At 70.7% G+C, this 55,396-nt stretch carries 53 protein-coding genes and 3 tRNA genes (2 of these 56 cut by a window edge); 25 read left to right on the top strand and 31 right to left on the bottom strand.

Annotated features, from left to right (window positions below):
* From AB0J55_RS09670 to AB0J55_RS09660, 3 genes are all read right to left on the bottom strand, one after another.
* A protein-coding gene (locus AB0J55_RS09670; protein WP_364245211.1) for a cellulose binding domain-containing protein crosses the window boundary here: on the bottom strand, window positions 1-986 show its 5' portion. It extends 364 nt beyond the left edge of the window; the window shows 986 of its 1,350 coding nt (coding positions 1-986); it begins with the start codon at window positions 984-986; the stop codon falls past the left edge of the window.
* Window positions 983-2,611, bottom strand: a complete 1,629-nt coding sequence (locus AB0J55_RS09665; protein ID WP_364245209.1) for a glycosyl hydrolase family 18 protein — start codon at window positions 2,609-2,611, stop codon at window positions 983-985. The genes AB0J55_RS09670 and AB0J55_RS09665 overlap by 4 nt, the downstream gene beginning before the upstream one ends.
* 486 nt (window positions 2,612-3,097) lie before the next feature.
* A complete protein-coding gene (locus AB0J55_RS09660) occupies window positions 3,098-3,415 on the bottom strand; it encodes a sigma factor-like helix-turn-helix DNA-binding protein (protein ID WP_364245206.1) in 318 nt (105 codons plus the stop codon).
* Between the two features lie 433 nt (window positions 3,416-3,848).
* Between AB0J55_RS09660 and AB0J55_RS09655 the strand changes: the two genes are divergently transcribed.
* The 3 genes from AB0J55_RS09655 to AB0J55_RS09645 are packed head-to-tail and all read left to right on the top strand — an operon-like array spanning window position 3,849 to window position 9,360.
* On the top strand, window positions 3,849-4,481 hold the full coding sequence (locus AB0J55_RS09655) for a hypothetical protein (protein WP_364245203.1): 633 nt from the start codon (window positions 3,849-3,851) through the stop codon (window positions 4,479-4,481).
* 6 nt (window positions 4,482-4,487) lie between these two features.
* Window positions 4,488-7,628, top strand: coding sequence for a DUF87 domain-containing protein (locus tag AB0J55_RS09650; protein ID WP_364245201.1), 3,141 nt, complete (start codon window positions 4,488-4,490; stop codon window positions 7,626-7,628).
* A gap of 16 nt (window positions 7,629-7,644) precedes the next feature.
* Window positions 7,645-9,360, top strand: a complete 1,716-nt coding sequence (locus tag AB0J55_RS09645) for an AIPR family protein (RefSeq protein ID WP_364246006.1) — start codon at window positions 7,645-7,647, stop codon at window positions 9,358-9,360.
* On the opposite strand, the gene AB0J55_RS09640 is transcribed toward AB0J55_RS09645, so the two are convergent.
* The 6 genes from AB0J55_RS09640 to AB0J55_RS09615 all read right to left on the bottom strand — a co-directional run bounded on the left by AB0J55_RS09640 (window position 9,361) and on the right by AB0J55_RS09615 (window position 14,611).
* Window positions 9,361-9,828, bottom strand: a complete 468-nt coding sequence (locus tag AB0J55_RS09640; RefSeq protein ID WP_364245198.1) for a hypothetical protein — start codon at window positions 9,826-9,828, stop codon at window positions 9,361-9,363.
* Window positions 9,829-9,899: 71 nt separating this feature from the next.
* Window positions 9,900-9,973 (bottom strand) — tRNA-Arg (locus tag AB0J55_RS09635).
* 41 nt (window positions 9,974-10,014) lie between these two features.
* Window positions 10,015-10,104, bottom strand: a tRNA-Ser gene (locus AB0J55_RS09630).
* 65 nt (window positions 10,105-10,169) lie between these two features.
* Window positions 10,170-11,885: a phosphatidylglycerol lysyltransferase domain-containing protein gene (locus AB0J55_RS09625; RefSeq protein ID WP_364245195.1), complete on the bottom strand. Its 1,716-nt coding sequence runs from the start codon at window positions 11,883-11,885 to the stop codon at window positions 10,170-10,172.
* Between the two features lie 37 nt (window positions 11,886-11,922).
* Window positions 11,923-13,902 (bottom strand): acetoacetate--CoA ligase, encoded by a 1,980-nt coding sequence (locus tag AB0J55_RS09620; RefSeq protein WP_364245193.1) that lies wholly within the window; start codon window positions 13,900-13,902, stop codon window positions 11,923-11,925.
* Between the two features lie 85 nt (window positions 13,903-13,987).
* Entirely contained in the window at window positions 13,988-14,611 is a 624-nt protein-coding gene (locus AB0J55_RS09615) for a dienelactone hydrolase family protein (protein ID WP_364245190.1), read from the bottom strand.
* Between the two features lie 135 nt (window positions 14,612-14,746).
* Between AB0J55_RS09615 and hisC the strand changes: the two genes are divergently transcribed.
* From hisC to AB0J55_RS09600, 3 genes are all read left to right on the top strand, one after another.
* Complete coding sequence (gene hisC / locus AB0J55_RS09610) at window positions 14,747-15,802, top strand: histidinol-phosphate transaminase (RefSeq protein WP_364245187.1); 1,056 nt, start codon at window positions 14,747-14,749, stop codon at window positions 15,800-15,802.
* Between the two features lie 89 nt (window positions 15,803-15,891).
* Complete coding sequence (locus tag AB0J55_RS09605) at window positions 15,892-16,764, top strand: helix-turn-helix transcriptional regulator (RefSeq protein ID WP_364245185.1); 873 nt, start codon at window positions 15,892-15,894, stop codon at window positions 16,762-16,764.
* Complete coding sequence (locus AB0J55_RS09600) at window positions 16,761-16,940, top strand: DUF397 domain-containing protein (RefSeq protein WP_364245182.1); 180 nt, start codon at window positions 16,761-16,763, stop codon at window positions 16,938-16,940. The genes AB0J55_RS09605 and AB0J55_RS09600 overlap by 4 nt, the downstream gene beginning before the upstream one ends.
* Here the strand turns inward: AB0J55_RS09600 and AB0J55_RS09595 are convergent.
* From AB0J55_RS09595 to AB0J55_RS09585, 3 genes are all read right to left on the bottom strand, one after another.
* Complete coding sequence (locus AB0J55_RS09595; RefSeq protein ID WP_364245179.1) at window positions 16,933-17,703, bottom strand: sulfite exporter TauE/SafE family protein; 771 nt, start codon at window positions 17,701-17,703, stop codon at window positions 16,933-16,935. The genes AB0J55_RS09600 and AB0J55_RS09595 overlap by 8 nt on opposite strands.
* Before the next feature lie 116 nt (window positions 17,704-17,819).
* Window positions 17,820-18,038: a VOC family protein gene (locus AB0J55_RS09590; protein ID WP_364245176.1), complete on the bottom strand. Its 219-nt coding sequence runs from the start codon at window positions 18,036-18,038 to the stop codon at window positions 17,820-17,822.
* Entirely contained in the window at window positions 18,035-18,658 is a 624-nt protein-coding gene (locus tag AB0J55_RS09585) for a GNAT family N-acetyltransferase (RefSeq protein ID WP_364246003.1), read from the bottom strand. The genes AB0J55_RS09590 and AB0J55_RS09585 overlap by 4 nt, the downstream gene beginning before the upstream one ends.
* A gap of 44 nt (window positions 18,659-18,702) precedes the next feature.
* On the opposite strand from AB0J55_RS09585, the gene AB0J55_RS09580 reads away from it, so the two are divergent.
* Window positions 18,703-19,386, top strand: coding sequence for a FadR/GntR family transcriptional regulator (locus AB0J55_RS09580; protein ID WP_364245174.1), 684 nt, complete (start codon window positions 18,703-18,705; stop codon window positions 19,384-19,386).
* On the top strand, window positions 19,386-20,198 hold the full coding sequence (locus AB0J55_RS09575) for a class I SAM-dependent methyltransferase (protein WP_364245171.1): 813 nt from the start codon (window positions 19,386-19,388) through the stop codon (window positions 20,196-20,198). The genes AB0J55_RS09580 and AB0J55_RS09575 overlap by 1 nt, the downstream gene beginning before the upstream one ends.
* Here AB0J55_RS09575 and AB0J55_RS09570 read toward each other — a convergent pair.
* Complete coding sequence (locus AB0J55_RS09570) at window positions 20,195-20,692, bottom strand: FBP domain-containing protein (RefSeq protein WP_364245169.1); 498 nt, start codon at window positions 20,690-20,692, stop codon at window positions 20,195-20,197. The two genes, AB0J55_RS09575 and AB0J55_RS09570, sit on opposite strands and share 4 nt — an antisense overlap.
* A 63-nt stretch (window positions 20,693-20,755) precedes the next feature.
* On the opposite strand from AB0J55_RS09570, the gene AB0J55_RS09565 reads away from it, so the two are divergent.
* Window positions 20,756-22,249 (top strand): adenylate/guanylate cyclase domain-containing protein, encoded by a 1,494-nt coding sequence (locus tag AB0J55_RS09565; protein WP_364245166.1) that lies wholly within the window; start codon window positions 20,756-20,758, stop codon window positions 22,247-22,249.
* On the opposite strand, the gene AB0J55_RS09560 is transcribed toward AB0J55_RS09565, so the two are convergent.
* A complete protein-coding gene (locus AB0J55_RS09560; RefSeq protein ID WP_364245163.1) occupies window positions 22,237-23,226 on the bottom strand; it encodes a beta-ketoacyl-ACP synthase III in 990 nt (329 codons plus the stop codon). The two genes, AB0J55_RS09565 and AB0J55_RS09560, sit on opposite strands and share 13 nt — an antisense overlap.
* A gap of 201 nt (window positions 23,227-23,427) precedes the next feature.
* Between AB0J55_RS09560 and AB0J55_RS09555 the strand changes: the two genes are divergently transcribed.
* The 3 genes from AB0J55_RS09555 to AB0J55_RS09545 all read left to right on the top strand — a co-directional run bounded on the left by AB0J55_RS09555 (window position 23,428) and on the right by AB0J55_RS09545 (window position 25,878).
* On the top strand, window positions 23,428-23,901 hold the full coding sequence (locus tag AB0J55_RS09555) for an Lrp/AsnC family transcriptional regulator (RefSeq protein ID WP_364245160.1): 474 nt from the start codon (window positions 23,428-23,430) through the stop codon (window positions 23,899-23,901).
* A 20-nt stretch (window positions 23,902-23,921) separates the two neighbouring features.
* Window positions 23,922-25,319 carry an MFS transporter gene (locus tag AB0J55_RS09550; protein WP_364245158.1) on the top strand — a complete coding sequence of 466 codons (1,398 nt, stop codon included), beginning with the start codon at window positions 23,922-23,924 and terminating at the stop codon, window positions 25,317-25,319.
* A 154-nt stretch (window positions 25,320-25,473) separates the two neighbouring features.
* The gene (locus AB0J55_RS09545) at window positions 25,474-25,878 is read left to right on the top strand and encodes an SsgA family sporulation/cell division regulator (protein WP_364245155.1); all 405 of its coding nucleotides are present in this window, start codon (window positions 25,474-25,476) and stop codon (window positions 25,876-25,878) included.
* 93 nt (window positions 25,879-25,971) lie between these two features.
* Here AB0J55_RS09545 and AB0J55_RS09540 read toward each other — a convergent pair whose 3' ends face one another.
* Window positions 25,972-27,075: a S1 family peptidase gene (locus AB0J55_RS09540; protein ID WP_364245152.1), complete on the bottom strand. Its 1,104-nt coding sequence runs from the start codon at window positions 27,073-27,075 to the stop codon at window positions 25,972-25,974.
* Between the two features lie 509 nt (window positions 27,076-27,584).
* On the opposite strand from AB0J55_RS09540, the gene AB0J55_RS09535 reads away from it, so the two are divergent.
* Both AB0J55_RS09535 and AB0J55_RS09530 read left to right on the top strand, forming a co-directional pair.
* Window positions 27,585-30,485 carry an AAA family ATPase gene (locus AB0J55_RS09535; protein WP_364245150.1) on the top strand — a complete coding sequence of 967 codons (2,901 nt, stop codon included), beginning with the start codon at window positions 27,585-27,587 and terminating at the stop codon, window positions 30,483-30,485.
* A gap of 120 nt (window positions 30,486-30,605) precedes the next feature.
* On the top strand, window positions 30,606-31,214 hold the full coding sequence (locus AB0J55_RS09530; protein WP_364246000.1) for a hypothetical protein: 609 nt from the start codon (window positions 30,606-30,608) through the stop codon (window positions 31,212-31,214).
* Between the two features lie 16 nt (window positions 31,215-31,230).
* Here AB0J55_RS09530 and AB0J55_RS09525 read toward each other — a convergent pair whose 3' ends face one another.
* The 4 genes from AB0J55_RS09525 to AB0J55_RS09510 form a co-directional block, all read right to left on the bottom strand.
* A complete protein-coding gene (locus AB0J55_RS09525; RefSeq protein ID WP_364245148.1) occupies window positions 31,231-31,941 on the bottom strand; it encodes a G1 family glutamic endopeptidase in 711 nt (236 codons plus the stop codon).
* A gap of 191 nt (window positions 31,942-32,132) precedes the next feature.
* Window positions 32,133-33,182 carry an ABC transporter substrate-binding protein gene (locus AB0J55_RS09520; protein WP_364245145.1) on the bottom strand — a complete coding sequence of 350 codons (1,050 nt, stop codon included), beginning with the start codon at window positions 33,180-33,182 and terminating at the stop codon, window positions 32,133-32,135.
* A 21-nt stretch (window positions 33,183-33,203) separates the two neighbouring features.
* Window positions 33,204-34,088, bottom strand: coding sequence for an ABC transporter permease (locus AB0J55_RS09515; RefSeq protein WP_364245142.1), 885 nt, complete (start codon window positions 34,086-34,088; stop codon window positions 33,204-33,206).
* Complete coding sequence (locus tag AB0J55_RS09510; RefSeq protein ID WP_364245141.1) at window positions 34,078-34,884, bottom strand: ABC transporter ATP-binding protein; 807 nt, start codon at window positions 34,882-34,884, stop codon at window positions 34,078-34,080. Before AB0J55_RS09510 ends, AB0J55_RS09515 begins: the two co-directional genes overlap by 11 nt.
* A 194-nt stretch (window positions 34,885-35,078) precedes the next feature.
* Here AB0J55_RS09510 and AB0J55_RS09505 point away from each other — a divergent pair, with 194 nt between their 5' ends.
* On the top strand, window positions 35,079-36,662 hold the full coding sequence (locus AB0J55_RS09505; RefSeq protein ID WP_364245998.1) for a sensor histidine kinase: 1,584 nt from the start codon (window positions 35,079-35,081) through the stop codon (window positions 36,660-36,662).
* Window positions 36,659-37,318 (top strand): response regulator, encoded by a 660-nt coding sequence (locus tag AB0J55_RS09500; protein WP_364245138.1) that lies wholly within the window; start codon window positions 36,659-36,661, stop codon window positions 37,316-37,318. Before AB0J55_RS09505 ends, AB0J55_RS09500 begins: the two co-directional genes overlap by 4 nt.
* A gap of 3 nt (window positions 37,319-37,321) precedes the next feature.
* Here the strand turns inward: AB0J55_RS09500 and AB0J55_RS09495 are convergent, their stop codons facing one another.
* Window positions 37,322-37,942 (bottom strand): hypothetical protein, encoded by a 621-nt coding sequence (locus AB0J55_RS09495; RefSeq protein WP_364245135.1) that lies wholly within the window; start codon window positions 37,940-37,942, stop codon window positions 37,322-37,324.
* A gap of 91 nt (window positions 37,943-38,033) precedes the next feature.
* The gene (locus tag AB0J55_RS09490) at window positions 38,034-38,852 is read right to left on the bottom strand and encodes an SDR family NAD(P)-dependent oxidoreductase (protein ID WP_364245132.1); all 819 of its coding nucleotides are present in this window, start codon (window positions 38,850-38,852) and stop codon (window positions 38,034-38,036) included.
* Between the two features lie 134 nt (window positions 38,853-38,986).
* Here AB0J55_RS09490 and AB0J55_RS09485 point away from each other — a divergent pair, with 134 nt between their 5' ends.
* Window positions 38,987-39,790, top strand: a complete 804-nt coding sequence (locus AB0J55_RS09485; RefSeq protein WP_364245130.1) for a trypsin-like peptidase domain-containing protein — start codon at window positions 38,987-38,989, stop codon at window positions 39,788-39,790.
* Between the two features lie 18 nt (window positions 39,791-39,808).
* Entirely contained in the window at window positions 39,809-40,033 is a 225-nt protein-coding gene (locus AB0J55_RS09480) for an RNA-binding S4 domain-containing protein (protein WP_364245127.1), read from the top strand.
* Here AB0J55_RS09480 and AB0J55_RS09475 read toward each other — a convergent pair.
* Window positions 40,030-40,971 carry an Ldh family oxidoreductase gene (locus AB0J55_RS09475; RefSeq protein ID WP_364245124.1) on the bottom strand — a complete coding sequence of 314 codons (942 nt, stop codon included), beginning with the start codon at window positions 40,969-40,971 and terminating at the stop codon, window positions 40,030-40,032. The two genes, AB0J55_RS09480 and AB0J55_RS09475, sit on opposite strands and share 4 nt — an antisense overlap.
* 101 nt (window positions 40,972-41,072) lie before the next feature.
* On the opposite strand from AB0J55_RS09475, the gene AB0J55_RS09470 reads away from it, so the two are divergent.
* Window positions 41,073-41,354: a DUF2277 domain-containing protein gene (locus AB0J55_RS09470; RefSeq protein WP_364245121.1), complete on the top strand. Its 282-nt coding sequence runs from the start codon at window positions 41,073-41,075 to the stop codon at window positions 41,352-41,354.
* Between the two features lies 1 nt (window position 41,355).
* Here AB0J55_RS09470 and AB0J55_RS09465 read toward each other — a convergent pair whose 3' ends face one another.
* Entirely contained in the window at window positions 41,356-41,790 is a 435-nt protein-coding gene (locus tag AB0J55_RS09465; RefSeq protein WP_364245118.1) for a VOC family protein, read from the bottom strand.
* A gap of 78 nt (window positions 41,791-41,868) precedes the next feature.
* Between AB0J55_RS09465 and AB0J55_RS09460 the strand changes: the two genes are divergently transcribed.
* Together AB0J55_RS09460 and AB0J55_RS09455 are read left to right on the top strand one after the other, a co-directional pair.
* Window positions 41,869-42,708 (top strand): patatin-like phospholipase family protein, encoded by an 840-nt coding sequence (locus tag AB0J55_RS09460; protein ID WP_364245115.1) that lies wholly within the window; start codon window positions 41,869-41,871, stop codon window positions 42,706-42,708.
* Between the two features lie 194 nt (window positions 42,709-42,902).
* A tRNA-Ser gene (locus AB0J55_RS09455) sits at window positions 42,903-42,989 on the top strand.
* Here AB0J55_RS09455 and AB0J55_RS09450 read toward each other — a convergent pair.
* Complete coding sequence (locus AB0J55_RS09450) at window positions 42,984-43,496, bottom strand: MarR family transcriptional regulator (RefSeq protein ID WP_364245112.1); 513 nt, start codon at window positions 43,494-43,496, stop codon at window positions 42,984-42,986. The two genes, AB0J55_RS09455 and AB0J55_RS09450, sit on opposite strands and share 6 nt — an antisense overlap.
* Before the next feature lie 507 nt (window positions 43,497-44,003).
* Between AB0J55_RS09450 and AB0J55_RS09445 the strand changes: the two genes are divergently transcribed.
* Window positions 44,004-44,930 carry a neutral zinc metallopeptidase gene (locus AB0J55_RS09445; RefSeq protein WP_364245110.1) on the top strand — a complete coding sequence of 309 codons (927 nt, stop codon included), beginning with the start codon at window positions 44,004-44,006 and terminating at the stop codon, window positions 44,928-44,930.
* A gap of 54 nt (window positions 44,931-44,984) precedes the next feature.
* Here the strand turns inward: AB0J55_RS09445 and AB0J55_RS09440 are convergent, their stop codons facing one another.
* On the bottom strand, window positions 44,985-46,526 hold the full coding sequence (locus AB0J55_RS09440; RefSeq protein WP_364245107.1) for a M28 family metallopeptidase: 1,542 nt from the start codon (window positions 46,524-46,526) through the stop codon (window positions 44,985-44,987).
* Window positions 46,527-46,607: 81 nt separating this feature from the next.
* Between AB0J55_RS09440 and AB0J55_RS09435 the strand changes: the two genes are divergently transcribed.
* Complete coding sequence (locus AB0J55_RS09435) at window positions 46,608-47,585, top strand: NAD(P)H-quinone oxidoreductase (RefSeq protein ID WP_364245105.1); 978 nt, start codon at window positions 46,608-46,610, stop codon at window positions 47,583-47,585.
* A gap of 5 nt (window positions 47,586-47,590) precedes the next feature.
* Here the strand turns inward: AB0J55_RS09435 and AB0J55_RS09430 are convergent, their stop codons facing one another.
* Window positions 47,591-48,790, bottom strand: a complete 1,200-nt coding sequence (locus AB0J55_RS09430) for a cysteine desulfurase-like protein (protein ID WP_364245103.1) — start codon at window positions 48,788-48,790, stop codon at window positions 47,591-47,593.
* A gap of 134 nt (window positions 48,791-48,924) precedes the next feature.
* Here AB0J55_RS09430 and AB0J55_RS09425 point away from each other — a divergent pair, with 134 nt between their 5' ends.
* Window positions 48,925-49,494, top strand: a complete 570-nt coding sequence (locus AB0J55_RS09425; RefSeq protein WP_364245100.1) for a bacterial proteasome activator family protein — start codon at window positions 48,925-48,927, stop codon at window positions 49,492-49,494.
* Between the two features lie 426 nt (window positions 49,495-49,920).
* Here AB0J55_RS09425 and AB0J55_RS09420 read toward each other — a convergent pair whose 3' ends face one another.
* The 4 genes from AB0J55_RS09420 to AB0J55_RS09405 all read right to left on the bottom strand — a co-directional run bounded on the left by AB0J55_RS09420 (window position 49,921) and on the right by AB0J55_RS09405 (window position 53,886).
* The gene (locus AB0J55_RS09420; protein ID WP_364245097.1) at window positions 49,921-51,108 is read right to left on the bottom strand and encodes an epoxide hydrolase family protein; all 1,188 of its coding nucleotides are present in this window, start codon (window positions 51,106-51,108) and stop codon (window positions 49,921-49,923) included.
* Window positions 51,109-51,146: 38 nt separating this feature from the next.
* On the bottom strand, window positions 51,147-52,688 hold the full coding sequence (locus AB0J55_RS09415) for a hypothetical protein (protein WP_364245094.1): 1,542 nt from the start codon (window positions 52,686-52,688) through the stop codon (window positions 51,147-51,149).
* Between the two features lie 119 nt (window positions 52,689-52,807).
* Window positions 52,808-53,260 carry a hypothetical protein gene (locus tag AB0J55_RS09410; RefSeq protein WP_364245091.1) on the bottom strand — a complete coding sequence of 151 codons (453 nt, stop codon included), beginning with the start codon at window positions 53,258-53,260 and terminating at the stop codon, window positions 52,808-52,810.
* Entirely contained in the window at window positions 53,257-53,886 is a 630-nt protein-coding gene (locus tag AB0J55_RS09405; protein ID WP_364245088.1) for a hypothetical protein, read from the bottom strand. The genes AB0J55_RS09410 and AB0J55_RS09405 overlap by 4 nt, the downstream gene beginning before the upstream one ends.
* 158 nt (window positions 53,887-54,044) lie before the next feature.
* Between AB0J55_RS09405 and AB0J55_RS09400 the strand changes: the two genes are divergently transcribed.
* On the top strand, window positions 54,045-54,719 hold the full coding sequence (locus AB0J55_RS09400; RefSeq protein ID WP_364245086.1) for an acylneuraminate cytidylyltransferase family protein: 675 nt from the start codon (window positions 54,045-54,047) through the stop codon (window positions 54,717-54,719).
* Here AB0J55_RS09400 and neuC read toward each other — a convergent pair.
* On the bottom strand, window positions 54,716-55,396 hold the 3' portion of the coding sequence (neuC, locus tag AB0J55_RS09395; RefSeq protein WP_364245083.1) for a UDP-N-acetylglucosamine 2-epimerase. It continues 450 nt past the right edge of the window; the window shows 681 of its 1,131 coding nt (coding positions 451-1,131); its start codon lies beyond the right edge, outside the window; it ends in the stop codon at window positions 54,716-54,718. The two genes, AB0J55_RS09400 and neuC, sit on opposite strands and share 4 nt — an antisense overlap.

Genomic DNA, 55,396 nt, shown 5'->3' with positions numbered 1-55,396 from the left:
GCGCCCAGCGCCTTCGACTGGTCGATGAGCCGGTTCCCGTAGTAGTTGGGGCCGGTCGTCGACGTGCCGAACGTCAGGATCGTCTGGATGCCCGGGTTGTTCTGCTTGACGATCTTCAGCGCGCTCAGGATGCGGTCCTGCACGGCCTCGTTCTCGAACTCGTCGGAGTTCTCGATGTCGATGTCGATCGCCTTGAGACCGTAGGCGTTGATGACCTGCTGGTAGGCGCCGGCCAGCGCCTCCGGCGTCGAGCAGTTCGGGCCCAGCTTGTTCCCGCTCCAGCCGCCGAACGACGGGACGACCTGGCCGCCCGCCGCCTTGATCTGCGAGATCGCGGTCGCGTCGGCGCTGCCCGACAGCGGACGGCTGCTGTCCCACGCCGGGTTGCAGCCACCGGAGGCGTTGATGAACGCCATGGTGAACCACTTGATCCCGGTCGCGTTCATCACCGTCTGCGGGTTGGGCGGGCTGCCCCAGCCCATGTACAGGTACGGCGCGCCCCGGCCGCCCGGCGGGGGCGGGGTGGTCGTCGTCGGCGGGGTCGTCGTCGTAGGAGGCGTCGTGGTCGTGGGGGGTGTGCCCCCGGCGGCACACGATCCTCCGTTCAGCTTGCAGTTCGACGGCGCCACGTACGAACCCGAGTACGCCACGTTGAATCCGAAGCTGGCGCTACCGCCGTTGGCGACGTTGCCGTTCCACGTGTTCTTCACCGTGACGTGCTGGCCGGACGCGGTGTAGCTCCCGTCCCACAGGGACGAGATCTTCGCGCCGGACGGCAGGTCGAACTCGACGGTCCACGAAGCGAGCGTCGAGCCCGAGCCGTTGGCGATCGTGTACTTGCCCTCGTACCCGGTGCCCCAGTCGGAGCCCTTCGAGAAGGTCGCGGACACGCCGCCCGCCGCGTTCGCCGGGGCGATCACGAACATCGCGCCGATCGTGGCGGCCGCGGCCGCCAGCCCGAGTGCGGGCAACCACCGGCGGCTCATGACAGGCCGTTCTTCATCGCGGTGATGAGCTCGCCGCCCGTGGTGTCGCCGGTCAGCTCCCAGAAGAAGGCGCCGCCGAGACCCTGCTGCTTCGCGTAGGACATCTTCCCGCCGATGGTCGCCGGGGTGTCGTAGCTCCACCAGTTGCTGCCGCACTTGGCGTACGCGGTGCCGGCGAAGGTGCCGGTCGACGGGCAGGTGTTCTTGAGTACCTTGTAGTCCTCGATGCCCTGCTCGTACGTGCCCGGCGCGGGGCCGGTCGCCGTGCCACCTGGCGCGTCCTGCGTGACGCCGGTCCAGCCGCGGCCGTAGAAGCCGATGCCCAGCAGGAGCTTGCTCGACGGGACGCCCTTGCTCTTGAGCTTCTGGATCGCCGCGTCGGAGTAGAAGCCCGGCGTCGGGATGCCGTTGAAGTTCGTCAGCGGCGAGTGCGGGGCCGTCGGACCCTGCGCCGCCCAGGCGCCGAAGTAGTCGTAGGTCATGACGTTGTACCAGTCGACGTACTGCGCGGCGCCGCCGTAGTCGGCGACGTCGAGCTTGCCGCCGTTGCTGCCGTCCGCGGTGATCGCCGAGGTGATCAGGAACGACGAGCCGAACTTCGCCCGCAGCGCGGACATCAGGTTCTTGTAGGCCGCGGCTCCGCTGGTGTCACAGGAAAGGCCGCACGCGTTGGGGTACTCCCAGTCGATGTCGATGCCGTCCCAGATGTCCGCCCAGCGCGGGTCCTTGAGCAGGTTGTAGCAGGACTGCGCGAACGCGGCCGCGTTCTGCGCCGCCTGGCCGAAGCCGCCCGAGTAGGTCCAGCCGCCGAACGACCAGATCACCTTGAGGCCCGGGTGCAGCTTCTTCAGCTTCCGCAGCTGGTTGAAGTTGCCGGCGACGGGCTGGTCCCAGGTGTCGGCGACACCGTCGACACTGCCCGCGGCGTCGTAGGTCTTCTGGTAGTCGGCGTACGGGTCGTCGTTCGCGGTGCACTGGCCGTTCTTGACGTTGCCGAACGCGTAGTTGATGTGCGTCAGCTTGCTCGCCGAGCCCGAGGTTTCGATGTTCTTGACGTGGTAGTTGCGCCCGTAGACGCCCCATTGCACGAAGTAGCCGACGTTCTTCAGCCCGCCCGGCGGGGGCGGCGTGGTCGTCGTCGGGGTGGTGGGCGTGGTCGGCGTCGTCGGGGTGGTGGTCGGCTGCGTCGGGGTCGTCGGCGTGGTGGTCGGGGTGCCACCGCCGGCGTCGCAGGAACCGCCGTTCAGCTTGCAGTTCGACGGCGCCGAGTAGGTGCCGGAGTAGGCGACGTTGAAGCCGAAGCTGGCGGTGCCGCCGTTGCCGACGTTGCCGTTCCAGCTGTTCTTGACGGTGACGTGCTGCCCGGACGCGGTGTAGCTGCCGTCCCACAGGGACGAGATCTTCGCGCCGCTCGGCAGGTCGAACTCGACGGTCCAGCTCGGCAGCGTCGCGCCGGAGCCGTTGTTGATCGTGTACTTGCCCTCGTACCCGGTGCCCCAGTCGGACCCCTTGGTGAAGGCGGCACTGACACCACCGGCGGCGCTCGCCGGAACGGTGACGAGACCGACCGCGATCGCGCCGACCGCGGTGAACAGACCGAGGAGGTGCCATCTCTTTCTGGACATCGCTCTCCCTTGAGCCAGGTGCAGGACGGCGGACACCAACACCACCGGCGGGGACCAGGGCAGTGTTTTGCGCCGTTTGCCCAAACGTTACGTGGTCCAGACCAATTACGGAAGAGTCACCACGGAGCGTGGTCAATGGTCAAGACCACCGCAGGCCGACGCGGCCAAGTGGTCCAGTCCAGTTACGCTGCGCTGTCGAACGACTTCACCGGCGATGTCACCCGGCGAACGGCCCAGCCGACAAGCGGAACGGCGAGTGCTGCCAGAACCACCCGTTCCGCAGGATGAGGGCGGCGAGGTCGGTGCGGTGGTGGCCATAGCGGTTCAGCAGCGGTTCCACTCGCGTCCGGTCGGCCGGCCCCTCTGCAAGGTAATCTCGTAGTGCCTGTTCGGCACGGGGATCGACCGCTCGCCGCACCAAGGAGGTCGACGAGGAGGTCGGGATGGTAGCCGTGGCGCACCCCGGACAACGCTGCCCGTCCGGAACTAACGCTCGGCGCAATCGATCGCCGGCCTCGTGCCAATCCGCACCCCGTCTTCCGCCGTGACCAGGGCACGATCGAGTTCCCGGCGCTGGACCTGGCGGATCCGCTCCCGGCTCAACCCGAACTGCTGCGCGATCTCGGCCATGGTCGTCGCCCCGGTCGTCAGGCCGAGCCGCATGAGCAGGCTCTCGCGGTCGCGTTGCCACAGCCGCGCCAGCCCGGCGCGTACCAGCTGCTCTCCGGCCGCCTTCCCCTGTTCATCACCCCTCCTGAGCTGATCGGCGGTGAGCCGGATGTCCGCGATGCCGGGCGAACGCACTCGAGCACCCAGTCCGCGAGATCGGGCGCGCCTTGCCGCTTCACAACCGCGCGACCGGCCTGTTTCAGCCGGCCATCCTCGAAGCCCGCGAGCACGTCGAGCTCATCGGTGGCCGCCGCCCATCCCGTCTCGGCTGTCAGTGCGGCCCGGATGTCAAGTACGCAGATCGCGCCGGATGAACGCTGATGCCGCGCGGCGACGTCTTCCAGCCGATCTTCCCCTCGGAGCTCCTCCAGAAGCTGCTCCTCCTCCGCCCGCTGCCACTTTTCCCCGGCCGCGCTGGGCGCACTCCGCACTGCCCTCCCCGATCGACGATCACAAAAATAGGCGATCTTCCACTCCATTGATCAACAACGCGGGAAATGTCTGCGGTCGCTGCTCCGGTCGAGCGAAAGGCGTGGTGCCCGTAGGCCGCGTCACTAAGGTGAATCGCATGGAACCGCTCAGCCTTCCCGCGCGATCTGCCCTGCTGGTCCTGATGACACTCGGCGATGCTGTTCCGAACTCGCGGATCCGCGAAGAATTCGGACTCGTGATCGAGAAATCGACACGGGAAGAGCTTTTCGACTGCGGATACATCAAGGTCACGCCCGGCCCTCGGCGCAGCCGCCTGCATGAGCTGACCGAGGATGGCTGGAAGGCGTGCCGTGAGGAGCTGCGGGCCGAAGCCCCTGCGAAAGCGCCCCCCGCCTACCGTTTGCTGTACCCCGTTCTCAACCTGTTCGAGCGGCACCTCACGACGACAAAGGCCACGTTGGCCGACGTGGTCTTGACAGCCAGCGACGCGGCCGCAGCGGTATCCGACGCCGAAGCAGATGCCGCGGTCCGATCGGCTTACGACACTCTGGCGGAAGAACCGGGCGCCCCGGTGTCACTGGTGCGACTGCGCGGCGAGCTCGAACTGCCTCGCGAAATCGTCGATGGGGCACTTCTGCGGCTCGACCTGCTCCCGGGAGTACGGTTGACCGCGGAAGTCAATCAGAAGAGCCTCTCCGAAGAGAAGAGAAAGGCGGCAATTCGCGTCGGCAATCAGGACAAACACCTGCTCGCCATCAAACCGAGCTGAGGCGACATGGACGAAGGTGTCCGCCGGGCTCTGCAACACCTGCGTTTCGATTGGGCAGCGAGCACGGAAGATGTCTGGCAGCCGTCCAGCACGCACGTACCGGAGCTGAACGAACACGCACTGCGGGCCATCATGGCTGCCTTCGACGACGCTGACGCGAGTCCCGGGAGCAGCCCGTTGAGCGTCGCAGTGGTCGGCGAGCACGGCTCCGGGAAGACACACCTGCTCGGGGCCGCGCATCAGCAAGTCAGCCATCGTGGCTACTTCTTCCCCATCAGCCTGCACATCAGCGACTTCTGGACCGGTGTCGCAAAGGCCTACCTCGAAGGACTCCGCCAGCCGGGTCCCGACGGACGCAGCCAGCAGGCCAGGTGGCTGGATCTGCTGGCCAACCGGCTGAAGCTCTCGCTGGAGCAGGAGGCACGGCTCGCGAGCCGTGCCTCGATGACCAAGCCGTTCCTCGACGAAATCATCGACCGGCTGGAACGCCTCTCGCCACGATGGGGCCGGGAAAGCAGGCACGTCGCTCGAGCACTCGTCTTGCTGGAGGCAGGTGACACCACGGCTCGCGACCTCGCCGAAAGCTACCTGACCGGAGACGAGGAATCCGTTGCCGGTGAACGCATTCGATGGGAAATCCTGCCGACCGCCAAGCCCGCGCGGGAGCGGGTCCGGGCCATCTCACGGCTGCTTGCGTTGACCGGGCCCACGCTGCTCACCATTGATCAGATCGACGAGTTGACCGGCCGCTCAACCCAGGCTACGGAGCACGTCGAGCCAGAGACTCTTGAGGTGCTCGACCAGTTCATGGTCGGCCTGATGGATCTTCGGGACACGACAGCACGCACGGCGACGGTGGTGGCCTGCCAGCCGCACTCATGGGAACGGATCCGCCGCTTCGCCATTGGCTCGGCACTCGATCGGTTCGAGCAACCGGAAATCCAGCTGGGCCGGATACCTTCACCGGAGGTCGGGCGCGCGCTCATCGCCGCCTGGTTCGCCCCACGCTACGAGAAGGCCGGATTCCAGGCGCCCTATCCGACCTGGCCAGTGCTTCCGCAAGCATTCGACGAGGTCGCGCGCTTCAACGCCCGGCAGCTGCTCCAAGCGGTCCGCCGGCACGTCCAGGATTGCCTGGACACCGCGGAGCTACGCGAGATGACCACCCTGCAGGATAAGCCTCAGCACGTCCGCGTCGTGGCGGCACCGTCGGCGCTGTCGGTGCTGGACGAGAAGTACGCCACCCTTGTCAGCACGGTCGATGTCCGCGACGCGTTGCAACCGGAGACCGAGAACAGCCGGATGAGTGAAATCCTCGAAGGCGCTCTCAACTGTTACGCGATCGAGCGGGCCGGTCCGTTCGAGGTCGCGCCCCGGCCGGGTGGGAACCCGTGGTTCCACGCCCAGCTCCGGCAGCCTGCCGAAGATGCCGACGCTGACCGGAGCTGGACCTTCCGGGCCATTGCGACGACGAGTGCGCCGTCGTCACAGCGAGTGCTGAAACGAGTCCAGGACAGTGCCGGACTCGACCCGGCCTTCCCGCACCGACGGGCGTACGTACTTCGAACCGGCAACTGGCCTACCGGCACGCTGAAGGCGGGTAAACGGCTCGCCGACTTCCGCCAGGCCGGTGGCGTGCTGATCGACGGCGTGTCGCACGACGACCTCAAGGTGTTCGCGGCGCTGACGCAGTTGCGCAACGCCATGGACCCGGAGTTCGACACGTGGCTGCGCGCGCGGACCCCGGCGAGCAGAACCACGCTGTTCCGGACTGTCTTCGGAGATCCGGGTCCGTCGGGCAACGGAGCCGCTCCGGTGCCCGAACCACCCCACGATCCGGTCGAAACCCTTTTCACCTGGCCGCCCACCGACCAGGATTCGGATCCGGCTCCGCTCGCCGGCCCCGAACCGGACGGTGTCCCGGCAGTCCCGCTCGGCACGACGGAGGACGGCACCGACGTGCGCGGTTCCCTGCTCTCCTTGCGCAAGCACACCGCGGTGTTCGCCGGGTCCGGCTCCGGCAAGACCGTTCTCCTGCGCAGGTTGATCGAGGAGTGCGCGCTGCAAGGAGTGTCGTCGATCGTGCTGGACCCGAACAACGACCTGGCCCGGCTGGGTGACCGCTGGCCGGCGCCGCCACCCGGCTGGCGGCCGGGCGACGCAGCCCGGTCCGAGCGGTACCTCCGTGAAACCGAGGTGGTGGTGTGGACACCGAGGGTCGAAGGTGGCCGCCCGCTGAGTTTCCAGCCGCTGCCGGACCTCGCCGCGCTGGTGGATGACCCCGATGAATTCGGGCAGGCCCTCGAAACCGCGGTCGCCGCCCTGGCCCCACGCGCCCGAGTGTCCGCCGCCACCGCCAAGGCCGACCGCGCGCAGGCTCTCCTGCGCGAAGTGCTCACCGAGTTCGCCAACCGCGGAGGCGGCGACCTCGAGGCGTTCCTGGACCTCCTGGCCGACCTGCCCGAAGGCGTCACGTCGTTCGCGCGGGCCGGTGCGGTCGCCACGGAACTGGCCGAAACCCTTCGCGCTGCGGTGATCAACGACCCGCTTTTCGGGGGCCGCGGCACCGCCTTCGATCCGGCCACGCTGCTGACCCCGACGTCTGGCAAGCGAGCCCGGATTTCTGTCATCAGCCTGGTGGGGTTGCCCGCTGAGCAGCAGCGGCAGGGGTTCGTCAACCAGCTGCAGATGGCGTTGTTCGCCTGGATCAAGAAGCACCCCGCCGATGATCGTCCGCTCCGCGGCCTGCTCGTCATGGACGAAGCTCAGACGCTCGCACCATCGGGAGCAATGACAGCCTGCACGGCCAGCACCCTGGCGCTGGTTTCGCAAGCGCGCAAGTACGGCCTGGGCTTGGTCTTCGCGACTCAAGCGCCCAAAGGTATCCACAACCGCATCGTGGGCAACACCGCAACTCAGTACTTCGGGTTCATCAACAGCCCAGTCCAGGTCGCCGCGGCGAAGGAGATGGCCTCCCAGCGTGGCAGCTCGGTGGTGGACATCTCCCGTCTCGGCGCCGGCGAGTTCTACCTGGTGACCGAAGGCGAGCCGTTCCGGCGGATCAGCTCCCCGATGTGCCTGAGCCACCACCCCTCCAGCGCATTGACCCCCGAGGAAGTCGTGACGAGAGCTCGGATCGGCCGGTGAAGGAGACCCCGTGGACATGGTGATCGGCGGTCTTACCCGCGAATTCCAGAAAACGCACGACCTGACCTCGCTGCCGGAGAGCGAAGCGTTCGAGGCATTCGCCGCCTACTGCGTCTTGAGCTCGTTCTACGAGAGCGAGTTCGCCCCGGACACCTTCCGCACCGGTGGCGGCAACGATCTCGGCATCGACGCGTTCGCCGTCCTGGTCGACGGGGAGCTGCTGCACGACGCCGACGATGTGGCCCGGGTGATGGACAGCCGGATCCGGCCCGTCGTGGACATCGTCTTCGTCCAGGCCAAGACGAGCAGCAAGTTCGAAAGCCGGGTGATCTCGGACCTCGCCGACAACCTCCTGCACCTCGTCGACCAAGCCGAGCTCCCCTACCCGGCGTCGGACGACATCCGGAACATCCGCCGGTGCCTCCACGACGCGGTCTACGGCAACGTCGGCAAACTCGCCGGCCGGCTGCCCCGGCTCCACGTGTTCTACGTGACCACCGGGAGCGAAATCGCCGCCATGATCAGGCAGAAGGCCACCAGCGCGGAACGCAAGCTGAGCGCGACCGGGCTGTTCGATGAAGTCTCCTTCGACTGCACGACCCAGCAGCACCTGCGCGAGCTCTACCGGCGCGCGACCAGCTCGGTGACCGCGGAGTTCCCGATGCCCAGGCGGATCGTCGTGCCCAGTACTGCTGCGGTCGAGCAAGCCGTCACGGGCTTGATCGCGGCCACCGACCTGGTCGAATGCGTCCTTTCCGACGACGCCGGCAGGCTGCGCCGCACGCTCTTCCACGAGAACTTCCGTGATTTCCAGGGCTACAACGAGGTGAACTCCAAGATCCGGGACACCTTGTGCGACCCCGGCGAACGTGACCTGTTCTCGTTGTACAACCTGGGCATCACCATCGTGACCCGTGGCCTGAAGCCGATCGGCGACCGCGTGATCCTGACGGACTTCCAGATCGTGAACGGCTGCCAAACCTGTCATGTTCTTTTCGACCAGCGTCACCAGCTGACCCCCGGTGTGCACGTGAAACTCATGGTCGTGCACACGCAGGACGAGGACGTCGTCAGCGGCATCGCCGCCGCGACCAATCGGCAGACGATGATCAGCGAAGAGGACCTCAGCGTCCGCGACGAGTTCCACCGCCTGCTGGAGGAGTACTTCGAGCACGGCCGGGACAGGCAGCAGCGGCTCTATTACGAACGGCGATCAAAGCAGTACAGCGAACGGAAGGACATCGAGAAAGTCAGGGTGATCGGCCGGCCGCAGCTGACGCGTGCGTACCTCGCGATGTTCCTCGACGAGCCGGCCGGAGTCGGCCACTTCAAGTCGCTCATCCAGGAGCGTGGCCGGGAGCTCTTCCAGCCGGGCCAGCAACCGGTCTACTACTACCTGGCCGCTGCCACGTGGTACCGAGTCGAATGGTTGTTGCGGAACAAGCGCATCGACAAGAAGTATGCGCCCGCGCGCTACCACCTGCTGGCCGCGGTGAGGTGGCAGTCGATGGGCACCAAGGCTCCGGATCACCGACCGCGCGTGGCCGAAGAGAAGTGCACGCAGCTGCTCCGCGATATCTGGGACCCGAACGCTTCGGAACGGCTCTTCACCCGGTTGCTGCGCCCCCTGCAGCGCGCAATGGACGCCGAGCCACCGTCCGTTCCGGTCGGGGAAATGGTCCGCACGCAGCGCTTCGCCGACCGGTTCCGGCAGGAGCTGCTACGAGGCTGATTACTCGCGCGGCCGCAGGGCGTTCTGGTTCCTGACGACGGTCAGGTCCTGCCCCGCACGCCGGTACCGGACCTTGGCCCACCAGAGACCGTCCTCCCGGGGCGCCGCTTCCCACGACAGCTGGCCCGGGTACCAGTCGTCGCCGTCCCGGACGAGACACGGCTTGGGTGCCGATGCGGGCGCCACCGCCGGTGCGCGGCGAGCCAGCCATTCCGGTGTGCAGCAGTACTCGCACGGTTCCAGGGAGCCCGGACGTACGTCCGCCCAGGCGATCGGCACCGCCGGGTGGGTCTCCTGCCCGCGGGCCGCGGCATGGCGCTGGCCTCGCCGGAGCCAGTCACAGGCGGGATCGTTGTGGTAAGCCGAACCACCATCGGTGCGGTAGCCGTGCGCCCGGACACCGGGCGGCGGGGGTTTGCACCCCGCGCACTGGCCCGGCAACAGGTCGTGTTTGCAGCGGCCGTCCACCCGGCTCACGGTAGCGGGAAAGAAAGAAGCCCCCTCCGAAGAGGGGGCTTCTTTGCTGTCTCAACCAGACGTGCGCCCGAAGGGATTCGAACCCCTGACCTTCTGATCCGTAGTCAGATGCTCTATCCAGCTGAGCTACGGGCGCGTGTTCAGTTGTAACCTAGCACCCGGCGAACCGAGTACCAGCGGAGGCTCCGGGATTTGAACCCGGGAGGGGGGGTTACCCCCAACCGCATTAGCAGTGCGGCGCCATAGACCAGACTAGGCGAAGCCTCCTGGGCCCAACGACCACTGCTCAGATAGGTTACACACCCCCGATCACCCCCGGAACAGCACCCCCCTTACGCCCTCCGCAGCAGCCTGAGCAGGCGCGGAGAGCGGCCGCCCAGGCCCTCTGCCTCGAACGTGGCGATGCCGACGCGGGGCAGCTCGCGGACCTTCGGATACACCAGGTACCTGGGCACCCAGCGCGGCTGGAACTTCGCGTTGAACCGGTACAGCGACTCGATCTGGATCCAGCGCGAGAAGAAGTGCAGGACCTTCGCCGACATGCGCGCGACCGGGCCCGCGCCGATGCGCTGGCCCTGCTCCATCAACGCCCGGAACGCCGCGAAGTTCAACGAGACCTGCGTGACGCCGTGACGCCCTGCCGACAGCAGGAGCTCGGAGATCATCAGCTCGTTGACGCCGTTGTCGGCCGACCGGTCGCGGCGCATGACGTCCAGGGACAGGCCCGTCCTGCCCCACGGCACGAACTGGAGCACCCCGCGGACGCGGCCGCCCTGCTCGGCCGTCACCAGTACCGAGCCCGGGTCGCCCATGCGGCCCAGCGCCATCGAAAAGCCGCGCTCGGTGTCCGTGCCGCGCCAGTTGGCCGCCAGGACCTCCAGCTCGGCCAGCTCGCCCGGGCGCAGGTCCTCGGCGCGGCGCACCAGGACCTTGTAGCCCGCCCTTTTCGTCCGGGCCGCGGCCTGGCGGACGCCGCGCATCGTGCGGCCGTCCAGGGTGAAGCCCGCCGCGTCGACCACCGCTTCGTCGCCGATCTCCAGGACCTCCAGGCCGAACCTCGCCCAGACCGTCGCGCCGAGCTCCGAGACGCCCATCGCCGCCGGGGTCCAGCCGTTGCGCCGGCAAACCTCCAGGTACTCCTCGATCGCGCCCGGCCACGCCTCGTGGTCGCCCAGCGGGTCGGCCGAGCACAGCGCCACGCCGGCGATCACGCGGTAGGTGACCGCGGCCTTGCCCGTCTTCGAGAACACCGCGAACTTGTCCCGCCGCAGCGCGAAGTAGCCGAGGGAGTCGCGCTCGCCGTGCTCGTCCAGGAGCCGGCGCAGCCGCGCGACCTCCTCGTCGGTCAGCCGCGGCGCCGGCTCGGCCGAGCGCAGCAGGAAATACGCCGACACCAGGACCGCCGCGAGGCCGAACAGCAGTCCGACACCGGTAACCAGGTCCTCCAGCCACATCTGGTGGAACACCGCGGGCCCGCTGGCCGCGACCAGCGCGAGCGCGGACTCCGCGAGCCGGTCGCCGAAGCCCATCGGCTCCAGGGCCGCGCGCGGCGCCACCGACAGCAGGATGACGTTGATCACGAACCCGGCCACCGCCAGCTGGACGAACACGCGCACCGCCCGCCAGCGCCCGACCACCGGGTCCGGCTTCGCGACGAAGTAACGCCGATTCGCGATCAGGCCCACCAGCAGCACCACCGACACCAGGCCGGCGGCGAAGACGTGCTTCAGCCCGAGGTGCGACATCGTGAGCAGCACGGTCGCGCCGACCGCCAGCTGCCAGGCCCGGCGCTTGCGGCGCCGCAGGCCCGCGGCCAGCAGCACCAGCAGCACGCCCATGACCAGCGCCACGGTCGCCGCGGCGACCGTGGCCTCCTGCGGCAGCTCCAGCCACTCGGCCAGGTGCCCGCGCAGGCTGCGCCGGCCGGCCGGGATCAGGATCGAGCCCAGGGTCATCAGGCCGGCCAGCCGGGTCACCCAGGTGATCACCCCCACGGTGGTGGCTCCTGCCACCTTCCAGGTGATCTGCGCGCGTGTCCCCGTCACCACCTGTACAACCCGCCGTGGATGATCATGCTTCCCCCATCTACCCCCCGGCGAGCTCCACGAACGGCGCCAGCGCCGCCGGGTTGGCCAGCGCGTCACGGCTGACAGCCCGGTCGGGAGCCACACCGGCAAGGATCTTCTTCACCGGTACCTCACACTTCTTACCGTTCAAGGTACGAGGTATCTCGGAAACCACGACGAACCGATCGGGTACATGGCGCGGTGACAGTGCGCTACGGAGCTCCTTGCGCAGCCGCGGCTCGACGTCTTCGAGCGCGACGCCGCCGGCGAGCACCACGAAACAGATCAGCTGCCCGTCCTCGTTCCCGGCCGCCGAAGTGTCCACGACCAGGGAATCCGCGATCTCGTCGTAGCCCTCGACGACCCGGTAGAACTCCGCCGTGCCCATCCGGACGCCGCCGCGGTTGAGCGTCGAGTCGCTGCGGCCGTAGATCACCGCCGAGCCGCGGTTCGTGATCCGGATCCAGTCGCCGTGGCGCCACAGCCCCGGGTACATCTCGAAGTACGCCTCACGCAGGCGCGAGCCGTCCGGGTCGTTCCAGAAGAACACCGGCATCGACGGCATCGGCTTCGTGATGACCAGCTCGCCGACCTCCTCGACGACGGCCTTGCCCGCCTCGTCGAAAGCGTTCACCGCGGCCCCGAGCGCCGGGCAGGACAGCTCGCCGAGCCAGACCGGCACGTCGGGCGCCGACGCGACGAACGCCGCGCACAGGTCGGTGCCGCCGGACACCGAGCAGATCTGGACGTCCCGCCCGACCTCGTTCACGATCCACCGGAAGCCCTCGACGCTCAGCGGGGCGCCGGTGGAGCCCAGCGCGCGCAGCCCGGTCAGGTCGTAGTGCTCGGCGGGCTTGAGGCCGGCCTTGAGGCAGCTCTGGATGAACGGCGCCGACGTCCCGAAGTAGGTGACGCGGTGCTGCTCGGCCAGGTGCCAGAGCGCGTTCAGGTCCGGGAAGCCGGGGCTGCCGTCGTAGAGCACGATCGTGGTGCCGACCAGCAGGCCGGAGATGAGGAAATTCCACATCATCCAGCCGGTGGTGCTGAACCAGAAGAACCGGTCGCCGGGCCCGAGGTCGGTCTGCAGGGCGAGGGCCTTGAGGTGTTCGAGGGTGATGCCGCCGTGGCCGTGCACGATGCCCTTCGGCAGGCCGGTGGTGCCCGACGAATAGAGCACCCACAGTGGGTGGTCGAACTCGACCGGCTCGAACAGCAGGGTGGCACCCGCGTGCCTCGCGAGCAGTCCGTCCCAGTCGAGGGCGCCGTCCATCCGGCCTTCGCCGACGTACTCGACGAGCACGGTCGCGGCCAGCGACGGCAGCTGCGCCTGCAGGTCGGCGATCGTCGTCCGGATGTCGAACTGACGGCCGTTGTACGCGTAGGCGTTGACCGCGAACAGCACCTTCGGCTCGATCTGGACGAACCGGTCCGCGACCGCGCGGACGCCGAAGTCCGGCGAGCACGACGACCAGATCGCCCCGATACTCGCCGCGGCGAGGAACGCGACCAGCGTCTGCGGGCAGTTCGGCGCCAGCGCGACGACCCGGTCGCCCTTGCCGACGCCGAGTTCCAGGAACGCGGCCCGCGCGGCGGCGACCTGCGCACGAAGCTCGCCGTACGTCAAGTGGCTCGCGAAGCCGTCTTCGCGGTGGAAGATCACCGCGGTCTCGTCGTCGGCCTTCGCGGCGCCCGCGACGCCGGGGGTGAGCGCGTGCTCGGCGTAGTTGAGCGTGCCGCCCTCGAACCAGACGGCGTTCGGCATCTCGCCGGAGAGCACCTCACCGGGCTGGTCGTGCCAGCGGACGCCGAGGAAGTCCGCGACCGCGGCCCAGAAGTCCGGGCCACGGTCGACCGAGAACTCCCACAGCGAGCGGTAGTCGTCCACCTCGACGCCGCGCTCGGCGCGCAGCCACCGGCGGAAGGCGTCGATCTTGGTGTCGGCAACGTGGCCCGGCTCGGGGCGCCAGAGCACTTCGGGGGCGTCGGCGGTGTGCGTCACGCCCCGAGCCTAATCCCTCGGATCCGGAAGTCACTGTGGTCGAAACCGACACGGAACCCGGGTGCCGCATGTGCACCGCGCACACTTACCGCAGGTGCGCGTCGAACCAGTTCAGCGTCCGCTGCCAGGCCTCCGCGGCCGCGCCGGGGTCGGCGTCGAAGCGGTGGTTCGCGCCCGGGTAGTGGACGACGTTCGTGGCGACCTTCGCCGACGCGGCGGCGTCACGCAGGCGCTCGACGTCGGCGCCGCCCGCCTCGTCGCCGGCGTCGCCGTACATGCCGAGCCACGGGCTGGTGAGCTTCCCCGCGATCTCGACCAGCGCGGGCAGCTCGACGGCCTGCTGCCCGCCGACGCTGACGGCCGCGCCGAGCTTGCGGTGCGACGCGACGACCAGCGCCGCGGTGCCGCCGAGGTCGAAGCCCATCACGCCGAGCAGGTCGGCCTGGACACCGCGTTCGACCAGCCAGGCCAGCGTGAGGTCGGTCGCGTCGAGCAGGTCCTGCTGGGTGAGGCGGTCGTTCTCCAGGTGCGGGGTGACGGTCAGCCAGCCCTCCGTGGCGAGGCTCGCGAGCAGCAGTTTCACGCCGTCGGTGACGCCGTCGGCCTCGTGCAGCACCACCAGGCCGCCGCGTAGCGCGCCTTCGGGTTCCGAGAAGGTCAGGCGCAGGGTGCGGCCGTCGGTGCGCTGGTAGTCCGCGGTGGAGGTCATCCGTTCACTCAATCACTTCGAGGTGAACGGGAGGAAGCCCCGCCCGGGCACAGTCCGCCGGAAGGGAGTCGCGGGGCGGCCGCGGGAAAAGATACGGTGACCGGGTCGTCCCGTCGATTTCCAGGAGCGCCGAAGATGCCGTCCGTGTCCCCGCGTGCCGATCTCGAATCGTTGCCGAAATACGTCCCCGGCCGGACGATCGAAGGCGCGATCAAGCTGGCGAGCAACGAGGTGCCCGGCGGCGCGCTGCCGAGTGTGGCGCAGGCCATCGCCGACGCCGCGATGGGCATCAACCGCTACCCGGACACCGGCTCGCAGGCGCTGCGCGAGCGGCTGGCGCGCGAGCTGGACGTGCCGGTGGAGCGCGTCGCGATCGGCTGCGGCTCGGTGTCGCTGTGCCAGCAGACGATCCAGGCGGTGTGCGCACCCGGCGACGAGGTCATCTTCGGCTGGCGTTCCTTCGAGGCGTACCCGATCGTCACGCAGGTCGCGAACGCCGTGTCGGTGAAGGTCCCGATCACCGAGAGCCAGGAGCTGGACCTCGACGCGATGCTCGCGGCGATCACCGGCCGGACGCGCGTGGTCTTCGTCTGCAACCCGAACAACCCGACCGGGACGGCAGTCCGCCGCGCCGAGCTGGAGCGGTTCCTGGCGGAGGTGCCGGAGCACGTGCTGGTCGTGCTGGACGAGGCGTACAAGGAGTTCGTCACCGACCCCGAGGTGCCCGACGGCGTCGAGTACACCCGGACCCGATCGAACGTCATGGTGCTTCGCACGTTCTCGAAGGCGTACGGCCTCGCGGGCCTTCGCGTCGGTTACGCGGTGGCGCCGGAGCCGATCGCGGACGCGCTTCGCCAGGTGTACGTGGCGTTTTCGGTGAACATGCTGGCCCAGGTGGCCGCGCTGGCGTCCCTGGATGCGGCCGACGAGTTGCTGGAGCGCTGCAAGGAGATCGTCGCCGAGCGCGGCCGGGTGCGGGACGCCCTGATCGAGGCGGGTTACCGTGTGCCGGAGACTCAGGCGAACTTCGTCTGGCTGCCGCTCGGTGATGACGCGGTGCCGTTCGCGGAGCACGCGCTGGACCGCAAGCTGGTGGTGCGCCCGTTCGCCGGCGACGGGGTGCGCGTGACCATCGGGACCCGCGAAGAGAACGACCTGTTCCTGGCCGCGGCAAGGGAATTCCGGCAGTAGCTTGCCGCGGTGGCAAGGCGGCGTCCGATGGGTTGACGTTGCCGTGGCGCTGAGCCGTTCCGTCTTCGGAACGGCTTAGCTTTCCCCGCATGAGCGAGCGAGACCGCGATTCGTCGGCGATCAGCCGGGAGATCGGTGACGAGCTGAAGCGGTTTCGGGTCGGCGCGGGGCTTCTGGCCTCGGATTTGGCGGACATGCTCGGCTGCTCGGCCAGCAAGGTCTCGCGCATGGAAAGCGGCGTGCGCGGTTACTCCGAGCTGGACGTGACGATGTATCTCGCGACTTGCCGAGCTTCCCGCGAGGATGTGGTGCGGGTGCTGGATCTGGTGCGTGAGCAGGCCGACGGTTACCGGATCCGGCCGCACCGTGAGCAGCTGCCGGACGAGCTGCGGTCGTTGATCGTGGCCGAAACGCAGGCCACCGAGATCATCGAGTTCGAACCGCAGATCCTTCCGGGCATCTTGCAGATCGAGGAGTATGCCCGTGCGGTCTTCCGGTGGTTCGGGCTACGCGACGAGACCGGCATCGACGTTCGTGTCCAGGCCCGGCTGAGCAGGCAGAAACTCCTGCGACGGAGGGATCCTCCGCGATTCACGTTCTATATCCAGGAGGCAGCTCTCCGGGCGAAGGTCGCCAACGACCAGGCCATGCACGAACAGATCCTCCACCTCCTGCTCACGTCCTCGTTCGAACACTGCGTGATTCGAGTGGTCCCGGAGACCGCCTGCCCAGCGGGTGTTCTCGGCGTGGGTTTCCGGATCATGCGCTACAACGAAGCTCCGGTGATGGCCTACGTGGAGAACCAGACCGCGAGCTTGTTCCTGGAAGACCCAGCTGACTTGGAGATATACCGCCACGTGCTCAAGCGACTGGCCGGTCACGCCCTGGATGGAGGACAATCCCGGGAGTGGCTTGCCGCACTGGCAAGTGAGTACGACCGAGCGAAGGACGAAACGCGATGACCTCCGACAGCCGGGCCTGGCGCAAGAGCAGCTACAGCGGCGGCAACAACGGGAACTGCGTCGAGGTCGCGCTCAACACCGAGCTGGTCGGCGTCCGGGACTCGAAGGCACCCACGTCCGGAGAGCTGGCGCTCCCGGCCGAGGCGTGGGCCACCTTCCTCCGCCAGCTCAGCTGAACTGTTTGACCACCAGCTGAATCACGGCAGCCACCCCGATCACCACGATCACGCCGCGGAGCACCGTCGGCGGCAGCTTCCGGCCGATCTTCGCGCCGAGGAAGCCGCCGGCGGTCGAGCCGACGGCCAGCCACAGCACCACAGCCCAGCTGATCGGTGCGACGAAGGCGTAGATCACCCCGGCGACGACGTTGACCACCGCGGCGAGCACGTTCTTCACGCCGTTGAGCTTCTGGAGCGGCTCGGACAGCAGCATCCCCATCACGGCCATCAGCATCACGCCCTGCGCGGCGGTGAAGTACCCGCCGTAGACGCCGATGAGGAAGATGAAGAACATCAGCAGCGGCCCGGGCTTGTGCTCTTCGCCGTTCTCCTCGCGGCGCTTGGCCACCCACGCGGACACCTTGGGCTGCACGATGACGAGGATCACGGCCAGCCCGACCAGCACCGGCACGACGGCTTCGAAGGCGTCCTTCGGCAGCGACAGCAGCAGGATGGTGCCACCGATGGCGCCGAGGAACGACGCGACACCGAACTTCACGACCTGCGGCCAGTAGCCCTTGAGCTCGTGCCGGTACCCCCAGGCGCCGCTGAGCGTGCCGGGCGCGAGCCCGATGGCGTTGGACGTCGTCGCGGTCACGGGCGGGTACCCGAGCGCGACGAGCACGGGGAAGGTGACGAGCGTCCCCGACCCGACGACGGCGTTGATCGTCCCGGCCCAGATCCCGGCGACCACGATGATCAGGGCGTGCCACCACGTCATGAAGCATTCACGTGCGGAGCCTAAGCATCGTGGGCCGGTCCCGCGACGCAGATGTGTCAGGTCAGACAGTCACCGCGGGGTGAAGACGCCGAACTCGTTGCCCTCCGGCTCGGCCATCACCTCCCACTCCGTGTCGCCGCCGGCTCCGGCACCGGGTTGAGCCAGATCAGCGGGCCCTCCCCTGCGGGGTCGACGATCGGGACCGGCCAGCCGTCCGGGCGGGTGTCGCCGGTCAGCGAGTCTCGTCGGACGTAGCCCAGCGCGTGGCACCACCAGTCGGCCAGGGCCTGGTGGTCGTTCGCGTCGAGGGCGAGGTCTTTGAACCGCGCTGTCATGCCGCTCCTTCCGGGACGTGCGCCGGGACGACGTCGGACACCACCCGCCAGCCGAGCGCGCGGTACAGCCCGCACCCGGCACCTGTGGCCAGCAGCACGCCCGCCGACGCTCCGGCCGCCTCCCCCAGCTGGTGCATCACCACGCGGCCGAGACCGCGGCGCCGGTGCTCGGGCGATGTCTCGATCTTGTCGAACACCGCCACACCCCCGGCCACCGCGACCCGGCCGCGCGCCGCGGGCGCCTCGCCGGCCGAGACCAGCACGTCCCACGCCGGGCCGTCGCCGGTCACCGTCACCGAATACCCCGGTGGGACGGCCACCGGCGGCACCGGCCCCTCGAACGCCATCAGGTACTCCGTCTCCCCCGCCGTCCACGCCGGGGTCAGGGCCGCCAGCACGGCGGGCCGCGCGCCGCACGTCTTCAGCCACGTGCCCGGCGCGGCCGCCGTCCGGGCGCGGGACACCACCGCGGGCGGCGAGCGCAGCAGGTACCGCACCCGGTGCCCGGGCAGGCCGACGTCGATGCGGTAGCCGTCCGGCTCGGGAACCGGTGCCGGCGTCGCCCGCGACACCGCCCAGCCGCGGACCCAGGCCCCCAAGATGTCCATGCCGGTGATCATGACAGCCACCCCCGACAGTTTCCGCGAGCTGACAGGATGAGGCCGTGGACACCGAGCAGGTCTGGAGCGCGACCGTCGACCGGCTGCGGGCGCGGATCGACTCCGGCGACCTGCCGCCGGGCTCGCGGCTGCCCGCCGAGCGCGTCCTGTGCGAGGAGCTCGGGATCAGCCGCGGATCACTCCGGCAGGCGCTGCGCGTGCTCGACTCCATCGGGTACGTCCAGATCCGCGCCGGCTCCGGCACCTACGTCCGCGAGCAGCAGGAACAGCCCCTGCGGACCTGGTTCACCGAGCACGACCAGCTCGTCGAGAAGCTGTTCGACCTGCGCGCGACCGTCGAACCGACCCTCGCCGAACGCCTGGCCCGGCACGCCACCGCCAAGACCGTCAGCCGCCTCGAGGACAACGTCGCCGAGATGGCGCAGGCCGCCGAAGACGGGGACATGCTGCACGTCATCGCCGCCGACGCCGAGTTCCACCGGGTGATCGCCCAGAACGCGGGCAACGACGACGTCGCCGGGCTGCTGCGGTCGGTGCTCGCCCTGGTCGGCGAGGAACGGCGGGCGGCGCTGCGGCTGCCCGGGCAGATCCGCAAGGCCGTCGCCGACCACCGGGCGATCCTCGACGCCATCCGCCGCTCGGACCCGTCGGCGGCCCGCGAACTGACGCTGAAGCACCTGGTCGACGCCAAGACGTACGCGCACGACTTCGCCGCGGAGGAGCGCTGATGGAGAAGGTCCACTTCACCGAGGAAAAGGCCACCAACCTGGCCACCCTCTACGGCCGCGCGCTCGACTACCGCAGCGCCCACCCGATCCTCGGCGACCAGGCGGCCGACGACGCCGTCCGCCGGATCGACTACGACTTCACCAAGATCGGCATCTCCCCCGACCGCGCGGTGTCGGTCGTCCTGCGGGCGAAGCCGATCGACGACTGGGCCGCCGAGTACCTGCGCGCCCACCCGGACGCGATCGTGCTGCACCTGGGCTGCGGCCTGGACACGCGGTTCCAGCGCCTCGCGCCGCCGGAGACCGTCCACTGGTACGAAGTCGACTACCCCGAGGTCATCGAGCTGCGCGAGAAGCTCTACCCGAAGGCACCGAACCAGTCGCACATCGCGTCGTCGGTGACCGATTTCGGCTGGCTCGACCAGGTGCCGTCGGACCGGACGGCGCTGATCGTCGCCGAAGGCCTCACGATGTACCTGAAACCCGAAGCCGGCACCGAACTCTTCCGCAGGCTGGCCGAGAAGTTCCCGTCCGGTGAGCTCATCTGCGACCTCTTCAACCGGACCGCCATCAAGAGCCAGAAGATCAACGCGCCGGTGCGCAAGGCGGGCGCGACGCTCTACTGGGGCGTCAACGACCCGCGCGAGCTCGAACGCTGCGGCCTCACGCTGGAGTCCTCTTTGGACGCCGGACACTGGGCGACCCCGGACGTGCTGGCCAAGATGGGGCCGATCACCCGGTTCCAGATGCGGCTGCTGAAGGTCTTCCCGGTCCTGGCCCGGACCGCGCACATCGTGCGGTACCGCTTCTAACGCGTCTCCAGCACCCGCGCCACGAACTTGTGCAGCTTCTCCTCCAGCCGCGCGGCGCGTTCCTCGACCGTCAGGGACTCGTACGGCTGCGGGACGTCGGACTTCAGCTCGCCGCGGACGTACTGGCTGCACGCCAGGTTCCCGCACGCGTAGATGCCCAGCGTGTTGCCCTCGCGGCCGGCCTTCCCGGCCCGGCGTCCCGAGAACAGCGTGATGTCGGCGAGCCCGTGGGTCGTGGTGCAGAAGCCGCAGATGTTGCTGCGCAGGCGGGACTTCGGGGGCTCGGCCGCGCGCAGGGCGAGCCCGATCACCTCGCCGCCGTAGGGCAGCACGAGGTAGGCGCGCGCCGGGGCCTTCGGGTCGCGCCAGCCGAGGAACTCCCGCCGGTCCCACGGGAGTTCCGGCAGCTGGGCGGGCAGCGTCACGCCCTTGGCTTCGCCGCGGGTGCAGTTGACGAACGAGGCCCGGATTTCGTCCTGGCCGAGTGGCTCCATGATCCGCACGTTAGACACGGCCGCCGGCGGTGGCCACGCATTTTCGGCCGTACGATCGACGCCGTGCGCAAGATCGCCGTGAAGAACGTCCGCGTGGTGTTGCGCACCAGCCTGGGCTTCGCCGGGCTCGGCATCGGCTCGAGCGTCGCCGGCTCCGGGGTCGTCGCGCTGCTCCTGCTGCTGCAGGGCCTGCCCAGCGACGTCGGGGACCGCGGGTGGCTGCTCGGGCTGACCGCCGCCGGGATCGTCGCCGGGTCGCTGCTCGCCGGGACGCTGTGGACGGCGTGGCTGCAGCGCCGGACCGCGATCTGGTTCGTGCTCGGCCGCCCGCCGTCGGAGAGCGAGGCGCGCCGCGCGCTGCGGCTGCCCGTCGACATGGCGCTGGTCAGCGGCACGCTCTGGCTCATCGGGACCGTCGTCCTGTCCGTGCTGGCCGGGGTGCTCGGCTCGGCAGGCGACGCCGTGGGGATGGCCACGGTGATCGGGCTCGGCGGCCTCACCACGGTCGGGCTCACCTACCTCGCCGCCGAGTGGGTGGCGCGGCCGGTGATGACGATCGCCCTGGACGTCCTGCCGCCGCGCGGGTCGCTGCCGGTCACCGTGCTGACCCGGCTGGTCGTCACCTGGGCGCTGGCCAGCGGCGTCCCGTTCGTCGGCGTCCTGCTCGTCGCCATACCGCCGGACCTCGGCCACGGCGACCACACCGCGAGCCTGGTCATGCTGTCGGTGATCGGGCTGGCGGTCGGCGCGATCGGCACCGCGCTGCTGGCCAGGGCGGTCGCGGCGCCGCTGCACCGGCTGCGGGTGGCGCTCGACGAGATCGCCCGCGGCAACAACGACGTCACGGTCGACGTCGACGACTCCAGCGAGATCGGCCGGCTCCAGACGTCGGTCAACCAGCTCTCCGCCGGCCTGCGCGAGCAGGCGCGGATGCGGGACCTGTTCGGCAGGCACGTCGGCGCCGACGTCGCCCGGCACGCCCTCGAGTACGGCGCCTCCCTCTCGGGGGACGTCCGCGAGGTCACGGCGCTGTTCGTCGACGTCGTCGACTCGACCGCATTGGCCTACCGCACCCCGCCGGAGGACCTGGTGGGGAAGCTGAACCGGCTGTTCGCCGTGGTCGTCTCGGCGGTCAATGCCCGCGGCGGCCTGGTCAACAAGTTCCAGGGCGACGCCGCGCTGTGCATCTTCGGCGCACCGACGCGGCTCTCGGACGCGCAGACGGCCGCGCTGGCCGCGGCGCGGGCGATCCGGGACGCCGTGCACGAGGCCGGCGAGCTCGACCTCGGCATCGGCGTCTCGAGCGGCCCGGTGTTCGCCGGGCAGCTCGGCACCAGCAGCCGGCTCGAATACACCGTGATCGGCGACGCGGTCAACGAGGCCGCGCGGCTCACCGAGCTCGCCAAAGCCGTCCCGTCACGGGTCCTCGCCAGCGACGCCGTCGTCTCCGCGGCGCTGCCGAACGAGGCCGCGCACTGGGAAAAGCACGGCGAGCTGGAGCTGCGAGGCCGTCAGGAAGCGACGCCCACCTGGACGGCCGCCGCTCAGGACAGCTGATCCAGATCCGGCCAGCGCAGCACCGTCGAACCCCAGGTCAGGCCCGCTCCGAACGCGCTGAGCAGGACGCGGTGGCCGGGCGCGAGGGTGCCGTCGGCGCGGGCGTCGGCCAGGGCGAGCGGGATGGACGCGGCGCTGGTGTTGCCGACCCGGTCGATGTTGGCGACCACGGCGTCGGCCGGCATCCCGAGCTGCTTCGCCGTCGCCTGGAGGATCCGGATGTTCGCCTGGTGCCCGACGAAGCGGTCGACGTCGCCGACCATCCAGCCCGCGCGCTCCAGGACCGTGCGCGACGACTCCGCCATCCGCGCGCAGGCGTGCCGGAACACCGCGGTGCCCTGCATGGCGAGGAAGCGGTCGGCCGGGGTGTCGGAGAGCCGCTTGCGGGCGCCGCCCGCCTCGACCCACAGCAGTTCGGCGTGCTCGCCCTCGCTGTGCAGGTCGAACGGCCCGAACGCGCCCGGCTCGTCGGCGTCGCCCGCCCGCAGGAGCACCGCGCCGGCGCCGTCGCCGAAGATCGGGACGGTGGTGCGGTCGGCGGGGTCGACGAGCGTGGTGAAGGTGTCGGCGCCGACGACGAGCACGCGCTCGGCCAGGCCGCCCGCGATGAACCCGGCGGCCGTGGCCAGGGCGTACACGAAGCCGCTGCACACCGCGTTGACGTCGAACGCGGCGGCGGTGCCGAGCCCGAGCCGGGCGGCGACCTGCGGCGCGCTGGCCGGGCAGGGCTGGTCGGGCGTGGCCGTGGCGAGCACGACGGCGTCGGCCGAGGTGCCCCCGAGCGCTTCGCGGCCCGCCTGCACCGCAAGATCCACAGTGGACTCCCCGGGCCCGGCGACGCGGCGCTCGCGGATCCCGGTGCGAGTCCGGATCCACTCGTCCGAGGTGTCGAGCCGGGCGGCGATCTCGTGGTTGTCCAGGACTTTCGTCGGCAACCACGAACCGAGGCCGGTCAACACGGCGGCAGGTGCGGGCACGGGAAAGCCTCCCCCACGCCGGCGGGTTGGCGAGCGACCGGCTGGTCCTCCACTTCTATGGGCTACCCCCTGGTAGACCGGCCAGTTGTGTTGGAGGTCACGAAAGAAGTTGTTTCATCTTCGCCGCGAGAGGAGTAGTGAGCGAGGTCACGGAGGGGTGAACGCGGGCGGATTGTCGGGGGTGCCGGTTAGCCTGCAGGAGTGCCGACACCCGACCTCGACCAGCTCGACATCGCCATCCTCGCCTGCCTCCAGGCCGATGCCCGCACCATCGCCGAAACGATCGGCGCGAAGGTCGGGCTCTCGGCCGCGGCCGTGCAACGGCGGATCAAACGGCTGCGCGAGACGGGCGTCATCGAACGCGAGGTGGCGGTGTTGTCCCCGGCGGCGCTCGGGCTGAGCATGACGTTCGTGGTGATGGTCGAGATGGAGCGGGAGAACCTGGCGGTCCTCGACGGGTTCCGCCGCCAGATCCTCGCCGACGACTGCGTGCAGCAGTGTTACTACGTCACCGGCTCGGCGGACTTCGTGCTGATCGTGACGTGCCCGGACATGGCGGCCTTCGAGACGTTCACCCGGCGGATGTTCTTCGACAACCCGAACGTCCGGCACTTCACGACGAGCGTGGCGATGGACCGGGTGAAGGTCGGGCTCGCCCTGCCGCTCGACCCGTAGCTGTCCACCTGGGGGGAAGCATGCTTCGGATCTTTCTGGCCGCGACGCTGATCGACGCGCTCGGCAGCGGGCTGTGGGTCCCGTTCGCCCTGTTGTTCCTGGTCCACGGGCAGGGCATGGACCTGGTCGACGCGGGCGCGTCCCTGACCACCGGCGCCCTGCTGGCCCTCGTGACCGGCCCGGCGACCGGGGCGGCGATGGACCGCTTCGGGCCGCGGGCGCTGCTCATCGCGGGCAACCTGGTGCGGCTCGCCGCCTTCGCGGCGTACCCGCTGGCGTACACGAGCTGGCAGGTGATCGTGGTGTCGGCCCTGGCGGGCTTCGGCGACCGGCTGTTCTGGACGTGCAACGCGCCGATGGTGGCCCGGCTGACGGCGGGCGCGGACACCGACCGCGTGCTGGCCACGCAGACCGTCGGCCGGTTCGCGGGAGCGGGCATCGGCGCGGCGGCCATGGCGGTGCTGCCGACGATCACGAGCCCCTGGGCCTTTCATTTGCTCGCGTACGTGAACGCGGCGAGTTTCGCGGTGGCGGCGGTGCTGATCCGCCTGCTGCCGCGGGTCGTGAGTGGTGAGGCGAGTTCTAACTCGCGTTACCACTCACGACCAGCTGCGGCAGACCGCTCGACCGGCGCGGGGTCCGGTGATGGCGGGCTCGCGGCAGACTGCTCGACCGGCGCGGGGTCCGGGGGCGGCAGCTCCGCGGCGGAGGCGGTCCTCGCCGAGGCGACCTCCGCCGCGGAAGGCGGTGGGGCCGGGCCGGCCGCGGGCGGCGGCTCACCGGTAGCCCGCCCCGGCAGCTGGCGGGCCGTCCTCGGGGACCGCGCCTTCACCGGGTTCTGTGTCACCCACATGGCGTTCACCCTGGCCAGCGCCAGCAAGTTCTCCGTGCTGCCGCTCGTCGTCCGCGATCTGCTGCACGGTCCACAGTGGATCGCCGGGACCGCGATCACCGCCGGCACCGTGGTCGTCGTCACGGCGCAGCGGCCGATCGTCGCCCTGCTCGCCGGGCGGAGCCGGACCGCCGGGCTCATCGGGGCCGCCGTTCTCTTCGCGCTCTGCTTCGCGCTCCTGATCCCGCTGGAAGCCGTCTCGCTGCCGGTCGCCACCGTGCTGATCCTGCTCACCAGCCTCGGCTTCTCGGTCGCGGAAGCCCTCTTCGGCCCGACCGCCACCGCGGCGGCCGCCGCGGCCGCTCCGCCGGGGGCGGAGGGGCGAGCCAGCTCCATCTTCCAGCTCTCCTGGGGCCTGCCCATCGCGCTCGCACCCGGCCTGCTGGCCACCCTGCTGAGCGTGAGCAACGCACTGACCTGGTCGATCCTGGCCGTGACCTGCGCATCCGCCGTTCCCGCGCTGCTCGTGCTGCGGAAGGAACTGCCCGCCGCGCTCCGCGAGCCGTCACCACGGGTGGCCGCCTGAACGCAAGGGGTACGTGCCCGGCGTTACACCACAATGGACGGATGCAACCGATCAAGTGAACGTGAGAATTCCTCCGTCATGACCGAAGCCCCTGGTCATCTCCTTGCCGAACAGTTCGCGCCGCGCGAACCACCGCGAGACTCCAGGAGGGGCCGTGCACACCGACGCCGTACACCAGAGCCAGTTCGTGCTGCTGAACGAGAGCACCACGCCCGTCCTGTCGCGCCTGTCCTACCACTCCCACGAGCCGTTCGCGGTGACCGTGGCCTTCCGGACCGAGCGGGGCCGGTGGATCGAGTGGACCTTCGCGCGTGACCTGCTCGTGGCCGGGCTCGACGAGCCCGCCGGGCTCGGGGACGTCCGGATCCGCCCGGACCTCTCCGAAGACGAGGACTTTCTCACCCTGGAAATCGAGTCACCGGACGGCTATGCGTCGTTCGAGCTCGAAGTCGAGGACGTCCGGACATTCCTCGACGCGTCCTGCGAACTCGTGCCGCTCGGCGAGGAGAGCGCGCACTTCGACGTCGACGGGCTGATCGAGGAGATCAGCAACGTCTGACCCCGAACCTCCCATTCCCGCGGCGAGGACGAAGGGCGGGTTTCGGGCGCGCTGGAGGCGCCCGAAACCCGCCCTTTCGCTGTCTGCGGGAGATCAGCTGGTCTTGAGGGTGGTGCCGGTGCCGGAGAGCGCGCCGGCGATCGGGTAGAAGTACGTCACGGACGTGTTGCCGCCGGACAGGATGCCCTGCGCGTAGTTGCCGGCGATGAAGCCGCCGCCCGAGTCACCGGCGGCCGAGCGGACGTTGGTCGCGGTCATGCCGTTGACCGTGCCCTCGGCGTAGCGGACGCTCTGGTTCTTGGCACCGATCGTGCCGCAGGTCCAGCCGGTGGTCGAACCGGCCTTGCAGACCGACGAGCCGGTCGCGGCGTTCGACTGGCCACGCACCGCGGTGCCGTTGTTCATCTGCGCGACCGGGGTCCAGCTGCTGTTGGTCCGGACCGCCGCGTAGTCGACACCCGGGAAGCGGTAGGTGATCCAGCTGCCGAGCGCGGCGCCGTTCGACCCGGTCAGCGAGCCGCCGCCGGTGAGCGCGCCGCAGTGGCCGGCGGTGACGAAGCCGGTCGTGGTCGCGAAGCCGACCGAGCAGCGCGCCGAGCCGCCGATGTAGTAGGCGTCGCCACCGCGGATGTTGGCGTAGGTGCTCGGCGCCGACGCCGTTTCGCGGATCGTCACCGCGGTCTTGTCCACACCGGACTTGACGAGGAAGGCGTCCGCGGCGGCACGCTGGCCCTGCAGCACGTCCAGGGTGACGCGGTTGGTGACGTCGTCGACGCCCCAGCCGGTGACCGCGGCGGGCGCGGCCTTGTCGGCGGCGTTCAGCCGGTCCACAGTGGAGTTGAGCTGGCGCGCGCTGAACCGCACGACTTCCGCTTCCGCACCGGATTCGCGGATCTTGGCGACCAGCGCGGCGTTCGTCGTCGTGACGTGCGCCTTGCCCGTGGCGGCGTTGTAGGTGGCACCGCCGAACGCGTCGCCGAGGGCCGCGGTGAGCGATTCGGTCACCTTGGTGGCGACGTCCTCGTTCTTCAGCCGCGTGAGCGCCTGGTCGTGGGTCAGGCCCAGGTCGCGCTGCATGGCGGGCACGATGTCCGGGTTCAGCAGGTCCTGGCCCGACGCGGGAACGGCGGTCGCGGCCAGCGCGCCCGTCGCCATCACCGCGGTCGCAGCGGCACCGAGAAGTCTCGCGATCTTCATGCTTCTCCCTAGGTGGTTACGCGCGGCTCCGCACCGGCCACGCAGTGGTACTCCCCGGTGAGCGTCCCCGCGGTGGGCGTTACGGTGCAATCCGGGCGCCCGGCGAATGGGTATACGCATTCACCGCGGACGAATCCCCTGCTCCAGCCGGGCCCAGCCGCGGATGTCACCCGGTCGGACAGGTCCGTAAGTAGGGTTTCCGTGAACTACTTTCAGTAGTCATCTGACGTACACGAACGAGTTAAGCGACGTTCGAACGTGCGATCGGCCGACGTTTCGCACGCTGGGTGACCCGATCCCCTCGGTTCCCGCAGCAAACCGGTGACGGTGGGTAGGCGCACGTGTGACAACAGCAGCAGCCACGTATTCGGTGAAAGGTTTACGGACCGATCAGCGCTGCTTAGGCTCCCGCGCACGGCTCTGCCCTCTGGGGCCGAGCCCCAGACCCCAGCCGGGGGCAAGCCCCCTGGACCCCCAAGGGGTAACAGGTGCGCGTCGAGGAGGGTCAAATGTGGCTGGCCACCCCCCGCCCCACCTCGGTATCCGTCCGGTCCGGACCCGCCCGGCTGACCGGCCGCGACGCCGAGCTCGACGCCATCGTCGCCGTGCTCGAACGGCGCCCGGCCGCCGTCCTGATCGAGGGCGAGCCGGGGATGGGCCGCACCCGGCTGCTCGCGGAGATCGGCCGGCGCAAGGAGTTCGACGGCGGCCGCGTCCTCACCGGGGCCTGCCAGCCCCTGCGGGAACCCTTCCCCTACGGCCCCGTCCTGGAAGCGCTTCGCGCGGTGGGCGACACGCCGCTCGGGCCGCTCAGCCCGGTCGCCGGCGTGCTGCGGCCGCTGCTGCCGGAGCTCGCGGAAGCGCTTCCCCCGCGGCCGGACCCGCTCGCCGACCCGGTCGCCGAGCGGCACCGCGTGTTCCGCGCGGTGCGGGAGCTGCTGGTCGCGTGCGGGCCCACGCTCGTGCTGATCGACGACCTCCAGTGGGCCGACGAGGACACCCGGGACCTCATGCGGTTCCTCGCCGGGGCGATGCCGCCGGAGCTGGCGGTGGTCGCCACCTACCGGTCGGCGACCGACGTCCGGCCCGGTCCCCTCGGCGCACCCTTCCGCACCGACCCGGCCGTGCACTCCGCCCGGGTCGCGCTCGGGGCGCTCGACGTCACGGCCGTGCGCAAGCTGGCCGCCGACATCCTCGACCTGCCCCGCGTCACCGACGAATTCGCGGCGAAGCTGCACGAGTGCACCGCCGGGATCCCGTTCGTGGCCGAGGAAACGCTGCGGGCGCTGAAGGAGGCGGCCGACCGGCTCCCGGTCGGCGAAGTCCTCTCCGACCGGTTGCTGGAGAACCTCGAAGTCCCGGTGCTGCTGCGGGAAGCCGTCACCGAACGGCTCTCCGCGCTGCCCGAACACGCCGTCCGGCTGGCCGGCGCGGCCGCCGTGCTGGGTGTCGGCGCCGAAGCCGCCGTACTCGGCGAACTGGCCGGGCTCACCGACGACGCGCTCCGCAGCGCGCTGCTCGCCGCCCTCTCCGGCGGCGTGCTCGGCGAAGTCGGCGACGGCCGGTACGGCTTCCGGCACCCGCTGGCGCGCAAGGCGGTCTACGACACCGTGAGCGGCCCCGAACGCGCGTTGCTGCACGCGCAGGCGATCCGCGTGCTGGCCGCGCAGCCGTCCCCGCCGCTCACCCTGCTGGCCCGGCATTCCCGCGCGGCCGGCCGCATCGACCAGTGGCGGCACTACGCCGAAGCGGCCGCCGACGAGGCGATCACCCGCGGCGAGACCTCGCGCGCGATCGACCTGCTGCAGTCGGTGCTCGCCGAGCCCGGGCCGTCGCAGGCCGACATCGGGCGGGTGGCGGGCAAGCTGAGCCAGGTCGCGCTGCGGGGGTTCCGCCCCGACGTGCTCGGCACGCTGGAGCGCGTCCTGGAAGAGGTGACGCTGCCGCCGTCGGTCCGCGGGTCGATCCGGCTGAGCCTCGGCATGCTGCTGGTCCGGACCATCGGCGGCCTCGGCCGGGGCCGGCTGGAGGTCGAGCGGGCGGTCGGCGAGCTGACCGACCGGCCCGACCTCGCCGCGCGCGGGATCACCCTGCTCGCCCAGCCGATCGACGGGCTGACACCGCTGGCGTGGCACGAAGCCTGGCGCGCCCGCGCGGGCGAGGTGTACGACCGGCTCGACGACCCGGAGCTGCGGCTCGCGCTGACCGCCGACCGCATCGCCGCCGCGTCGCACGTCGGCGACGGCTCGGCGTGGGCGGAGTTCGAGGCGCTGTCGGACACGGTCGGCACGGTCGCCGAGCGCGTCCAGCTGGCCCGGCTGTGGTGCAACCTGGCCGACGGGCAGTCGTGGGCCGGGCACCTCGACCGCGCCGAGCGCCTGGTGACCGAGGGCGTCCGGCGCGCGACCGACGCCGGCGCGTTGTACGCGATCGGCCTGATCCAGGGCACCCGCGTGCGGCTGGACTGGGTCCGCGGGCGCTGGACCGGCCTCGCCGAAGCCGCCGAGCAGCTGCGGGACAGCTACCCGGAGCTCGGCCCGATCGTGATGGAGTCCTCGCTGGTGCTCGGCGGGCTCGCGGCCGTGCGCGGCGAGTTCGCGGCGGCGCAGCGGCACCTGGCCGCGGCGAGCGTGCACGCGCCGGACCGCGGCCCGATCCCGGTGGTGCTGTCGGCCGCCGGGGTGCTGATCTCGGTGCTGCTGGCGACCGACGACGTCGAGGGCGCGTGCGCGGCGGCCGACACGGCGGTGGCCGCGGCGGGTCGCAAGGGGGTCTGGATCTGGGCGGCGGCGTTGGTCCCGGCGGCGGCGCAGGCGTACGCGCGCGCCGGACGCTGGCCGGAAGCCGACAACGTGGTCGAGGCGTTCGCCCGCGGCATCGAAGGCCGGGACGCGCCGGTGGCGCTGGCCGCCTTGGTGGCCGGCCGGGCGGTGCTGCTGGAAGCCCGGGCCAAGCACCTGGCCGCGGCCACGCTGTTCGACGAAGCGGCGTCCGGTTACGCGGCCTTGCCGATGCCCTACCCCGCGACGGCCATGCGCGAACGCGCGTCGATGTGCCGTCTCGCCGCGGGCAACCGGACCGCCGTCGACGAGCTGACCGCGGCGGCGGAGGCGTACGAACAGCTCGGCGCGACCCGCGACGCCGGACGTTGCCGTCACCAGCTGCGCGAGCACGGGGCTTGGGCGCCTTCACAACGCGGACGGCGCGGGTACGGCAGCGAGCTGTCGCCACGGGAGCGCGAGGTGGCGCGGATGCTCGCGGAGGGCCGGACGAACCGGGAGATAGCGGACGGGCTGTTCCTGTCGCCGCGGACGGTCGAGCAGCACGTGGCGAAGGTGCTGCGGAAACTGGGCGCGCGCTCGCGGACGGACGTGGCGAGGAAACTCCCCGGCGAGGTGACGGCTTCCTGACAAGCCGCTGAGTGCGCAGCGTTGGCGGCCGGAGTGCCGCGGTCCTACGTTGAGCGCGTGACAGAAGAGGCCCTTCCCGCCTGGCGACGGCGAACCTCCGGCGAGACGCGCTGGCCCGCGATGGCCGTGGTGGTCGCCACGCTCGTGCTGCAGGTCGTCCTGCCCGACGACATGGCGCTGAACCCGTGGTGGCTGCTGCCGGCGGTGTCCGGGTTGCTCGTCGTCGCGCTGCTGCTGGCCAACCCGGGCCGGATGACCCAGTTCAGCGCGGTCGAGCGGGTGATCTCCCTGCTGCTCGTCGCGACCGTGACGGCGGTGAACGCGTTCTCCGCGGTGTCGCTGGTCTACGACATCGCGACGGGCACGATCGGCGACCGCGCGGGCGCGGTGCTGGTGACGGGCGGAGTGGTCTACTGGACGAACATCGTCGCGTTTTCGTTGTGGTACTGGGAGTTCGACCGCGGGGGCCCGGGCCGGCGGGCTGCGGGCCGGGCGGAGTTCCCCGACCTGCAGTTCCCGCAGATGGCCGACCCGGACCTGGCGCACCAGGACTGGGAACCGTCCTATTTGGACTACCTGTACTTCTCGTTCACCAACGCGGCCGCCTTCAGCCCCACCGACGTCATGCCCCTGCGGATCTGGGCGAAGATGACGATGATGCTGCAGGCGGTCGTGTCGCTGGTGCTGGCGGTGATGGTGGTCGCCTGGGCGATCAACAACCTGAAGTGACGCTGCCGGGAATGACTCAGTGGCGCGAAATGGTGAAGCTCTGGCCGTCCGAGCCGATGGCGCCCGGGATCCACGTGTAGGTGCCGCGGTCGTCGGCGTCCAGGCCCGACGGGTTCGTCGAGGCCAGGTTCGTGCCGTTGAACTTCACGCCGGTGAACTTGACGCCGCCGGAGATCGACGGGTACGAGTCCGTCGGGGACTCGATGATCGCCTCCGCCGAGGCGTGCCTCGACGTCAGGGACTTCGTCGTCGACTTCGACCAGCCCTTGGTCGTGTCGGACAGGTCGAGGCGGTAGGTGTTGGTGGCCGTGCGGGTCACCGTGGCCGTGATGTGGTCGCCCGCGCTCACCGACACGTTGTAGTACACCGGGGCCGCCGGGTACATCTCGTACCAGGCCGAATACACCGGGCGGCCGCTGGAGCAGTCCGTCTCCACCCCCGTCTGCTCCACTGTGGACGACCCGTCGCCGTCGATGCCGACCCAGGGAGCGAACAGGTCGTTCGTCGAGGTGCAGGACACCGACGGCTCGGTCCAGCTCGCCGTCGCCGTGGTGAAGCTGCCGAAACTCACGTAACCGCCCCAGTTGCCGCCCGCGAACTGGTGGCCGTGGAAGTGGGAGCCGTACTCGACCGCGGCGTGGGCGGTGCCCGAGACGGCGAGGCCGGCCGCCGCCGCGGCGACCGCCGTGAGGACGCGGACCGTGCGCGACGAAAGGATTCTGGACATGCGGGGACTCCGTTCACCGATGGGGACCGGGAAAACCGTTCCCCAAGTGTTGGAGCAACGCGAAAAAGAAGGTAGCTACTTTCGAATGGTCTTCCCGCTGTCCGAAAAGACCCGTAAAGGCCTCCGCGGGGGAAAGAGGCCTTTACGGGTCCATTTCGCTCACCAACCGCCCGGTCAGGTGAGCGGGGCTGCTAGCCCTGCTTCGCGGCCGCGTCGACGAACTCGGTCGTGTAGGTCTTCGACAGGTCGATCGAATCCTTCTTCGGCTTCACGTTCTTCGAAAAGCTCGAAAGCACCTCGAGCACGTTCTTCGCACCGTCGGCGTCCATCTTGCCGTCGCCGTTGAACATCCCGATGCTGTCCTTGATGGACTTGATGTACAGCGCCTTGTCGCCACCGCTGTAGGACGGCGGCATCTTCGCCGCGATCTCCTCCGGGCTGTGCTGCCCGATCCACTTCAGCGTGGCCACGAACGCGTTGGCCAGCTTCTGCACGGCGTCCTTGTTGCGGTCCACGAAGTCGCAGCTCATGTACAGCGACGACGCCGGGTACAGCCCGCCCAGCGCGGCCTTCGTGCCCTCGACCGTCCGCAGGTCGTACAGCACCTTCGCCTTGCCCGTGTTGGTCAGCTGCGCGATCGTCGGGTCGGTCGTCATGCCGCCGTCGATGCCGCCGTTGTCCAGGCTCGCGATGAACGTCTGCCCGGCGCCGACCTTCACCGGCGTGTACTGGTCGGCCCCGACGCCCGCCTTGGCCGCCAGCGCCTTCGTCAGGAAGTCGGTGGACGACCCGAGCGACGTCACGCCCAGCTTCTTGCCCTTGAAGTCGGCCGAGCTCTTGATCTGATCGGCGTGCGCGGTGCCGATGACCTCGGCCTCACCGGGGATGTTGGCCAGCTGCACCACGCTCTTGATGCACTGGTCCTTGGCCTGCAGGTCGATCGTGTGGTCGTAGAACCCGACCACGCCCTGCACCTGCCCGGCCACGAGCGCGGTCTCGGCGTTGGCGCCCGACTGCTCGCTCTGCAGCTCGACGTCGATGCCCTGCGCGGCGAAGTTGCCGAGCTGCTGGGTCAGCATGGCGGGCAGGTAGATGACCTTTTCCAGGCCCCCGACCATGATCGTGACCTTGGGCTTGCCCCCTTCGCCCGTGGCGGCGACGCGGGAGTCCTGGCACGCGGTGGTCAGCCCGGCCACCACGGTCAGCGCGGTGACCGCGACGGCGATCCGGCGAATCCTCATCGATTCGGTCCTTTCAACGACTCAGATGACGGTCTGGCTGGAGGTGGACATCGAGGGCCGCCACCGCAGCAGCCGGTTCTCGAGGTTCCCGATGCCCCACTCGGCCAGGAGGGCGACGACGGTGATGATGATCATCGCGGCGTAGATGCCCGCGGAGTCGAACGTGCCCTGCGCGTTCGAGATCAGGAAGCCGATGCCGGCCTTGGACCCGGCGTACTCGCCGACGACCGCGCCGATCAGCGCGAAGCCGAACGCGGTGTGCAGCGACGAGAGGATCCAGGAAGTCGCGCTGGGCAGCACGATCGCCTTGATCACCTGCATCCGGCCCGCGCCGAGGATGCGCGCGTTGTCGATCAGGTTGCGGTCCACCTCGCGGGCGCCGGTGAAGGCGTTGAAGAACACCACGAAGAACACCAGCACGACGACGGTGGCTACCTTCGACGCCAGCCCCAGCCCGAACCAGATGACGAACAGCGAGGCGAGCACGATGCGCGGCACCGCGTTGGCGGCCTTGATGAACGGCGCGAGCACGTCGGCCAGGTACTGGCTGCGACCCAGGATCACCCCGAAGATGACGCCGGCGACCGCGCCGATCGCGAAGCCGACCAGTGCTTCTTCGACGGTGACCCACAGCTGGTACCAGAGCGAGCCGAAGTCGGTGCCGCTGGTGACCCACTCGACCAGCCGCTGCCAGATCCGCGACGGCTTCGAGTAGAAGAACGGGTCGATCCAGTAGGTGGCGGTCAGTTCCCAGCTGCCGAGCCAGACGACGACCAGGGCCAGCCGCAGCAGCCAGGTGTTGCGCTTGCGCCGCGACGACGCCCGCTTCGCCCTGGTCAGGATGTCCTGCTCGGTTTCCAGGACCGGGAGGGACGCGGCCGGCGCCGCGGGGGTCTCAAGCGACACGGTTCGCTCCCTTCTCACGGGCCTTGTCGACCTCGCTGCGCAGTGATTCCCAGATGTCCGCGTAGAGCTTGCGGAAGTCCTCGGTGAGCCGCAGGTCCTCCACCTTCCGCGGCCGCTCCAAGGGGATCTCGAAGACGTCCTTCACCGTGGCCGGCGACGTCGTCAGCACGACGACCTTGTCCGACAACGCGATGGCCTCGTCGAGGTCGTGCGTCACGAAGATCACCGCGGCCCCCGAACCGGACCACAACCGCAGCAGCTCGTCCTGCATCAGCGCCCGCGTCTGGACGTCCAGCGCCGAGAACGGCTCGTCCATCAGCAGGATCTTCGGCTTGGTGACGAGCGTCTGGGCCAGCGCGACGCGCTTGCGCATGCCGCCGGAGAGCTGGTGCGGGTAGTACTTCTCGAACCCGGCGAGCCCGACGCGGGCGATCCAGTCGACGGCCTGCGCGCGGGCCTCGGCCTTCGGCACCCCCCGGAACCGCGGGCCGGAAGCGACGTTGTCGAGCACCGAGCGCCACGGCATCACCGCGTCGGTCTGGAACATGTAGCCGACACCGTCCGGAATGGACTTCACGTCCGCGCCGTTCACCCGCACCCGGCCGGCGGACGGCGGCTGCAGGCCGGAGACCAGCGAGAGCGTCGTCGACTTGCCGCAGCCCGTCGGGCCGACGACGGCGACGAACTCGCCGGGCTGCACGGTCATGGTCAGGTCGCGGACGGCCGTGTGCACGGAACCGGACCCGCTCGGGAACCGTTTGGTGGCTCCGGTGAGTTCGATCAGTGGGGGAACCATGGGGAGGTGACTCCTTCGTCAGCACGTGGTGGGGGTCACGTTGGGGAAGGACGTTAAGTACGTGTGGCGCCGAGGTGAAGCTTGTCGACGTTCTGCGTCACAAGTGCGCGTTATGCATGTTTTGCTCATTTAGCGCACCCCGCTGACCAGGGGGTATGGTCCCCGCCATGCCAAAGTGGGCGCTCTTCCCGCGCATGCGGTTCAGCAGGCAGGTGCTGCTGCTGCAGATCGGCGTGGTCCTCCTCGTCGTCGGGATCGGCGTCGCCCTGGTCAGCGTGCTGCTGAACCGGACCCTCACCAACCAGTACGGGGAGCGCGCGCTGGCCATCGCCAAGGCGGTGGCGGCGGATCCGGTCGTCGTGACGGACGCGGCGGCGAAACGGCCGGGCGGGGCTCTCCAGGAACGGGCGCTGGCGGTGCGCGAACGGACCGATGCGCTGTTCGTCGTGATCACCGACGACAAGGGCATCCGGCTCGCCCACCCGACGCCGAGCGAGATCGGCAAGAAGGTCAGCACCCCGGCGGACCGGGCGCTCGCCGGGGAAGACGACGTCAGCGCGGTGCAGAGCGGAACGCTCGGGTTGTCCGTCCGCAGCAAGACCCCGATCTGGACGCCGGACCACCGCCGGGTGGTCGGCGAGGTCAGCGTCGGCTTCGACGTGGCCGACCCGACCGGCGACTTCAACCGCCTGCTGACGGTCACGCTGCTGTTCGCCGGCGGCGCGCTGCTGCTCGGCGCGGGCGCGTCGGCGCTGCTGAACCGGCGGCTGCGGCGCGTCACGCACGGCCTCGAACCGCATGAGCTCACCGAGTTGCTCTACGAACGCGAAGCCGTACTGCACGGCATCGGCGAAGGCGTCCTGGCCGTCGACGAGGCCAAGCGCGTCTCGGTGCGCAACGACGAGGCCGAACGCCTGCTCGGCACCGAACTCCCGATCGGCGCGGCGATGTCCGAACTCGAGCTCAGCCCGCGGCTGCACAAGGCCGTCGCCGAAGGACGCCCGGTCGACAACCTCCTGGCGGTGGCCGGGAACCGCGTGCTGGTGATCAACTCGCGCGCGGTCCGGCTGGACGACCGGGACATCGGCACCGTGCTCACCTTCCGCGACCGCACCGACCTCGACACGCTCACCCGCGAGCTCGACGGCATCCGCGCGCTGTCGGACGGCCTGCGCGCCCAGCGGCACGAGTTCGCCAACCGCCTCCACACGCTCTACGGGCTGCTCCAGCTCGGCCACCACACCGAGGCCGTCGAGTACCTGCAGACGCTGACGGACTCGTCGTCGGCGCGGCCGAGCGAGCTGGGCGACGCGGTCGCCGACCCGTACCTGCAGGCGCTGCTCGTCGCGAAAACCGAACAGGCGCAGGAAAAGGGCCTCACCCTCAAGCTCGCCGAAGACAGCTGGGTGCCCTCGACGGTGACCGACCCGATCGCCGCGAACACCGTGATCGGCAACCTCGTCGACAACGCGCTGCACGCCGCGCGGATGGGCCCGCGCCGGCCGGCGACCGTCGAAGTCGGCCTGCTCGCCGAGGACGGCACCCTGCACGTGTCCGTTGTGGACAGTGGCCCCGGGGTCCCCGCGGACCTGCGGCGGACGTTGTTCGACGAAGGCGTCTCGACGAAGATCGCGCCCGGCCACGGACTCGGCCTGGCGCTCGCCCGGCAGGCCGCCCGCGCCCGCGGCGGCGATGTCTGGCTGGCCGACCCCGGCGAAGGCGAGACGGGCGCGCTGTTCGTCGCCAAACTGCCCGGAATGCTGACGGAGGACGGATGATCCGCACGCTGATCGTCGACGACGACTTCCGGGTGGCCGGCGTGCACGCCGGGTTCGTCGAGGAGGTGGCCGGGTTCGCGGTGGTCGGCACCGCGCACACCGCCGCCGAGGCCCGCGCCCGCGTCCGGGAGCTCTCGCCGGACCTCGTCCTGCTCGACGTCTACCTGCCCGACGAGTCCGGGCTCGCGGTGCTCCCGGAGCTGCAGACCGACACGATCGTGCTGTCCGCGGCGACCGACAGCGCGTCGGTGGCCGCGGCGATCCGGGCGGGCGCGCTGAACTACCTGATCAAGCCGTTCACCACCCGGCAGCTCGCGGAACGCCTGACCTCGTACGCGCGCTTCCGCGGCCTGCTCGCCGAAGAGCGGGCGCTGGCCCAGGACGACGTCGACCGCGCGTACCGCGTGCTGCACGACCAGGACCGCGCGTCCGCGCCGAAGGGCCAGTCGACGGCGACGTCCCGGCTGGTTTCGGAGGCCCTGCGCAAGGCGGGCCGCCCGCTTTCGGCCGCGGAGGTCGCCGGGGAACTCGGCATGGCGCGGGCGACGGCCCAGCGGTACCTCACCGCGCTGGCGGAGTCCGGGACCGTCCAGATGCGGCTGCGGTACGGCGCCACCGGCCGCCCGGAGCACGAATACCGCTGGTCCGGCGCCTGAGGGTCAGCGGCCGCCGTAGCGCTGCATCATGCTCTCGGCCACGTCGACCCACGCCTGGATCGGGTTGGTGGTCGCCGGGGCCGACGAGGTCGGCAGGTCGACCCGGGCCTCGGTGTCGTCCTCCGCCGGCACCGGCTGCTTCTTAGGCTGCGGTTTCGCCTGCGCCTGCGCCTGTTTCGGGGCCGGCTTCGCGGGCACCGGCACGTACACGGTCCTGGGCGCCGGCGTGACGACGACCGGCGTCTGCGGGGCGGGCGGCTCCGGCGCGGGCGCCGCGGCGACGGCTGGGCGCGCGTCGAGCGAGGCCGCGTCACCGTCCGGCGCCGGGGTGAACATGCTGCCGGTGAACAGCCCGCCGCCCAGCCACCCGGCCGCGACGAGCAGCACGGCGGCCCCGCCGCCGAGCCAGGTGCGGGCCCGCCGCCGGATCACCACCGACTTCGGGCGCAGGTCCTGGTCGCACACCGGCGGCCGGGTGTAGATCGGTTCGGCGGCCGGGGTTTCGTCGTCGGTACGGCGGCGCCGGGGCAGGCTCGCCGCGACGATGCCGGTGCGGTCCAGCAGTTCCACCGCGGTGCGGTCGCTGGACGAACGGGTCGCACTGCGCGGTGCGGTGCGAAGCATCGGGGACCTCCGGGACGGGGCTCGCGGACCTCACGCATTCTGGACCATTTCGGACGGTCCTGTCCGAAACGCAACTCCATTGAGTGAAGGCTCAGCCGTCCATCTGCTTGAGCCCGAGCCGCGCGAGCGCCGCCAACGGCCGCTGGTAGGCCGAACCGAGCACGCGCGGAATGGCGTCGATGACGTACGCGTCCGGTCCGATCAGGATGCGCGCCGACTTCCGCTCGATCCCGCGCAGGATCGTCTGCGCCGCCTTCTCCGGTGTGGTGTGGGCGATCCGCTCGAATCCCTGCGCGGCCTTCTCCTGGTCGTCGGCGATGCTCCGCGCGTTACGCACGATGTTCGTCTTGATCCCGCCCGGGTGCACGCAGCTCACCGCGACCGGGTGCCGCGCGATCAGCATTTCTTCGCGCAGCGCTTCGGTGAATCCGCGGACGGCGAACTTCGCCGCGTTGTACGCGCTTTGCGTCGGCACGCCGACGAATCCGAACACGCTGGAAATGTTGACGACGTGCCCGTCGCCGGAGGCGATCAGATGGGGCAGGAACGCCTTCGTACCGTTCACGACCCCGCCGAGGTTGATGCCCATCAGCCAGTCGTAGTCCTCGAAGGTCATCTCCTCGACGGTCGCGCCGAGCGCGACGCCCGCGTTGTTCACGATGACGTTGACGCGGCCGTACTCGCCGGCGACCTCTTCGGCGTGCGCGAGCACGGCACCGCGGTCGGCGACGTCCAAGGTGTACGCGCGGGCGTTGCCACCGGCCAGCTCGGCGGTTTCCTCGGCGTTCGCGGTCACGACGTCGGAGAGCGCGACCCGCGCGCCGCGCCGGGCGAACTCGCAGGCCAGCGCCCGGCCGATGCCCGAACCCGCTCCGGTGATCACCACGACCTTGTCCGCGAACCGCTTCATCGGCCCTCCCGCCGTCCGGTGGTTACTCCTGAGTAGCGAATGCTAGCGGCTGTGAGCTTGCTGTGGGTGTGCTGATTGTGCCGCTCCGTCGTCCTATGGTGATGTGGTCGAGACAGCACCGAGACGAGGAGGCGATGTCCGTGCGGCGGCCGGCCGTTCTGCTCACCCTCGCCGCGATCGTCCTGCTCGGCGTGACCTCCGTGGTCGTCTTCAAGGCCGTCCAGCAGCTGCGGCCCGCGGAAGCGACGACGCCGGAGACCGCCACGGTCGAGGCGGCCCCGGCGCGTGACCTGCCCGCGGTGTCCAGCCCGGCGGTCGGCGCGCTGTTCGTCGAAGGGGCGCACTACTGCACGGCCAGCGTCGTGCACAGCGAACAGGGTGACGTCCTGCTCACCGCGGCCCACTGCATCCACGACGGCGAGGGCGGCGGCTACATCGCCGGCATCACCTTCGCGCCCGCCTACCACGACGGGGTCGCGCCGTTCGGCTACTGGACGGTGTCGGACGAGCGCGTCGCGCCGGGCTGGAGCTCCTCGTCGGACCCGGACCTCGACGTCGGCTTCGCCACCGCGCACCAGGCGGGCGCCACCCGGAGTCTGGAGAGCCTGGTCGGCGCGAACCTGCTGGCCACCGGCACCGCGTTCGAGCAGCCGATCACGCTCACCGGCTACCCGGACGACTCCGAGGTCCCGGCGGTCTGCCAGAACACCACCAGCAAGCAGGACACCTTCCAGCTGCGGGTCGACTGCGCGGGCTTCCCGACCGGCACCAGCGGCGGCCCGTGGGTGACCCAGCAGAACCCGAAGACCAAGCTCGGCACGGTCATCGGCGTCATCGGCGGCTTCGAGTACGGCGGCGACGACGCCGACACGTCGTACTCGAGCTACTTCGACACCGACGTCCTCGCGCTCTACCGGCAGACGACCGCCCGCACCTGAGGCGGCATGATGCGGGGCATGAGCGAGCCCGTCGACGTACCCATCACCGGAGAGCCGATCCGGCTCGGCCAGTTCCTCAAGCTGGCCGGCCTGGCCGAGGACGGCTCCCACGCCAAGGACCTGCTCGACGCCGAGGAGGTCACGGTCAACGGCGAGGTCGAAACCCGCCGCGGCCGCCAGCTGACCGACGGCGACGTCGTCGCGGTCGGGCCGGACCGCGGCAAGGTCGTCCTGGTCCGCTAACCCGCGCTGGTCAGCGGCGGCAGGCCGAGCGATGCCGCGAGGGCGTCCAGCTCGCGGCGCACCGGCCCGGCGAGGGGGACGCCGAGGGCCCGGCACTGCTCCAGGTGCTGCGCCTCGCGCCAGCCCGGGTAGCGGATCGGCGCGCCGCCGTCCCAGCCCAGCATGCTGCCGAACAGCGCGCTCGCGGCGCGGTAGAAGCCGTCGGCGCTGCGCAGCGTCGTCGGCGCGATCGCCAGCACCAGCAGGCCGGTGTCGTGCTCGTGGTCGGCGACGCCGGACAGCACCCCGGCGAGCACGTCGACCAGCAGCGTCAGCCCGGCTGCTTCGGAGCCCGGGCGGTCCATGTCGAAGACGAACTCGGGGTACGCCCCGCCGGGCGCCGCCATCCCGAGCGGGTTCATCGGCAGGCCGGGTTCGCCGCCCGCGGCGAGCACCAGCCCGATCATCGCGTGCGGCAGCGCCCGCGCGGCGTGGTGCCCGGCGCGGCCGAACGGCCCGATCCCCCGCATCGAGACGAGCCCGACGCCGAAGCGGCCGGCCCGCGTCACGGCCCGGTCCATCGCGTCGCCGACCGCCCACAACCCGGGCGCGCGGCGGTAGTCGATCAGCGCAGCGGCCCCGCGGTCGGCGATCATCAGCGGCTCGGCGTGCGGCACGACGAGCCCTTCCTTGAGCAACGGCAGGTGCACGCGGGTCAGGTCGGCGACGCCGGTCTCCGGCGATCCGGTCAGATCGCCGTGGCAGAGCGCTTCGGCCGCGATGCGGGCCCGTGGTTCGGGCAGGCCGTGTGCGGCGAAGACGTGTGCCACGAGGGTGACCAGTTCGTCGGCCCGCACGCGCGGCCACGCCTGTTCCGGGATCGGGGTTTCCGGGAGCTCGTCTTCGAGGATGCCGGGTTCGGGGCGGGCGGAGCGGAAGGGACGCGGTCTGAGAGGCACTTCCCCGACATTGCCCAGCGCTGGTCCGGGCGTCAACGACGTCGGCCCGGCCCTACCCGACCGTGTGATCGAGGGCTCCGGAGCGACGTACCCTGGGCGACATGTGCCGAAACATCACCACCCTGCGGGGACTCCAGCCGGCCGCGACGGGCGAGGAGATCGAGGCCGCGGCCCGGCAGTACGTCCGCAAGGTGACGGGCGTGCAGTCGCTTTCGGACGCCACCCGCGAGCCCTTCGAGGCGGCGGTCGCCGAGATCACGGAGATCACCGCCCGGCTCCTGGAACAGCTGCCGGAACGCCGCCAGCCGCCGGCGACCGTGCCGCCCCTGCGGCGGCCAGAGGTGCGGGCGCGGATCGCCGCGAAAGCCCTACGCCAGCCCTGAGTCAGCGCACCTGCTGGGCGTAGCCCTGCTCGCCGGTGTGGTCGACGCCGTCGTCCTTCGACAGGCTGTAGAGCCGGATTTCGGTGCCGTCGGGGTCGTTGACGCGGACCATCCAGCCGGTGGTGGCTTCGAACAGCGGCGGGTGCTCGACGCCGAGCTCGTCCAGCCGCGCGATCCACGCCTCGGCGGCCGCGCGGTCGGCGATCGAGAAGCAGACCGGGTCGAACCCGGCGAGCCCGTCGGCCGCCCGCTCCTGGACGCGCAACGCCACCGGCGCGCCCCCGATGCTCCCGGCGACCCCGCGCACGACGCCGTCGTCGTCGGGGAATTCGTGGGTGACTTCGAGCCCGAGCACCCGCTCGTACCACTCGCGGCTGCGGGCCAGGTCCCGCACCGGGAACTTGACGTGGTGGATGCCCTCGATCTTCGCCGTCATCGCGCGGCCCCTCTCGCCGACCTGGAGGGTAGCTCCCGGCGGCCGAAAATTGTCGGACCTCCTCGCTACGCTCGTGACATGGGTGGACAGGCTTTGGTTTTGGGTGGCGGCGGGGTCGCCGGGATCGCGTGGACGACGGGGCTGCTGGCGGGCTTGGCCGGGCACGGCCAGGACCTGACGGGCGCGGACCTGCTCGTCGGGACGTCGGCGGGGTCGGTGGTGGCCGCGCAGGTGACGAGCGGCCGATCGCTGGACGAGCTGTACGCGCGCCAGGCGGACCCGGCGCTCCAGACGGCGGAGATCCCGGCCGACATCGACTTCGAGAAGTTTGCCGCCGACTTCGGCGGCGCGGTGACCGGCTCGAGCGACCCGGCCGAGGTGCGGCGCGCGGTCGGCAAACTGGCCCTGGCGGCCGAAACGGTGCCCGAAGCGGACAGGCGCGCGGTGATCGCGGCGCGCCTGCCGGTGCACGAGTGGCCGGCCCAGCGCCTGGTGATCGTGGCGGTCGACGCGGAGACCGGCGAGCCCCGCCGCTTCGACCGCGAGTCCGGGGTGTCGCTGGTCGAGGCGGTGGCGGCGAGCTGCGCGGTCCCGGGCGTCTGGCCACCGGTGACGATCGACGGCCGCGCGTACGTCGACGGCGGTGTCCGTTCGGCCGAAAACGCGGACTACGCGGCGGGGTTCAGCCGGGTGACCGTGGTTTCCCCGCTGGGGGTGGATGCGCCGCTGCCGATGGAGAAGCCGCTGCTGGAGGTCCTGGACGACCTGCGCGCGGGCGGCGCGGAGGTCACGTTGATCACGCCGGACGACGCATCGAAGGCGGCGATCGGCGAGAACCCCCTCGACCCGGCGACGCGCACTCCGGCCGCGGAGGCGGGCCGGGCTCAGGGAGCGGCGCTCAGGTTGACCTGGAGCTAGCCCGGAAGCGGTTGCGCCGCAGTGAAACGACGAAGCCGGCGGCCGGGATGGGCAGCAGCAGCAAGCCGCCGGAGACCCCGACGAGGGCACTGCGCCGCAGCGCCCCGTCCGGGTCGTGCCCGGTGTCTTCCGGGAACACGTCCCCGGCGGGGCCCAGGTTGCCCAGGAACGCGTCGGCTACCCTCGTGGGCAGGGGTAGCGTGTCCGAGCGGCCGAAGGAACATGTCTTGAAAACATGCGAGGGGGCAACCTCTCCGTGGGTTCGAATCCCACCGCTACCGCATTGAGCGCCCGGGCGCCGCGCGGCGCCCGGGTTCAGCTTCCGCCTCCAGCAGGTGGGCCTGCACGCGCTCGAACGCCACCGCGATCGTCGCCTGCTCCTCGGGGGTCAGCAGGTCGATGAGGTGCTCGCGCACGCCTTCCACGTGCGTCGGCGCCGCCTTCTCCAGCAGCGCCAGGCCCTCGTCGGTCGCCTCCGTGATCACGCCGCGCTTGTCCTCCGGGTCACGCGCCCGCCGGACCAGGCCGGCCTCCTCCAGTTTGGCCACCTGGTGCGAAAGCTTGCTCTTCGTCACGCCCATGTACATCGCCAGCTCCGACATCCGCATCCGGTAGCCGGGCTGGGACTGCAGGCAGACGAGCACTTCGTAGTCGGTCAGCGACACGTCGTGGCGCTCGGCCAGCTCGCGGTGCAGCCGCTGCCGCAGCAGGAGGGTCGCCACGATGTAGGAGCGCCACGCCGCCATCTCGGCTTCGTCCAACCAACGCACAGGCCGCTCCTCGGTCATAAGACAGCCTAGAACGCTGATCAAGGGAACGCGTGGCAAACGGCCGATCCGGGTGTCGGTGAAAATGCCGTGCCGACATCGCCCGAAGGTGGGGTTACGAAAAGGTTGAGACTCGGCCGGGAAAGGCGCATTCTGCTTGTCGGCGGACGTCGGTCAGGGTAGACGGCGCGGCGACGGTGACGTGCCGGCCCGGCTCCCCGCCAAGAGAGGTCAGGTGGTTGCGTGGCGGGTGATTCTCGCGGTTGACCGCCAGCTGCGTCCCCGCGACCGGAACGGACATCTACCGGGTTGGTCGCGACTGTGAACAGCTACGAGCGGGCTTCCATGCGCATCACGCATACGGCGTCGGTCGGGCCTGGCTCCGGTCACGGCCTCGGAAGCCGTGACGACAGTGCCTGAACGCCGGCCCCGGAAGCGGCCGACCGCTCGACAGAAGACATACCTCGGTACCAGCCTGGGTGCGCCCGTCAGCGCGACGGACGCACCCAGGCTCGTTACGATTCGCAGGTGAGATTCGACGACGACGCCGGTCTGGACGCCTCCGAAGTCCAGGACCTGCGCGGAAGCGGTGGAGGCGGCGGCGGGATCGGCGGCCGCGTGGCGCTCGGCGGCGGCGGGCTCGGCGTTGTCGGGCTGATCATCTACTTCGTGTTGTCCCAGCTCGGCGGGGTCACCACCGGCGGCAGCGGCCTGAGCGGCGGCCTCGGCAGCGTCGGCTCCGGCCAGCAGGTCGACAACTCGAAGCTCTCGAGCGAGTGCAAGACCGGCGCGGACGCCAACAAGAACCACGACTGCGCGATCGTCGCGATCGTGAACTCCGTCCAGGACTACTGGACGCAGCAGTTCGCCCGCTCCGGCTCGACCTACCAGAAGGCGCCGACGAAGTTCTTCAACGGCGGCGTGCGCACCGGCTGCGGCAGCGCGACCTCCGACACCGGCCCGTTCTACTGCCCGGCCGACTCCGACGTCTACATCGACCTCTCGTTCTTCAACGAACTGAAGACCCGCTTCGGCGCGCAGGGCGGCCTCTTCACCGAGGCTTACGTGCTCGCCCACGAGTACGGCCACCACGTGCAGAACCTGCTCGGCACCTCGCGCAAGGGCACCGGCACCGGCCCGACGTCCGGTTCGGTGCGCCTGGAACTGCAGGCCGATTGCTACGCCGGTGTCTGGGGCAACCACGCCTCGACGACGCCGACCGAGAGCGGCAAACCGCTGATCACCGACGTCACCCAGGACGACATCAACTCCGCGCTGGACACCGCGTCCCGCATCGGCGACGACTACATCCAGGAAAACCTCGGCGGCGGCCAGGTCGACCGCTCGAAGTTCACCCACGGCACGTCCGCGCAGCGCAAGAAGTGGTTCACCACCGGCTTCCAGACCGGTGACCCGGCCCGCTGCGACACCTTCGGCACCAACAACCTGGGCTAGGAGCACGACGAAGGGGCCGCCCCGCCAAGCCGGGACGGCCCCTTCGGTCTGTCGTCAGGCAGTCAGTGCGTGCGGGTCGCCCGCGACGGCGCGGGCGGAGAAGTTCCGCTGCGCCTTGCGCTCGGTGGCCTGCTGCTTGGCCGCCTTCGCCTTGCCCGGCTGGACGCCGTTGATGCTCTCGGTGCTCGTCGCGTAGACGCCGAGGGCCCAGGCGACGCCGTCGGCGTTGCGGTCCAGCGCGACCCGGTCGATGTTGCCCAGGTTGTCGCAGGCCTGGTGGTAGCACGGGTCGAACGCGATGCCGGCCGTGCCGCCCCACTTCGCCGCCTGCGCCGGGGTCTTCAGCACCTCGGCGCCGGTGTCCAGGCCGCCGGCCGGGATGCCGACGGCGATGAACTCGCCGTAGTCCGAACGACCGGTGAAGTCGGTGCCCTCCAGGGACACGCCCCGCGCGGCCTGCATGAAGTCGACGAAGGTCTTCTCGATCTGCGCCGAGCCGTACGGGCCGGCACCCGCGCCGACGCCGTCGGAGTTGTCGCCGTCGTAGGCGAAGTAGCCGGCGTTCGGCGAGCCGATCATGTCGAAGTTCAGGTACAGCGCGATGTCGAGCTGCTGCTCGAAGGTCAGCTGGTCGACGTAGTAGGTCGAGCCGATCAGGCCGAACTCTTCCGAGCTCCAGAACCCGAAGCGCACGGCGTTGTTGACCTTGGGGCTGCTCCCCAGCTGCAGCGCGGTCTCGAGCAGGGTCGCCGAGCCGCTGCCGTTGTCGTTGATGCCCGGGCCGGCCGGGACGCTGTCGAGGTGCGACCCGAGCATCACGACGTTGTCCTTGCGCCCGGTCTTGGTCTCGGCGATGACGTTGTAGCTGGTCCGCGCCTCCTGGAAGGTCCGCAGCTCCAGCGTCACGTTCTGCCCGCCGAGCGTGGCCAGCTGCGCCCCCGCGGCCGCCGTCACGCCGCCGGTCGGGATCGCCGCGTTCTCCGGGCCCCCGAGCGTCCCGTTCAGCGCGCCGTCGGTGTTGTTGTAGACGATCGCGCCGATCGCGCCCGCCGCCGCGGCGGTCTGCTGCTTCTGCGCGAACGAGCAGCCGCCGCGCTTGATCAGCGCGATCTTGCCCGCGACGTCCGCGGTGTAGTCGGTGGCCTCGCAGCCGCTGGTGTCGTCCACGGCGACCACGGCGAGCGGCGCGGTGATGCCGCCGACGGGCGTCGACTTCGTGTACTCCATGGCGATGACCGGGACGCTCGCGCCGCCCGCGGTCAGCTTCTCGGCGAGGGTCTCCGAGTAGGTGAACGGGAACTCCTGGCGGGTCACCTGGTAGCCGGCCGCCTCGAGCTTGGTGGCGATGTACTCGGCGGACTTCTTGTGCCCCTCGGTGCTCGCCGCCCGGGTACCGCCGTTCGTGTCGGCGATGCGCTGGAGGGCGATCAGGTGCCGGTTGACGCCGTTGACGTCGACCTTCTTGACGAGCTGCTTCGCCAGGGCGGGACCGTCGGGGAGGGTGTTCGCGGCGGCGGCCGGGGTGAGGCCGAGCACCAGGGTCGCGCCGGCGGCTATCGCCACCGGCGGCAGGATTTTCGCTCTGAAGAGTGACATGGTTGCTCACCTTTGTTCGATATGCGAAGTCCGTCAATGCGCCTTTCGGCGGGAACTTTCGCACCGGTATACAGTCGACACATGTACGCGATCACCATCCGTGAACCAGGTGACCCGGACGTTCTCGAGTGGGCGGAGGTCGCGGATCCGCGGCCCGGCCCCGGCGAAGTGCTGCTGGAGGTGGCGGCGAGCGCGGTGAACCGCGCGGACCTGCTGCAGCGCCAGGGCCACTACCCGCCGCCGCCCGGAGCGAGCGAAACCCTCGGCCTCGAATGCTCCGGGACGATCGCGGAACTCGGCGAAGGTGTCGAAGGCTGGAACGTCGGCGACGAGGTCTGCGCCCTGCTCTCCGGCGGCGGCTACGCGGAGAAGGCGGTCGTCCCGGCGGGCCAGCTGCTCCCGGTGCCGGCCGAAGTCGACCTGCTCACGGCGGCCGCGCTGCCCGAGGTGGCCTGCACGGTGTGGGCGAACGTCGTGATGCACGCCAACCTCACCGAGGGCGAGGTGCTGCTGGTGCACGGCGGCGCCGGCGGCATCGGCACGCACGCGATCCAGGTCGGCAAGGCGCTCGGCGCCACGGTCGCCGTCACCGCGGGCTCGCCGGACCGGCTCGAAAGCTGCCGCCAGCTCGGCGCCGACATCACGATCAACTACAAGGAGCAGGACTTCGTCGAGGTGCTCCGCGAGGAGACCGGCGGCGCGGACGTCATCCTCGACAACATGGGCGCGTCCTACCTGGGCCGCAACGTCGACGCGCTCAAGCAGGACGGGCGCCTGGTGATCATCGGCATGCAGGGCGGGGTCAAGGGCGAGCTGAATGTCGGCGCCCTGCTCGGCAAGCGGGCTTCGGTGTTCGCCGCGGGCCTGCGTTTCCGGCCCCTCGACCAGAAGGCGGCGATCGTCGCCGACGTCCGCGAGCGCCTGTGGCCGCTGGTGTCCGACGGTCTCGTGAAGCCGATCGTCGGCCAGGTCGTGCCGATGGCCGAAGCCTCGACGGCGCACCGGATCCTGGAAGAGGGCAGCGTGTTCGGCAAGGTGCTGCTGGCCGCGAAGTCTTGACTGCGTCAGCGTAGTTCATCGAGGACGCGCACGAGCTGGTTGATCTCGAAGACGTTGGAGTAGTGGGCGAGCCCGATCCGCACGGCGCCGCCCACTTCTCCGACGCCGAGTGACGCGAAGACGCCGCTCGTGCCGTCGTCGGCGAAGGCGCACAAGCCCTGTTTCGCCAGGTATTCGGCGACCTCGGGCGCTTTCTTGCCGGCGACGGCGAAGGCGAGCGCGGGGATCCGGCGCATGGCGTTGCCGATGACCATGATGTGCCGCAGCGACAGCAGGTCCGTCGACAGCTGCGCGAGCAGCCCGGCGTGGTAGGACTTCGCCGATCCGAGCGAGGTGACCAGCCGCTCGCGCCGCGAGCCGGTGGCGGCGTCGTCGAGGCCGGCGAGGTAGTCGATCGACGCGATCAGGCCGGCCAGCAGCGGGTAGGCGTGCGGGCCGAGTTCCAGGCGGGCGGCGCCGCGGGCCATCGGGTCGAGCGACGCCGGCGGGATCCGTTCGATCAGCTCGGGGTCGCGGAAGACGAGCGCGCCGACGGACGGGCCGCCCCACGCCTGCGCGGACACGACCATGACGTCGGCGCCGAGGGCGTTGATGTCGAGCGGCAGGAAGGGCGCGGCGTAGGTGGCGTCGACGACGACGAGCGCACCGACCCGCTTGGCGAACTCGATGATGGTCGGCACGTCCGGCCGCGTCCCGACGGAGCCGGACGCGAGCGTGACGGCGACGGCCTTGGTGCGCGCGGACACGAGCTGCTCGTACTGCCACGCGGGCAGCTCACAGGTTTCGATGTCGATCTCGCCCCAGCGCACGACGGCACCGACGCGCTTGGCGGCGCGCTGCCAGGGCGCGAGGTTCGCCTGCTCGTCGAGCCGGGACACGACGAGTTCGTCGCCGATGGTCCAGCGCTCGGCGAGCGCGTCGACGAGCCGGCGCAGCATGACGGGCGCACTCGGCCCGAGCACGACGGCAGCCGGGTCGGCCCCGACCAGGTCGGCCACGGCCCGGCGGGCCGCGGTAACGATGCTTTCCGCGCGTTGTGAGGCCGGAAACGCTCCGCCCGGCCCGGACACCGGGGCACGCATCGCCGTGGAAACGGCCGAAGCGACCTGTTCCGGTACCAGCATTCCGGCGGCGCCGTCGAAGTGAATCCAGCCGTCACCCAGCGCGGGAAAGAGCCCACGGATACGAGCGACGTCGAACGCCATGGGGACACCGTACGGACGTGCGGTTTCGCCGTGCGTCCGGGGTTGGGTGGAGAGCCACCGGGAACCCGGTTTGCGGCTACGCTCGGAGACGGACACCCCGTGGGTGTCGCGGAGCGTGTCGAAGGCAAGCCAGGATGGAGCACATGACCGAGCCGAACTTCACAGCGGGTGACCCGGGCCAGGATTCTTCACCCCACGTGGTGGTCGTCGGACCGGACGGCACCCCGGTGGGAGCCCCCGCCCCCGACGGCGACCACCCCGAGTCGGTGGGCGACCTCGTCGAAGAGCCGGCGAAGGTGATGCGCATCGGCACGATGATCAAGCAGCTCCTCGAGGAGGTCCGCGCGGCCCCGCTGGACGACGCGTCCCGCACGCGGGTGCGCGAGATCCACCAGACGTCGATCCGCGAGCTGGAGAAGGCCCTGGCGCCGGAGCTGCAGGACGAGCTGGAGCGGCTGGTCCGGCCGTTCACGGACGACTCGACGCCTTCGGACGCGGAGCTGCGGATCGCGCAGGCCCAGCTGGTGGGGTGGCTGGAGGGGCTGTTCAGCGGAATCCAGACGGCGCTGTTCGCCCAGCAGATGGCGGCGCGGGTCCAGCTGGAGCAGATGCGGCGGGGGCTGCCGGCCGGGTCTTCCGGTGGGATCGGCGGGCCGGGGCATGAGCACGGGCCGGGGATTTCGGGGACGGGTCAGTACCTCTGAGGGCTTTCGCGGGGGTTGTCCACAGACCGAGGGGGATGTGGACAACCCCTGTGGACAACCCCTGTGGACAACTCTGGTTTGGGGGGCTGGACACCGGTCGGCCGAGCTCAACCGCGATCATCCGCAGCGAGGTCCTGGCCGGCGGACCCGGTAGGCAATCCGGATCCGCTCCGCCACACTCAAGAACCGCGAGGACACCTCGGCCGACGCCACCGGCACCGCCGCTACCTGGGCCAGCGCGCCAGCGTTTCGCGGTCCGGTCGTCGGCCCCGACCCGCCGGCCCGCTTCCCTGCCTGCCTCTGCTTCCACCGGGCCAAAGAAGGCCACCCGCTCAGCGGTCAACGGTCTGCCAGGCCGACCGGCACAGCGGGAAACCCAACCTGGGGCACGATCTCTATCCCCTCCCGGGCACGAGGCAACCACCCCTAGAAACCGCCGAGGGCGGGGGTGTTCTGGCTCCGCCCGCCTCGGCGCAATGACCGGAAGAACGCCCGGATGTCGCTGATCAGCGCGTCCGGTTCCTCCAACCCCGGGAAGTGCCCTCCGCGGGCGAACTCCGTCCAGTGGACGATCTTGTCCGTCCGCTCGGCCAGCGTCCGGACCGGATAGCCGATGTCGTCCGGGAACACCGCCACCCCCGTCGGGACCGTGTTCTCCGGGGCCGGCGCTCCCCAGCCGCCAGCCGCGTACAGGCGAGCCGACGAGTTCGCCGTCTCCGTGAACCAGTAGATCGACACGTCCGCCAGCAGGTCGTCCCGGTCGATCAGATCCTCCGTCGCGTGGGAAAACGACCGGAACTTCTCCGCGATCCACGCCAGCTGGCCGGCCGGTGAATCGTGCAGGCCGTACGCCAGCGTCTGCGGCTTCGTCGCCTGCAGCATCGCGTAGGCCGTGCCCTCGCGGGAAAACTTCGTCCCCTTCGCCAGCGAGCGCTTTCCCTTCTCCAGCTCGTCCCCCGCCAGCCCCTCGAGGTCGGCTTCGCTGCGTGCCACCGCCGACGCCAGCATCGTCACGTGGATGCCCCGCACCCGCTCCGGGAACTGGGTGGCCAGCGAGCGGGAGATCGTTGCTCCCCAGTCGCTGCCGTGCGCTCCGAACCGCGGGTAGCCGAGGCGGGTCATCAGCTCCGCGAACGCCCGCGCGATGCGAGCCGGGTCCCAGTCCGGGGACGACGTCGGGCCCGAAAAGCCGTAGCCCGGGATCGAGGGCGCCACCACCGTCAGCGCGTCCGCCGGGTCGCCGCCGTACGCGCGGGGGTCGGTCAGCGGGCCGATGACGTCCAGGAACTCGACGATCGAGCCCGGCCAGCCGTGCGTCAGCAGCACCGGGGGCGCCGCCGGCTCCGGGGAGACCACGTGCAGGAAGTGCACCTGCGTCCCGTCGATCACGGTCGTGGCCTGCGGGAACCCGTTGATCCTCGCCTCCTGCGCCCGCCAGTCGAAGCCCGTGCGCCAGTACTCGGCCAGCTCGCGCACGTAGTCCACCGGAGCCCCGAGGCGCCAGCCCGTGTCCGCCGGCTGGTCGGGCCAGCGGGTGTTCGCCAGCCGCGTGCGGAGGTCGTCGAGGTCGGTCTGGGGGATGTCGACGCGGAACGGCGTGAGCTCGGAAGTCATGCTGCGACCCTAGGAACGATCGCGGACAGCTCCGGTCCTCAACGTCGTGGGCAGACCGTCAGCTCGCCCGCCGGCCACGCCCGGTCGCAGTCGAACCGGCTCCGCACGACCGCCGCCACGTCGGGCGGCAGGCGGTCCACCGCCAGCCAGGACGGCTGCACCACCAGGTATTCCGCGTCCGCCTGCTCCAGGCACGCCAGGTTCTCCCGGTAGCTCTCCAGCCCGCGCACCGCCGGGATGTACGTGCCGCGCTGCACGAACACGGGCGCCGGGTAGCGGCACGCCGTCGGGTTGCCGAAGAAGTACGCCATGTCGCCGAACGCCAGGTACACCACCCGCGCGTCCGCGCCGATCTGCGTGCGGACCGGGGCGAACAGCCGCTCGTCGGTGCGGGCCGCCGCGGCACGCTCGGAGTTCGTGTAGTCGGCGTGGATCGCGTCGAACGAGTAGGGCGCGCTCGGCCACACCGGCACCGCGAACACCGCCACCGCGCTGATCGCCGCCAAGACCGGCCAACTCCGGCCACGATCCTTCAGCGCGACGAGCACACCCACGACGACCAGCGCCACCAAGACCGCGTAGACGGGCGTGCCGTGCGCCAGGCGCCACTCGGTCGACGCCGCCGAAACGATCGGGATCCCGACGCCGAACACCACCGCGAGCAACACCAGGGCCCGGGGTGGCCCGCCGTGCTCGGCCGACCAGCGGGCCAGCGCCAGCCCGCCGAGGGCGGCGGCGAACGGCGCCAGGGCCGCGAGGTGGTACTGGAACCACTGCCCCTGCAGCACCACGGCCGCCAGCACGACGACGACCACCGCCGCGGGCAGAAGCAGCCACGCCAGCCGCGCCCGCCGTCCCGGCGACAGCCGCGCCAGCACGGCGACGCTCACCGGGAGCAGGGCCACCATCGGGACGGCCAAAGCCTCGTTCAACACCGTCGAGACGAGCGCCCGCACGTCGCTCGAAGCGAAGCCGCGGCTGAGCGGGCTCGCCCCGTTGAGCGTGGACAGCTCGCCGAACCACCGCCACTCCCGCGGCTCGATCAGGACCGTCAGCCCGAACAGGCCGAGGCAGACCGGCGCGCCGAGCAAGCCGGTGAGCAGCGCGCGGCGCCGGTCGAGCACCGCGACGACGCCGAGCGCGACCAGCGCCGTGGGCGCCGTCGTGTACTTGACCAGCACGGTCAGGGCCAGCAACACGCCGCCGAGGAGAGCCGCCGGCACCGGCTGCCGGATCCGGAGCGCCGCTCCGACGGCGCCGGCCGCGAACACCGCGGCCAGCCACTCCGGCTGCAGGAAGTCCCAGTTCGGGGCCAGCGCCAGCGCGACACCCGTGGCCGCGGCGACGGCCGTCGCCTCCGGGGCCGGGCGGTAGCGCAGCAGGCCCGCGCGCAGCAGGAGCGACACCAGCAGCACGGCGACCAGCGCCAGCACCCGCACGACGGCTTCGCGGACGGGGACCGGCAGCGCGCCCCCGGCGTCACCGAGCGCGAGCACCAGCCGGTACGCCATCGGCCGGTGCACGAAGACTTCGGACGGCGACAGGCCCGCGCGCCCGGCCGTCTGCAGCGTGCCGAGCACGAACCGGACGTCGTGGTTCAGGCCCGTCCAGACGACCGTCAGCGCCAGCGGGAGCAGGGCCAGCAGCCACGCCGGACGCGCCCGCCGGGACGCGGCGGGCGGCGCGGCTGCGGCTGTGCTCAGCCGGTCACCTCACGTCTGGCCGCGACGTCCTCCTCGAGGCGGGCCAGCCGCTCTTCGTACTTGGAGATCGCGGCCAGGCGCGCGCGGATGCGGGCGTGCTCGGCGCGGACCTCCTCGGCCTCGTCCGGCGAGTACTCGAGGCGCTCCGCCATCCGGGCCACCGAGCCCGGCCGCTCGAAGGCCGCGATGCGCGCTTCCAGGGCGGCGAGGTGGGGCGCCAGCCGGCGCTGCTCGTCGTAGAGCCACTTCACGTGCCCGTCGAGCTCCTTGGTGGCGCGTTCGACGTCGTGCCGCAGCGCGCCGATGTCCGAGCGCAGCGCGTCGAGCTCGGGCCGGATCCGGTCCAGCGCGATGTTCTCGATCCGCGGCCGCAGCTTCGCGACCACCGGCCGCCCCGCCACGCGGGCGAGCTCTTTCGCCCGCGAAACCACCCCGTGAATGTCACTCACTGTAGGATCTCGATTCTTCCGGAGTCACGCCAAGTGCTCAGCAGCCGGGATTCCGCGTGCAGCCGGTGTTCCGCCGTCACGCCGACCTTGCTGCCCCAGGCGTGCTCGAAGTCGGTCTGGTCGGGTCGTTCGATGATCGACACCCCGGTCAGGCGGACCACGGCCTCGGGGAACAGCTCCTGGCACATGTACGTCACCAGGGTGCCGGTGGTGGCCCAGACGTGCTCGTCCGCCGAAAGCCCGAGCAGCCGGGACAGCGGCAGCACGAACCGCCGGTTCGGGATCGGCACGAACCCCAGGTCCGCCGGCCACCAGTCGGGCAGCGTCTCGGGCTCCCAGAACAGCCGACCCGGCTCGGCCAGCAGGTAGAGACGCGAGGTGTAGTCCGCGAACGTGTACGGCGAGACGACGACCCCGCGGTGCACCACCACGACGTCCGTGCGGTGGCCGTAGGCGGGCTCGGCGTCCGGCTCGTCCAGTGCGAACGTCGTCATCCGGATGACCAGGTCGCTGCCGTCGATCAGCGCGGCGCGCCCGGCGTCGGGGGCCATCGGGGCGTTCCCGACCACGGCGATGGTCTCGACGCGCTGGCCGCGGGCGTAGGACAGCAGGAGGTCACGGAGCATGCGGGCACTGTCGTCGAGCCGTTCGGAAGCTTCGTCCGCGAACTGAGTCCGATTCATCGCTCCCCCATGGCATCGGTGACCGGGGCCGCCGTCGGGCGGCAGCCGAGCAGACGGACAATAGCCGACAGACCACCGTCGATACCCGGAAGGGGTCCCCTGTGACCGCGCTGGCCATCGTCCCGGCGAGGGGCGGCTCCGTGGGGCTGCCGGGCAAGAACCTGGCGCCTTTCCGGGGCCGGCCGCTGGTCGCGCACACCGTGTTCACCGCCGTTTCCGCCGGGATCGCCGACGTCGTCGTCACCACCGACGACGCCGCCATCGCCGCCGCAGCCGAGGCGGAGGGCGCCCGGACCGTCGAACGGCCGCCCCACCTCGCGGAGGCGACGAGCCGGACCCTGCCCGCGGTCACCCACGCCATCGACACCCTCGGCGTCCCGGATTCGACCCTCATCGTCCTGCTCCAGCCCACTTCGCCGCTGCGGACGGCCGACGACATCGCCGAGTGCCTCGACATCCACGCGGACCGGCCCACCGGTTCCGTGGTGCAGATGTGCCGGGCGACCGACCACCACCCGCTGAAGGTGTGCCTGGAGACGCCGGACGGCGGGATCGCCCCGGTCCGGGACTGGGCCGACCTCGAAGCTCCCCGGCAGACGCTGCCCGTCGTGCTGCGGCCCACCGGCGGCATCTACCTGGTCCGCGCCGGCGACCTCCGCCGGCACGAACGGTTCTTCATCCCCGAGGTGCGGCCCCAGTTCGTGCCGGTCGAGCGCGCGATCGACATCGACTCCGCGGCGGACCTGGTGCTGGCCGAGCAACACGTCTCCGGTTAGCGGTCCACGAAGGCCTTGTACAGCGAAGGCCGCCAGATCTCCTCGCCTTCCAGCAGGTCGATGATCCGGCGGTGCGCGCCCGGCTCGCCGAACTCGGTGTGCGGCTCGCACCGGCCCATCGCGCGGGCCTTGCCGATCCCGGCCGTGACGGCCTCCGCGGTCGGCTCGACCGTGAGCACGCTGGGCGCCATCGCCCGGTTGCGCTGCCGGGTGCCGACGGTGACCGACGGCGTGCCCAGCACGGGCGCCTCCCGGACGCCGGCGCTCGAGTTGCCCAGCACCACGGCCGCGTGCTTCATCAAGGTGATGAAGTACTCGAACCGCATCGACGGCAGGCGCACGAACCGGGGGCCGTGGAGCCGGTCGAGCTCGCTCCTGATTTCGCGGCAGCCCTCGTCGTTGTTCGGGTCGATGACGACCCAGTTGCCGTCGGTGAGCACGGCGTCGACCACCGCGGCCGCGTTGCGCCGGTTCTGGTCGCGCTCGGTCGTCACCGGGTGCAGGGCGAGCAGGCCGTAGTCGGTGAACGGGATCTCGTAGTGGCGGCAGACCTCGTCGAGGTCGGGCAGCCGCGCCGAGGTCAGGACGTCGACCTCGGGGCTGCCCACGACGAAGATCCGGTCCTCCTCCTCGCCGAGCTGCAGCAGCCGGCGCCGGGCCGTCTCGTTGGCCACCAG

It is taken from the genome of Amycolatopsis sp. NPDC049688 (assembly GCF_040674975.1).
In the GTDB taxonomy this organism is placed as follows: Bacteria; Actinomycetota; Actinomycetes; order Mycobacteriales; family Pseudonocardiaceae; genus Amycolatopsis.
This window is presented reverse-complemented; position numbering and strand designations above follow the sequence as displayed.

Excerpts from the sequence above, each read along its gene's own strand:
- AB0J55_RS09665 (WP_364245209.1), bottom strand. The coding sequence starts at position 2,611 with ATGTCCAGAAAGAGATGGCACCTCCTCGGTCTGTTCACCGCGGTCGGC.
- AB0J55_RS09655 (WP_364245203.1), top strand. The coding sequence starts at position 3,849 with ATGGAACCGCTCAGCCTTCCCGCGCGATCTGCCCTGCTGGTCCTGATG.
- AB0J55_RS09650 (WP_364245201.1), top strand. The coding sequence starts at position 4,488 with ATGGACGAAGGTGTCCGCCGGGCTCTGCAACACCTGCGTTTCGATTGG.
- AB0J55_RS09645 (WP_364246006.1), top strand. The coding sequence starts at position 7,645 with ATGGTGATCGGCGGTCTTACCCGCGAATTCCAGAAAACGCACGACCTG.
- AB0J55_RS09615 (WP_364245190.1), bottom strand. The coding sequence starts at position 14,611 with ATGACCTCCACCGCGGACTACCAGCGCACCGACGGCCGCACCCTGCGC.
- hisC (WP_364245187.1), top strand. The coding sequence starts at position 14,747 with ATGCCGTCCGTGTCCCCGCGTGCCGATCTCGAATCGTTGCCGAAATAC.
- AB0J55_RS09605 (WP_364245185.1), top strand. The coding sequence starts at position 15,892 with ATGAGCGAGCGAGACCGCGATTCGTCGGCGATCAGCCGGGAGATCGGT.
- AB0J55_RS09600 (WP_364245182.1), top strand. The coding sequence starts at position 16,761 with ATGACCTCCGACAGCCGGGCCTGGCGCAAGAGCAGCTACAGCGGCGGC.
- AB0J55_RS09595 (WP_364245179.1), bottom strand. The coding sequence starts at position 17,703 with ATGACGTGGTGGCACGCCCTGATCATCGTGGTCGCCGGGATCTGGGCC.
- AB0J55_RS09590 (WP_364245176.1), bottom strand. The coding sequence starts at position 18,038 with ATGACAGCGCGGTTCAAAGACCTCGCCCTCGACGCGAACGACCACCAG.
- AB0J55_RS09585 (WP_364246003.1), bottom strand. The coding sequence starts at position 18,658 with ATGATCACCGGCATGGACATCTTGGGGGCCTGGGTCCGCGGCTGGGCG.
- AB0J55_RS09575 (WP_364245171.1), top strand. The coding sequence starts at position 19,386 with ATGGAGAAGGTCCACTTCACCGAGGAAAAGGCCACCAACCTGGCCACC.
- AB0J55_RS09570 (WP_364245169.1), bottom strand. The coding sequence starts at position 20,692 with ATGGAGCCACTCGGCCAGGACGAAATCCGGGCCTCGTTCGTCAACTGC.
- AB0J55_RS09550 (WP_364245158.1), top strand. The coding sequence starts at position 23,922 with ATGCTTCGGATCTTTCTGGCCGCGACGCTGATCGACGCGCTCGGCAGC.
- AB0J55_RS09540 (WP_364245152.1), bottom strand. The coding sequence starts at position 27,075 with ATGAAGATCGCGAGACTTCTCGGTGCCGCTGCGACCGCGGTGATGGCG.
- AB0J55_RS09535 (WP_364245150.1), top strand. The coding sequence starts at position 27,585 with ATGTGGCTGGCCACCCCCCGCCCCACCTCGGTATCCGTCCGGTCCGGA.
- AB0J55_RS09530 (WP_364246000.1), top strand. The coding sequence starts at position 30,606 with ATGGCCGTGGTGGTCGCCACGCTCGTGCTGCAGGTCGTCCTGCCCGAC.
- AB0J55_RS09525 (WP_364245148.1), bottom strand. The coding sequence starts at position 31,941 with ATGTCCAGAATCCTTTCGTCGCGCACGGTCCGCGTCCTCACGGCGGTC.
- AB0J55_RS09520 (WP_364245145.1), bottom strand. The coding sequence starts at position 33,182 with ATGAGGATTCGCCGGATCGCCGTCGCGGTCACCGCGCTGACCGTGGTG.
- AB0J55_RS09510 (WP_364245141.1), bottom strand. The coding sequence starts at position 34,884 with ATGGTTCCCCCACTGATCGAACTCACCGGAGCCACCAAACGGTTCCCG.
- AB0J55_RS09505 (WP_364245998.1), top strand. The coding sequence starts at position 35,079 with ATGCGGTTCAGCAGGCAGGTGCTGCTGCTGCAGATCGGCGTGGTCCTC.
- AB0J55_RS09500 (WP_364245138.1), top strand. The coding sequence starts at position 36,659 with ATGATCCGCACGCTGATCGTCGACGACGACTTCCGGGTGGCCGGCGTG.
- AB0J55_RS09495 (WP_364245135.1), bottom strand. The coding sequence starts at position 37,942 with ATGCTTCGCACCGCACCGCGCAGTGCGACCCGTTCGTCCAGCGACCGC.
- AB0J55_RS09490 (WP_364245132.1), bottom strand. The coding sequence starts at position 38,852 with ATGAAGCGGTTCGCGGACAAGGTCGTGGTGATCACCGGAGCGGGTTCG.
- AB0J55_RS09485 (WP_364245130.1), top strand. The coding sequence starts at position 38,987 with ATGTCCGTGCGGCGGCCGGCCGTTCTGCTCACCCTCGCCGCGATCGTC.
- AB0J55_RS09480 (WP_364245127.1), top strand. The coding sequence starts at position 39,809 with ATGAGCGAGCCCGTCGACGTACCCATCACCGGAGAGCCGATCCGGCTC.
- AB0J55_RS09470 (WP_364245121.1), top strand. The coding sequence starts at position 41,073 with ATGTGCCGAAACATCACCACCCTGCGGGGACTCCAGCCGGCCGCGACG.
- AB0J55_RS09465 (WP_364245118.1), bottom strand. The coding sequence starts at position 41,790 with ATGACGGCGAAGATCGAGGGCATCCACCACGTCAAGTTCCCGGTGCGG.
- AB0J55_RS09460 (WP_364245115.1), top strand. The coding sequence starts at position 41,869 with ATGGGTGGACAGGCTTTGGTTTTGGGTGGCGGCGGGGTCGCCGGGATC.
- AB0J55_RS09450 (WP_364245112.1), bottom strand. The coding sequence starts at position 43,496 with ATGACCGAGGAGCGGCCTGTGCGTTGGTTGGACGAAGCCGAGATGGCG.
- AB0J55_RS09440 (WP_364245107.1), bottom strand. The coding sequence starts at position 46,526 with ATGTCACTCTTCAGAGCGAAAATCCTGCCGCCGGTGGCGATAGCCGCC.
- AB0J55_RS09435 (WP_364245105.1), top strand. The coding sequence starts at position 46,608 with ATGTACGCGATCACCATCCGTGAACCAGGTGACCCGGACGTTCTCGAG.
- AB0J55_RS09430 (WP_364245103.1), bottom strand. The coding sequence starts at position 48,790 with ATGGCGTTCGACGTCGCTCGTATCCGTGGGCTCTTTCCCGCGCTGGGT.
- AB0J55_RS09425 (WP_364245100.1), top strand. The coding sequence starts at position 48,925 with ATGGAGCACATGACCGAGCCGAACTTCACAGCGGGTGACCCGGGCCAG.
- AB0J55_RS09420 (WP_364245097.1), bottom strand. The coding sequence starts at position 51,108 with ATGACTTCCGAGCTCACGCCGTTCCGCGTCGACATCCCCCAGACCGAC.
- AB0J55_RS09405 (WP_364245088.1), bottom strand. The coding sequence starts at position 53,886 with ATGCTCCGTGACCTCCTGCTGTCCTACGCCCGCGGCCAGCGCGTCGAG.